This window comes from Mesorhizobium sp. M8A.F.Ca.ET.161.01.1.1, from assembly GCF_004792105.1.
Classification (GTDB): domain Bacteria; phylum Pseudomonadota; class Alphaproteobacteria; order Rhizobiales; family Rhizobiaceae; genus Mesorhizobium.
Map to the genome: position 1 here is coordinate 1 of NZ_SRTD01000025.1, position 55867 is coordinate 55867.

A 55867-nucleotide genomic window follows, 5' to 3' on the forward strand; every position below is an offset into this window, starting at 1 on the left:
CCAGAAGCGAACCATCGAGGAAACTTGGCGTCACATCGGCCACCTCGTCGAAACCATCGAGGCAGCCGAATGCAAGAACTACTTCGAAAACGCCGGATACGCTTCCGTCAAAACATGAAACGCTCTAACCGCTCACGGTTCGGTCGTCCGCGCGTATGGTTTGGGTCAGGCCGCCAGCAATTGCTTGCGGTCGACGCGCTCCTGCTGCGGCGAGCGGGCATAGAGTTCGCGGTAGCATTTCGAGAAATGCGAGGCCGAGACGAAGCCGCAGGCGACCGCCACCTCGACCACCGGCATCGACGACTGGATCAGGAGATGCCTTGCGCGGTCGAGGCGGATTTCGAGATAGTAGCGGGCAGGGGAGCGTCCCATCTCGGTTCGGAACAGGCGCTCTATCTGGCGGCGCGACAGGTCGACATGGTCGGCGATCTCGATCAGCGACAGCGGCTCGGACAGATTGGCCTCCATCAGTTCGATGATGGTCAGCACTTTCGAGTTCTGCACGCCAAGCCGGGCGCGCAGCGGCAGGCGCTGGCGGTCGGTCGGGCTGCGCACGCGGTCGGTCAGCACCTGCTCGCAGACGCGGTTGACGAGGTTCTCGTCGAAATCGTCGCCGATCAGCTTCAGCATCATGTCGAGCGCGGCGGTTCCGCCGGCGCAGGTGTAGATGTTCTGGTCGATCTCGAACAGGTCGGCAAAGACATTGGCTTTCGGGAAGGCCTCGGAAAAGCCCGGCAGGTTTTCCCAATGGATGGCGCAGCGCTTGTTCGACAACAGCCCGGCGGAGGCGAGGATATGCGCACCGGTGCACAGTCCACCCACCGCGACGCCGCGATTGTATTCCTCACGCAGCCATGCAAAGGCCGACTTGTTCTGGTAGCGTTCGACATTGATGCCGCTGCAGACGATGGCCATGTTGGGACGATCCGGCCCCGCCATCTTCTTGCGTTCCTCTTCCAGCGAGGTGTTGACGGCGCATTCGACGCCGTTGGAGGCGCGCACCGGCTTGCCGTCGATGCTGGCAAGGCGCCAGCGATAGGCCTCGTAGCCGAGCATCCGATTGGCGGAGCGCAGCGGGTCCAGCGCGGTCGCAAAAGCGATCATGGTGAAATCGGGAACAAGGAAGAACACAAACGACCGCTTGATCGGATGCTTGACGGCGTTCACGGGGAACCTCATCTGGCCATGACGCGAACAGGATGTCGCGAATAGCATAGCGTCATCAGGAAAAACCATTCCTGTCAATCGGCTAGGTGGCTTTGGCAAGATTAAATTTGCGACATGGGTCGCAAATGGACAATCGCCGCGCGGTGCTGCTCAAACCAGGCCACCGTCAGGTTGTGAAAAGACGATGGAAGCGCAACAAAATAAACGCCGCCTCGGCGGACCGAAGCGGCGGCAGTCAACTCTGAAGCCGTGGCAGGGGAGCGCGGCTCTGGAGGTATTTTGTGTTTCTATGCAGTCCCGAACGGAAAACCGTTACACGATTTTCCTGGAACTAGTCTTATTCAGACGACGAAGCCGAGGCGCGCCGCAGCCATGGCGCCGGTCTGGCCAGGCATGGTCTTGGCGAGGCGCTGACGCTCGAGCGCCGTGGTCAGGTTCATTTCGCGGCGGGCGAAGAGGCGGGCAAAAAGCTTCATGATCATCTCCAATCGGTTGCTCAGACGGGTCGCCTTCGCTTGATGGAGTGGGGCAGCTCGTTTGCTGACGGTGATATAGGCTTGTGTGAGCGGAAACTAAATCGCAAAAGCGAAGCGCTTGATATGAAAAGCGACACCAAATGCGACAAATTTGGGCAGAGTGAAGCTGTCGTGCCCAATTTTTACGAATATTTACAGACGGTTAGCTTCAAAAACGAGCTGCTATGCGGCTTGCTCATATGCGCCATGCAGCGGCGGCATGGCTCCTGAATTCGTTTGAATACAAATAAAATAGAGAAGGCCTGCCGGGCGGTTTGCGCGGCAGGCCTTCAGCACGGGGTACACACGATCTACTTTGCTCCAGCCCAGGATCCGACGCCATTGCGAATGCCGGTCTTGGCGTCGGAAGCTTCCGGCCAGCCGATATCTTTCTGCAACTCGATCGGCAGGGAACGGATGGCGCGTTCGGTCTGGTAGCGGGCGCGGGCCGCGTTGAATTCGGTCGCGATGCGGCCGAGGGACGACAGGATAGACATTTCGATCTCCTTTGCAGCGGCGCGGGAGGCGCCGGCAATGCGTTACGTCAGGTCTGTTTCAGCTTCATTTCATGCCGAATGCAGGTCTGCGCCGTGGTCGTTTGGTGACCGCTTTTGGCAGCATGCTGCTTCGATGGAGTTGACTATGCTCCTGATCTGATGTTCAATCAAACGAAATGGAATGATGCTTTGTATCAGAAAAATTGAAGGCTGATCGCCATGAACGCCCCACTCAATCATCCGCTGCCGCTGCTCGACCTCGACGTTTTGCGCACTTTCGTGGCGATTGCCGAGACCGGCAGTTTCACCACTGCGGCCAATGCGGTGTTCCGCACGCCGTCGGCCGTCTCCATGCAGATCAAGAAGCTGGAGGATATTCTCGGCCGCTCGGTGTTCGCGCGCGATGCGCGTTCGGTAACGCTGACCACGGACGGCGAAATGCTGCTCGGTTATGCCCGCCGGCTTTTGTCGATCAACCGCGAGGTGGTGTCGAAGTTCATCATCCCCGATATTGTCGGCGTTGTGCGGCTGGGCTCCCCCGATGACTATGGCGAGCGCGTGCTGCCGCATGTGCTGAAACGTTTCGCGCAGTCGCATCCCTCGATCGCCGTCGACGTCACCATCGACCAGAGCAGCAATCTGCGCCGCCGCATGGACGACCGGGCGCTCGACATCACGCTGTTGACGAACTCGTACAAGACCAGCGCGCTCGGCGCCGAGGTGCTTTTGACCGAGCCGATCGTGTGGGCCGGCGCCAAGGGTGGCTGCGCGCATCTGCGCGAACCTTTGCCGGTTTCGCTTTGGGAAGAAGGCTGCGCCTGGCGGGCCGGTGCGCTCGAGGCATTGGGCCGCGAGGGCCGCAATTACCGCGTCGCTTACATGAGCGCCCATACGGCCGGCCAGCGCGCCGCCATCATGGCCGACCTCGCGGTCGCGCCGCTGCCGCGTTCGTTCCTCGGCAATGACATGGTCGAACTCTGCCCGAAGGACGGCATGCCCGATATCGGCACTTACAATCTTGCCATGGTGGTGGCGCCGGACGCCAGCGCGCCGGTCAAGGCCGTCGCCGACCACATCCGCGCGACCTTCGAAGTGTTCCGGGAAACCGGCAAGTTCTGATTATCCGGGATACCCGGACTGGAGGTGCTGCTCTGCGGCCTCCGCGGAGGGCGCCTTGAACCTTGCCGCCGTGCCTTGAACGATCGGCGAAGAGCTCTCGCGCAGGAAAGCAACGATGTGTTGGCGCGCGCGCCGCGCTTCCGGCATGTCAATCAGCGGCCAAACGTGGAACATGCCTTCCTCGTAGACCAGCTCCACCTCGACACCGGCGGCGCGGGCTTTTTGTGCGAAGATCAGATTGTCGGGTGTGAGAAGATCGCGGGAGCCCGTGAGGAGCAATGTCTTCGGCAACACCGACAGATCGCCATAGACCGGGCTGATGCGCCAGTCTGCCGGATCCATGCCGGCACTATAGAGCCGGATTGCCTCCCGCCCGCCGGCGATGCCCAACCATGGATCGTTTCGCTCCGCCTCGAACACTTCGGGGTTTGCGAGCGAGACGTCTAGCCCGGGTGAAATCAGCACATGGCGCGAGGGTAGGGGCAGGCCCCATTCCGCCGCCATCATGGTCAGTACCACCGCCATGTTGCCACCCGCGGAATCGCCCATGAAGATGATCTCTTCCGCCTCCGTCTCCTCGATCATCTGGCGATAGACATTGCCGACCATGCCGAACATGGCGTGGAAATCGTGTTCCGGTGCGATGGGATAGATCGGCACGGTGATGCCGTAGCCCAGCCGGTCGGCCATATCGGCGATCAGATACCAGTGATAGAGCGTGATCTCGAAGACATAGGCGCCGCCGTGCAGATAGAGAATCCGCTTGTGCTCTCCGGCCCTGGGAGCGATTTCGTAGACCGGGAAACCGTCCACGCTGCGCGTCTGGATGTCGTAACGCTGCTGCAGCGCGGCCGGTGGATGGTGATCCTCGGTTTTGCGCGCGGCCGCGATCCAGCGCCGCAGGTTTTCCGGGCTGGAAAAGGCCTGCTTGCGGCTGTGCCTGAGCACGAAGGATACGACGTGGCTTTTCAAACTTGGCATGCGGAGACACGAACTTCGGCGGCAGCCGACTAAGAGAATTCCCCCTCCAAGCGAAGATCGTGCCTTGGCCGAAAATGTCAAGATTTACGCTGTGCCCACACGCTGGTGTGATCCGCGCGCTGTCGTCGGCGCCGCGGCAAAAGCGCCGCGCGCAATCGGTTGCTGGTGGCCACCGGGGATGTGCGAGATCCCCGGCGGATGCCGAGCAATTTGCATTTGTCGGCGAACGTCATCAGCGCGTCGTACCCAGAAGCAGCGAGGCGAGCGTCACCTGCGGATCGTTCGGCGGCGATGCCGGCCAGCCGATGTCCTTCTGGACATGCGCCGGCAAGCTGTTCAGCGCGCGGATCGCCTTGTTCCTGGCATGGGCTTGCCTGATGGTCACACCGAAGCGGCCGAGATTTTCGAACATCGACATTTTCATCTCCCTTGAAGAACGGCGGTGGCCAAGGACTATCCTCGGCCGCCGTTCGATGCGGGGTAAATGCGCCTGCCATGTATCGGATGGATTTCGCGGAAGCAGCGTTTCGGTTTCCGGATCGGTTCGATCCGGAAACATTTGCATACAAATGAAATCGAGGGAGGGGCCGGCGGGCCTATTCGCGGCTGCGCCGTGCCGCGTGGCCCTCGCGCGAGCGCCGGCGCGGCGCGGCGTCGCCGGCGATGCCGTCCTCGCTCACCGTCTTGCGTGGCGGCAGTTTCACCGCCGCCGACAGTTTCGGGAACGGATCGACCTTGTTGGGCAGCGCCATGGCGTAGACGAAATGCTCCTGGAATTTCGGTTCCAGCGCTGTCTCGATCTTCTCGATCTGGCTCACCGTCTCCTCGATCTCGCGGCGGTAGCCGCGATTGAGCAGCGCCATCCGCGCGCCCGCACCGGCGGCGTTACCGACGGCCGAAACCTTGTCGAGGTCGCAGTCGGGGATCAGGCCGAGCACCATGGCGTATTTCGGATCGATGAAGGAGCCGAAGGCGCCGGCGAAATGGATGCGGTCGACATGCTCGGTGTTCTGCTTTTCCATCAACAGCTTGGTACCGGCATAGAGTGCAGCCTTGGCAAGCTGGATGGCGCGCACGTCGGTCTGGGTGATGGTGATCTTGGGTTCGCCTTCCTTCAGCACGTAGGAGAAGGTGCGGCCGTTGGCGACGACGCGCGGCGAGCGCGCGGCAAGCGAACCGTCGACGACACCGTCCTCCGAGATGATGCCGGCGAGATACATTTCCGCGACGATCTCGATGATGCCGGAGCCGCAGATGCCGGTGACGCCGGTCGCCTGCACGCTGTCGAGGAAGCCGGGTTCGTCGGACCACAGTTCCGAGCCGATGACGCGGTATTTCGGCTCCAGCGTGTCGGGATCGATGCGCACGCGCTCGATGGCGCCGGGCGCTGCCCGCTGGCCGCCTGAGATTTCGGCGCCTTCGAAGGCCGGGCCGGTGGGCGAGGAGGCAGCCACGACACGCGCGCGATTGCCGAGTACGATCTCGGCATTGGTGCCGACATCGACGATCAACATCATCTCGTCCTGGCGATGCGGGCCTTCCGACAGCGTCACCGCCGCCGCATCGGCGCCGACATGGCCGGCGATGCAAGGCAGCATATAGAGGCGCGCGCCCTGGTTGAGCTTGAGGCCGATATCGGATGCCTTGATGCGGACCGCGCCGGAGACCGCGAGCGCGAAGGGCGCGCCACCAAGCTCGGTCGGATCGATGCCGAGGAACAGATGATGCATGATCGGATTGCCGACGAAGACGGAATCCAGGATGTCGTTGCGCTGGACGTTGCCTTCGGCGCAGACCTTGTCGACGAGGCTGGAGATCGCCTCGCGGACAGCAACCGTCATGCCTTCGCGGCCATCCGGGTTCATCATCACATAGGAGACCCGGCTCATCAGATCCTCGCCGAAGCGGATCTGCGGGTTCGACGTTCCGGACGAGGCAGCGACGCGGCCAGACAGCAGCGACACCAGATGCATGGCGATGGTGGTCGAGCCGATGTCGCAGGCCAGGCCATAGGCCTCGTTCTTGAGGCCCGGCCATAGCGCGATGACGCGCGCTATGTCGCTGTCGGCATCCTTGTGGATGGCGGCGGTGGCGGTCCAGTTGCCCTTGCGCAATATGCCCTGCACCTGAGGCAGCAGGTAGAAGTCGAATTCGAGGTTCTTGAGGCCCCAATCCTTCATCAGCGCGATCTTGAGCCGGTCGAGATCGCCCAGCGGCTTATGCATGTCGGGCTCTTCGATCTCGACATAGCACATGCGGATTGCCGTATCGCGGGCGATCACCCTGGTGTCGGCATCCTTGCGGATGGTCTGCGCGTTGATGACAGTGTCCTGCGGCACGTCGATGACGAGATCGCCGAGGATCTGCGCCGAGCAGGAGAGGCGGCGCCGTTCGGGCAGGCCGCGCACGCGTTCGTAGCGCTCTTCCTTGGGGCCTTTGGGCGAGATGTGGTCGTTTGAAGAGGTGATCTTGTGCTTGGCGAAATTGCCTTCCTGCACCTCGATCTGGCAGCGCCCGCAAGTGGCGCGCCCGCCGCACACGCTTTCGACATAGACGCCGAGCTGACGCGCGGCGTCGAGCACGGGCGTGCCGACAGGGAACCGCCCGCGCTTGCCTGACGGCATGAACAGCACGAGCGGATCGGTAATGTTTGCAGGTGAATTCACGATTGCGCGCTTATCCCCGGCCCATCCGGGCTTCACGGCCACCGCGCCGGCGGCCGCCATTGCCGCCGCCTTCGCCCGGCGCATTGACCGCTGTTGGCGCCGCCACCGGATGGCCGCCTTCGGCCGGCTTGTAGTCCTTGTAGGTGCGGATCCAGTTGGTGCAATTCTCGTCGGTGCCGTTGAGCACGTTGGCGCCGCGCACGGCTTCCATTTCCTGCGGCCGCACCGGGTTCATGATCGCCGAGGTCATGCCGGCGCCGATCACCATCGGGATGAAGGCGGCGTTGATGCCATGGCGGTGCGGCAGGCCGAAGGAGATGTTGGAGAGGCCGCAGGTGGTGTTGACCTTGAGCTCCTCGCGCAGGCGGCGCAGCAGCGCGAACACCTGGCGGCCGGCATCGCCAAGCGCACCGATCGGCATGACCAGCGGGTCGACGACGACGTCGTGCGCCGGAATGCCGAAATCGGCGCAGCGCTGCACGATCTTCTTGGCGACGGCGAAGCGCACGTCCGGATCCATCGAAATGCCGGTCTCGTCATTGGAGATGGCGACGACGGGCACGTTGTATTTCTTGACCAGCGGCAGGATGGCCTCGAGTTTCTCCTCCTCGCCGGTGACGGAGTTGACCAGCGGGCGGCCCTTGGCGACCTTCAGCGCGGCCTCGATCGCGGCGGTGACGGAACTGTCGATCGACAGCGGCAGATCGACCAGGCCCTGGACGATTTCCAGCGTCTGCACCAAAAGACCAGGTTCGGTTTCGTTCGGGTTGACCGAGGTGACGCCGGCATTGACGTCGAGCATGGTGGCGCCGCAGGCGGCCTGCTCCAGCGCGTCCTTGATGACGGTCTCGAAATTGCCAACCACCATCTCGGCGGCGAGCTTCTTGCGGCCGGTCGGGTTGATGCGTTCGCCAATCACGCAGAAGGGCTGGTCGAAGCCGATGATGATTTCTCGTGTCGCCGAGGCGACGATGGTCCGGGTCATGAAATCTCTCCGTCGTGATATAAAGAGTTCTTTATATCGTTATCTCTTGTCGATCAAGCGAATGGTGCGTTCCGCGCGGGTCAATGCGCGGTCTTCACCATGTCCACCTGGGTTTCTGTAATATCTTCGTGCAGGATGCGGTCCAGCCGGTCGGCGACCATCTGGTCGTCGCGGCGGATTTCACGCTTCCATGGCTGGCGGCCCTTCAGCACGCCCGATTCATCGACGATCTCGGCGACATATTCCTCCTGGCGATAGGCCATCACATGGATGCCCGAGACACCGGGAATTTCCTTCACCTCGTTGATGATGTCGGTGCAGAGCTGCTTGCCTTCCTTCTTCTGGTCCTGGGCGCCTTCCAGCCGCTTGATGACGGCATCCGGAATATGGATGCCCGGCACGTTGGAGCGGATCCATTTTGCCGTCTTGGCCGAGGCCAAGGGGCCGACGCCGCACAGGATGAACACTTTCTCGGTGTGGCCGAGATCGCGCGCCTTCTGCATGAAGGTCTTGAACATCGGCACATCGAAGCAATACTGCGTCTGCACGAACTGCGCACCGGCGGCGATCTTCTTGCCGAGATGGATCGGGCGAAAGTCGAAGGGCGGCGCGAACGGGTTGACGGCAGCGCCCAGGAACAGCTGCGGCGGCGTCGTCAGCTTGCGGCCGGACAGAAACTTGCCGTTGTCACGCATGATGCGGCAGGTCTCCAGCAGCGACATGGAATCGAGATCGAACACCGGCTTGGCGCCCGGCTGGTCGCCGGCCTGGACGCCGTCGCCGGTCAGGCACAGCATGTTGGCGACGCCCATGGCAGCGCCGCCCAGCACGTCGCCCTGGATGGCGATGCGGTTCTTGTCGCGGCAGGCGATCTGCATGATCGGGGCGTAGCCCATGCGGGTCAGCAGCGCGCAAATACCAACCGACGACATGTGGCAGTTGGCGCCGGACGCATCGACGGCGTTGATGGCGTCGACCCAGCCGTCGAAGATCTTCGCCCTGTTGTAGACATCCTCGGGATCGGCGCTGTCGGGTGGGTTGAGCTCGGTGGTCACCGCGAATTCGCCGCGCCGCAGCACGCGCTCCAGCCGGCCGCGCGAGGTGTGGCCGGGCAGGGGATCGAGCGGCAGGTGAATGCCGGCTGGGTTCTCGTCACGCTGACGGCCGGTCATGCGGCGGCTCCGGTCTTTGGCGCGGCGGCGGCTTCGCGGGTTGCCGCCGCCTGCGCGGTGACGCGCAGCCAGGCCGAGGTTTCGCGCAGCGACTGGTCGACCGGCTTCTGCACGGTGAGGATCCTGTCGGAGTTGACCATGTTCTGCGAACCTTCCCAGGCCTTGACCCAGACGCAGGGCATATTGGGCTCGACCTCGCAATTGCCGTTGGCGCGCACGCCGCCGCAAGGGCCGTTGCGCAACTGCTTGGGGCAGTTCATCGGACAAGACATACCGGTGGAGGACAGGATGCACTGGCCGCACATGCGGCAGTCGAACATAAAGCCCTTGACGCGCTTCTCGATGAATTTCACCGGGGCCTCGACGCGGCCATAGCCGATGCCTTTCCACAAGGGATGCAGCAGCAGGAACATGTCGGCGAAGCGGGCATAAAACCATTCGAGCAGGCGCGAGTGCCGAATGGACCATAATCTCACCGCGAACGAGCGCTGCACGCGGCGCTGCGGTGAGACGTCGGCCGGCTTGTAGTCGGATTTCGGCGCAGCCTTCTTGACCAACGTGGCTTGGGTAACCGTCGGGTTCTCGTCAGACATTTTCTTTCCCGCCCGCCTTGACCAGAGCGACCAGCCGCTCGCGGTCGTATTTCGCGTCGAGCTCGTGGAAAGCCTTTTCGACCTCGGCTTCGAGATCGTCACCGACCGGAACCGGTTCGGCCTTGCGCCATTCGGCGAGATAGTCGTCGGTGCCACCGGCGCCGGTGCGCATGGCGCACATGTCGATGGCTTCGGTGAAGCGCAACGGCAATTCGCGCTTGGCGTTCTGCCGACCTTTCCTGACGATGACCTGGGCAGGGATGTCGCGCCAGTAGACGACGATAAGATCGGCCATGAATTCTCGCTCCTCGATATTCCGAGCATTGCCGCAAGCGTCGTAAGGCTGCTTGTTATGGGACGACGCGCGCGCATTCAAAAGCGACGCATTTGGATGTCGTAAAATGAAAGGTGGGTTTATTCGTTTGCGACCCATGTCGCGACGGGGTCAATGCAGTGGTATGGCGGCGGAGTTTGCGCTGTTTGCGGGGCTGGATGCGTCACCAGATGCCGGTTCTCAGCCCTGTCCAGACGTAGAACCAGATCGTTGGGTGGTACCACTGTTTCGATGGCAGCCCTGGATCGAATGTTGCGAGTTTTCCGGCCAGCGCATCGCTGACCGCCTCGACGCAGATGTCGCGCGAAAACGCCGCCTGGCGCAGCGCATAGCTAGAGATGGTGTCGCCTTGTTTGGGCTTGCCGCGCACCTGCTTCAACACGCCGCCGGTGTCGACGCCCGCATCGACCAGATGGACGGTCGTGCCGAAATTCTGCGGATCGCCTGACGTCAATGCCCAATAGCCGCCATTCATGCCGCGGTATTTCGGCGTGATGCCGGCATGATAGTTGAGTACCGGGCAAGGCATTTTGGCCAGCATCTCCCTGGAAATCAGCCTGCACCCGTTCAACAGCACGACGCCGGGCTTGATCGTCTCGATCGCCTGCAGGCATTCCGGCCCGTTGGCGGATTCCACATGGACGATGACCTGGCCTTGCCGAGGCTCCGTTTCAAGCTTCTCCTCGGAAATCAACCGGGCGGCGTGTTTGACGTTGAGCCGTTTGCCAAGCCTGCTCAGCACCATGGTGCCGAGCTGGCCCATGGCGGAGATCCAGCCCTGGCGTCGGGCGCGGCCGCGCAGCAATTGTTTTTTAGATTCAGGGATTTCGAGGACGACGGTGACAGGACCGACGCGGTCGGCGAGATCGTTGATCATGGCCCAGACATGCGCGCCGCCGCCGGTGACGACTACAATCGGTCGCGGATTGGATTCCGACGCTGCCATTGATCTTGCCATGCTCCAAGGACCGGCTGACGTGGCCGGACCTTAGGGCAGGCGGGTTAATCCTTGGTATGCCGGAAGCCTTACCGGGGCATGAAGACCGGTCAGCGTTTGAACTCCATGATGTCGAGCTTCGATTCGTAGTAGGGCGCGGGGAATTCGATGCGCCATTCCTTGGCGCTGTTGCGGAAGGCGTAACCGACCTGGTCGGTTTGCGGACCGCTGCCATAGGGCTTTGCCCGGTCGTCGTTGACGGAGCCGGAGCCAAGATAGATCGAGCGCTTGTCGCCATCGTCGAAGAAGCGGCCCCGGGTGCGCTGCGAACCGCTGATCTTTTCCAGCCGCCAGCCGGAGCCATCATCGGTGACCCTGCATTTGAACCAGCCATAGATCACGAGTGGGCTCAGTCCGCCGACCTTGATCGTGCGGCACCGCCAGTTGCCGGTGAGATCCTTGTCGGAGAAGGCGACGAGCGGCTTGGCCAGCAGCGCGTCGAGTTGCTTGACCTCTGCGGGGTTGCCCGCCTTTGCCTCGGCGAGTGCCGCCTTGCGGGTGTCGCCATATTTGTCGAGCCGCGCCTTGTCGGCGGCGGTGATCAGCTTCTGCACTTGACCGTCGGCAAGGGCAGGCAAGGTGCAGCAGAGCAGGCCGACAACGGCAAGCAAGGGGCGGAGGTTCATCGAAGGATTCCCTGTTTTGTCTGGAACGGCGCCGCTGCCGCCTGGTGCATAACTTACCGGGTCGCTGGCGCCTGTCATCCGTGCTTAACAGCGTCACGGTCGAAATTCATGGTGTGACGAATGCGAATCTTGCTTACGGGGTCATCGGGTTGGCTGGGAAGCGCGTTGGCGCCGCTCCTGCGTGGGCTTGGACATGACGTCACCGGCCTCGATCCCGTTCCGTCGGCCGAAACGCGGATCGTCGGTTCGATTGCCGACCGTGACCTCGTCATGCGCGCCGTTGAGGAAAACCGGATCGAGGCCATCATTCACAGCGGCGCGCTGCACAAGCCCAACATAGAAAGCCATGCCAACAGCGATTTCATCGCGACCAACGTGCAAGGCACGCTAAACCTGCTCGATGCGGCGGTGGCGGCCAATGTGCAACGCTTCGTCTTTACGTCCACAACCTCGCTGATGATCTCGCAGGCGATACGCGACGGCTTCAAGGGCGGTGCGCGCAGGGCGGCGTGGCTGACGGAAGCGATGTCGCCCGAGCCGCGCAACATCTATGGCCTGACCAAGCTCTCGGCCGAACATCTTTGCCGCCTCTACCATCTTCAGCATGGCCTGCCGGTGGTCGTGCTCCGCACGGCCCGCTTCTTTCCCGAAGCCGACGACATGGCGCATGCGATCGAACAGTCGGACGCCAACACCAAGGCGAACGAACTGCTGTTTCGGCGGCTGACGGTGGACGACGCGGCGCGGGCGCATGTCGCGGCATTGGAGAACGCGCCGGAGCTCGGCTTCGACATCTTCATCGTCTGTGCGCCAACGCCGTTCCAGCCCGATGATTGCGCGGACTTGATCGCTGACGCTCCATCGGTCGTGGCGCGTTATTATCCCGAATTTCCCGCCCTCTATGCGCGCAAGGGCTGGACGATGTTTTCCTCGATCGACCGGGTCTATGACGCGTCGCGGGCTAGGGACAGGCTGGGTTTTGCCTGCAGGACGAGCTTTGCCGACGTGCTGACGGCGCTGGCGGCGGAAGAAGCAGCCTGACGCCTTCAGGCGTTTGTTGCGGCCCGCGCCAACTCCGGCTTCAGATCGCCATAACCGGTCGAGCGGCGCTCGTAGGCGAGGCCGAGCAGAGCAGCGGCTTTTTCCGCGACGTTATCGAGTTCAGGATCATCGGTCTGCGCCAGATAGATCAGTCTCTCGTAGTTGCCGAAATAGTCCTTGATCAGCTCCGGGTGCTTGTCCAGGCCGAGCGGCTTCATGAAGAAGGCATCGAACTGACGGCACAGGAAGTCGGTCATGTAGAAAGACATCATGTCGTCGTCGGCGACCTTCGCATAGGCGTCCATGCCTTGGTAGAAGGCGAAGCAATGCGGGCCGGCCATGCGCTCGACGCCATGCTTTTCCAGCACACGGTCAAGCAGGCCGCCCGTACCGCAATCGGCATAACCGACGAAGATATGTTCGTAACCGTCCGCCTTGGCCTTCTCGATGGCCTTGTCCATGGCCGGCGCGATGCGGTCTGGATAGAAATGAAATTCCGCCGGCAAACAGGTCAATTCCAGGTGGCTCAGCCCGAGCTGTTCCTTGACGGCCAATACCTCACGCGCAATCATCCCGCAGGCGATGACGAGCAGCCTGTCTGTCTGATTCGGTTTGGTTTTTTTCGTCTTGACCAAGTAGAACCGGCTTTCGCTGCGGGGCTAATCTATCTGTCGAGGGAGACACCGTCCATGAAACTGCTACGCATTGCGCCGATCGCCATCCTTGCCTGCGCGCTTGCACTCACGGCCTGCGCCAACACCATTCGGGGTGTCGGCAAGGATGTCAAATCGACGGCGAGGGCGGTCAAAGACACCGTCGCCAATTGATCGGCAGCCGCGTCCCTCATCTGGGAACAAAAAAGCCGCGCTGCAAGGCGCGGCTTCCTTTTCGTCGTCCCGATGCCTTGGATCAGGCCGAAGCGCGCACGTTGTGCTTGCGCTTCATGAAATCCTTGGCGGTCTCGACCGCCACCGCCGCGTCGCGGCAATAGGCGTCGGCGCCGACGGCCTTGCCGAATTCCTCGTTGAGCGGCGCGCCGCCAACCAGCACGACATAGTCGTCGCGGATGCCCTTTTCCTTCATCGTGTCGATGACGACCTTCATGTAGGGCATGGTGGTGGTGAGCAGCGCCGACATGCCGATGATGTCGGGCTGATGCTGCTCGATCGCATCGAGATACTTCTCGACCGCATTGTTGATGCCGAGGTCGATGACGTCGAAGCCGGCGCCTTCCATCATCATGCCGACGAGGTTCTTGCCGATGTCGTGGATGTCGCCCTTGACGGTGCCGATCACCATCTTGCCCTGCTTGGGGGCGCCGGTGGCGGCGAGCAGCGGACGCAGGATGAACATGCCGGCCTTCATGGCATTGGCCGACAGCAGCACTTCGGGAACGAACAGGATGCCGTCGCGAAAATCCTCGCCGACGATACGCATGCCTTCGACCAGCGCCTCGGTCAGCACCTTGTAAGGAGCCCAGCCGCGCTCGAGCAGGATGCGCGTGCCTTCCTCGATCTCTTCCTTCAGACCGTCATAGAGATCGTCGTGCATCTGCTGCACCAACTCGTCGTCGGAAAGTTCAGAAAGGATGATCTCGTCGTCGGACATTTTAATCCCAGCTCCTCACGGCATCGCGACTGTGTCGCAAGGCACAAAATAATGGCGTTCATACCTAACCCGCAACGGGCGGGTATCCATAGCTGATTTGCGACTTCCCGCAAAAGGAAAGCGACTGGAAAATCTATCGGATTTCTTGTCGATTTTGCGACAGGCGTTGGCGCGGACTGGCCGTTTCGAATAGGGTGCATGGCTACGATCCGGCGAAAGCCGCGCCATGCGGCCGCAACGGTTACGGACCGGCCATAGTCAGGCAGGCCATATTCAGGGAAGAGCGATCATGAGCGAACACGCGGCAGTCGACCAGGAAGCGTCCAACGCGCGGCGTGGGCGCGGCGCCAGCGGTGGAGCGGCGGCCCGCCGGGCCGCGCGTTCCGGCGGCGGTCCCGGCACCCAGCTCACCTACATCAAGCGCAAGATCAACGTCTACGAGGTGCTGAACGAGGAAGGTCTGGCGCTGATCGAGAAGAACACCGACACGGTGCTGGAAGAGATCGGCATCATTTTTCGCGATGACGCGGAAGCGCTGCAATTGTGGAAAGAGGCCGGCGCCGACGTCAAGGGCGAGCGCGTGCATTTTCCCAAGGGGCTCTGCCGTTCGCTCTTGAAGACCGCGCCATCCATCTACACCCAGCATGCCCGCAATTCGGAGCGCTCGGTGCAGATCGGCGGCAATGCGACCGTGTTCGCACCGGTCTATGGTCCACCCTTCGTGCGTGATCTGGACGGCGTCAGGCGCTATGCGACGATCGAGGATTTCCAGAATTTCGTGAAGCTCGCCTATATGGCGCCGTCGATCCACCATTCGGGCGGCACGGTGTGCGAGCCGGTCGACGTGCCGGTCAACAAGCGCCATCTCGACATGGTCTACGCGCACATCAAATATTCCGACAAGCCGTTCATGGGTTCGGTGACCGCGCCGGAGCGCGCCGAGGACACGGTGGCGATGGCCAAGCTGGTGTTCGGCGACGACTTCGTCGAGAACAACACGGTGCTGACCAGCCTGATCAACGCCAACTCGCCGATGGTGTTCGACGAGACCATGCTTGGCGCCCTGAAAGTCTATTCGCGGCACAACCAGGCCTGCATCGTCACGCCGTTCATCCTCGCCGGCGCGATGAGCCCGGTGACGGTGGCCGGTACGCTGACGCAGGTGCTGGCCGAAGTGCTGGCCGGCGCATCGTTCACGCAGCTGATCCGTCCGGGCGCCCCGGTGCTGTTCGGCACCTTCGCCTCGTCGATATCGATGCAGTCGGGCGCGCCGACTTTCGGCACGCCGGAACCGTCGCTGGTCTCCTATGGAGCAGCGCAACTCGCCCGCCGCCTCGGACTGCCGTTCCGTACCGGCGGCTCGCTCTGCGCGTCCAAGGTTCCGGATGCACAGGCAGCCTATGAGAGCGCCAACACGCTGAACTCGACGATTCTCGCCGGCACCAATTTCGTGCTGCATTCGGCCGGCTGGCTCGAGGGCGGGCTGGCGTCCTGCTACGAAAAATTCATGATGGATATCGACCAGCTCGGCATGCAGCAGAAATTCTGCGAAGGCGTCGACCTGTCGGAAAACGGCCAGGCGATGGATGCCATCCGCCAGGTCGGCCCGGGCAGCCACTATCTCGGCTGCGACCATACCCAGGCCAATTTCCAGACCGCCTTCTACCGCTCGTCGATCGCCGACAACAACTCCTATGAGCAGTGGCTGGCCGAAGGCCAGAAGACCGCCCCGCAGCGTGCCAACGATCTCGCCCGCCGCTGGCTGGAGGCTTACGAGGCGCCGCACCTTGATGAAGGCATCGACGAAGCCCTGAAGGACTTCATCGCCAAGAAGAAAGGGTCGATGCCCGACGCCTTCACCTGAAAGGAGCCCGAGTCAGGCGGGGCTAAAGTCGCCAACATCATCCACAAGGAAGTCTGGCGGAGCGCGTTCTCCGATCCGGACCGGAAGGGATGATTCTTGCCGACGCCGCCGCTATTCTCCGGGCGGGCGGTCGGAGATCGAGATGGGTCGAAAGGCATTGAGGGGGATCGCGGCTGATGTCGCCGCGTCATTCATCAGCCGCAACAACGACGCCGATGGTTATTGGGCCATCGGCAAACTTCACGCGCACGCACGAGAGCACTCTACGGCCAAAATCCTGATTGACTTATCAGGCCAGTTATCAGGTACGTTGTCGGAATTCGCTTCGATAGCCGCCAAATACCGGTCAATGATCGAAACTCAAACTGCCGCAAAGGGTCTTCGGGTTTGTTCTAGCCAAATTGAAATTGAGTTCGATCTCCCGAAAACCAGGCAGTGCTCGGCGGACGAAACCGGATACACGTGCGCTGTGATGATCGTTGACGACCGAGGGCAAGCTTGGATTCGCAAGGTCTACGGCTGTTCTCACCCGCACGATCCAAAACGAGAGCGACGCAGTTCGCGAGCTAAAAGCGAAGCTGAAGCCCGATGATCCGTAGCTATGATCATCTCAGCGGGGCCCTGGTCCGATATGGACTAATTGTCCGCGGCGGCTTCAATTTCGTCGATGGCGAAGACGTTCCCCTAGGCTCATCAGGCGTCCCAGCCAGGTCGGTGCTGCTGGTCGGGCAGGCGGGCGCGGCGCCGTGGCCGCACTTCCTGCGGTGGCGTGAGAAGCAGCCACCGTCCGCCATCAATCCGCTCGACACATGGTCGCGCGCGGTCATCGGCGCCGTTGCCGACGATTTCGGCGCGCGCGCTGTGTCGCCTTCGGACCGCCCGTATCTGCCGTTCCAGCGATGGGCGATGCGGGCCGAGGGGCTGAAACCGTCGCCGCTGGGGATCCTGATGCATCCGAAATATGGGCTCTGGCACGCCTATCGCGGCGCATTGCTGTTCGATCGGGAGATCGCGACCCCCGAAGCTGACGCAGCGATTCACCTTTGCGACGCATGCATCGAAAAACCCTGCCTAAAGTCCTGTCCAGTCGGCGCCTATTCGGTGGACGGCTTCGCGCACCAGGCGTGCCTGGCGCATGTGCGCGGCACGGATGGTGCGCCTTGCCGTGCCGGCGGCTGCCTCGACCGCAACGCCTGTCCCTACGGCGCTGAGCATCGCTATCCGGCCCATGTCCAGGCTTTCCACATGGCGGCGTTCGCCGGAGTATAGGCATTCCTCCGAACCGCACGGAAACTTGACCGAGATCGGCAGGTTGCGGCTTGCCCTGGCGGGCGGCGCGGATATCTATCGCCTGGCAACCGGCGGAGCGCGCAATGACGAAGCAGGACATCGAGATCAAGACCCTGGACGGCACGGCGAAGGCACGGCTGTTTCGTCCAGCCTCGCCCGCCAGGGCCGGCATCATCATCTACATGGATATTTTCGGTCCGCGTCCGGTGCTCGACCAGATGGCCGAGCGCCTCGCGGGGCATGGCTATGCCGTGCTGGTGCCCGATCTCTTCTACCGCTATGCGCCGTATGGCCCGTTCGATCCCAAAACCGCCTTTGCCGAGGCAAAGACCAAGGCCCTGCTGTTGATGCTGAGCGGCGGCACGACGCAGGGCATGACCATCCGCGACGGCAGCGCCTTCCTCGATGCTCTGGCCGCCGAGAGGATCGCCGGACCTGTTGGTGTCGTCGGCTATTGCATGGGCGGCGCGCGGGCGCTCAACGCCGCCGCGACCTATCCCGACAGGATCCGGGCCGCCGCCAGTTTCCATGGCGGCAACCTCGCCAGCGATGCCGCCGACAGTCCGCACCGCAAGGCGGCTTCCATCAAGGCGCGCATCTATGTCGGTATGGCGGGCGTCGACCGGAGCTTTCCGCCGGAACAGTCGACGAGGCTGGAAGAGGCGCTGCGGAATGCTGAAGTCGACCACACGATCGAGAATTATGTCGGCATGGCGCATGGCTGGTGTGTGCCCGACCATAGTGTCTTCAATGCAACCGGTGCCGAGCGGCATTGGAAGCGATTGACGGATTTGTTCGCCGAAACGCTGGTCTGAGCCTTCGCCACCCTGTTGGCCGCGCGCCACATTGGAGGTATCAGGCGGGATGACCGGCTCGCCCGCTAAAGCGGCGCGGGTCATGCGGGATCGATCAGCCTGATGCAATCCTATGATGTCGTGATCATTGGCGCCGGCGCCGCCGGATTGATGTGCGCCGTGGAGGCCGCCAAGCGCGGCCGTTCGGTGCTCATCCTCGATCATGCGGCGGCACCTGGCGAAAAGATCCGCATCTCCGGCGGCGGTCGGTGCAATTTCACCAACATCCATGCGAGCCCGAAGAATTTCATCTCGAGGAATCCGCATTTCTGCATCTCGGCGCTCAGCCGCTATACGCAGCGCGACTTCATTGCGCTCGTCGAACGCTACGGCATTGCCTATCACGAGAAGACACTGGGGCAGCTTTTTTGTGACGGCTCGGCGCGCCAGATCATCGACATGCTGGTCTCGGAAATGCAGGGCAGGGGCGCCGAGCTGGTATTGTCGACTTCAGTTGAAACTATCGACAAGACCGAGGAAGGGTTTGAACTCAGGCTCTCCGCCGGCTCGGTCTCTTGCCGGTCCCTGGTCGTGGCCTGTGGCGGCAAGTCGATCCCCAAGATGGGCGCGACGGGCTTCGGCTACGAGCTTGCCGATCGGTTTGGCCTTGCCGTCGTAGAAACACGGCCTGCCCTGGTGCCGCTGACCTTCGATGCAAAAACGCTCGATCGGCTTTCGCCCCTGGCCGGGAACGCCGTCGACGCCGAGATTGCCTGCGGCAGGGCGCGGTTTTCCGAGGCGATGCTGTTCACGCATCGCGGCGTAAGCGGGCCATCCATCCTGCAAATCTCCTCCTACTGGCGCGAGGGTGATGAAATCCGCATCGCCATGCTGCCGGGCACGGATGTGGCTGAGCTCGTCCGCGTCGCCAAGCGCGGCAATGGCCGGCAAGCGGTGCAGACGGTGCTGGCAAATCACTTGCCGAAACGGCTTGCCCAGGCGATAGCCGAGCGAACCGGACTCGACGGCAATCTTGCCGATCTTTCCGAGGCCCAGATCAAAACCATCGAGGCCGCGGTCAACGACTGGCGCATCAAGCCAGCCGGGTCGGAGGGCTACCGTACGGCGGAAGTGACGCTCGGCGGGGTGGACACCAACGGGCTCGACCAGAAGACCATGCGGGCGAAATCGATACCTGGTCTGTTCTTCATCGGCGAGGTCGTCGACGTCACCGGCTGGCTCGGCGGCTATAATTTCCAGTGGGCATGGTCGTCGGGCTGGGCGGCGGGCCAGGCGTGTTGATATTCAGGTGAGGCCGGCCTGACCTGAATCTCAACCTGCCCCTAGCTGCAAAAGGCCCTGTTCGAAAAAAATCTTTCCATCACCCCAAGGATTAGCCATTAGCCTTCGTCCAACAGGCAAATGATGGCGATGATGCTGGATGAGAGCGAAGCCTCCGACGCCGAACTGATCGGGTGGGCGAAGGGCGGAGACAGGGGGGCCTTCGGCAAATTGCTGGAGCGTCACTACGACTTCGTCTATCGCGCCGCCTATCGCTGGTGCGGCAGGAAGGCCGATGCGGAAGACATCGCCCAGGAAGTCTGCGTCCGGCTCGGCAAGGCGATTCGCGACTATCGCGGCGGCGGCGCGTTCACGACATGGCTCTATGCCATGACGATGAACGCCGCGCGCGATATGATGCGCAAGACCGTGCGCGAGACGGTCAAGACCGAGGCCTATGGCGTCCATGCGCTGATTTCGGGTGAGGCCCCGGCCGAGAGCGAAGACCCTGCCGAAGCGCTGTGGGCGGCGGTGCGGCAATTGCCGGACAAGCAGCGCGATGCCGTGATGCTTGTTTATGGCGAAGGCTTGAGCCATGCGGCTGCCGCCGAGGCGATGGCGATCTCGGAGACGACGGTTTCCTGGCACATCCATGAAGCGAAGAAACGGCTGAAGACGTTGATGCGTTCAGCCGGGGAAGTGTGACCATGGTCGACGACAACGAACTCAGAGAGCTGCGCGACGCAGCAATACCCGCACCCGGCGAGAGCGCGAAGGCGCGTGCCTTCGAGGCCGCCCTGCGCGCCTACGATCAGGAAAATATTTCCGCCGTCACCCAAGGATCGGTCGGCGGCCTTCGTCTCACAGAGCGAGCACAAAAGCTCTGGAGCAAGATCATGCAAAAGAAACTCATTGCCACGCCGGCCCTTGCCGGGCTCGTCGCCCTGCCGATCGCCGGATACGCCACCTTCCATATGCTGAGGGAACAGCCGTCGCCGTTCGGCGGCGACGAGAAGATCACCGAGACGCTGGCCGACAAGCCGGCAACGCTAAAGCCGACCGGGGCGGAGGCGGATTCGAAGCAGGCTCCCGCCGAGCCGGCCAAGGACAAGAAGGCCGACGCGGATGTCGATAGCCGCGACGCCACGGAAGTTCTGGTCGCGCCGACCGCGCCGCCGAAATCCGAATCCACAATTGCCGGCGGAACCGCACAGAAGGATGCGCTGGGGCGCGGCATAGTGGCCGAGCCGGCACCGCCGGCGCCGCGCGGCGAGTTCGCGCTGGATGGCACGACAAACGCACCCAATGCCGCGCGGGTCGACCGCATGCAGAGCGCAGAATCCAAGCTGATGGTGCAGCAGCAGCCGGCGGCCATCCCGGCCGACCAGATCGCGCCGCAGGAGGAAAACCGCGACCGCGTCCAGGATTTCAAGACCAATCCGGTGCACGCCGCATTGGAAGACCCGGTCTCGACCTTTTCGATCGATGTCGACACCGCTTCCTATTCCTTCGTACGCGGCTCGCTGAAGCAGGGCTACCTGCCACAGGCCGATGCGGTCCGCGTCGAGGAGATGATCAATTACTTCCCCTATGACTGGAAGGGGCCGGACTCGGCATCGACGCCGTTCAACTCGACCGTCAGCGTCATGCCGACGCCGTGGAACGCGCACACCAAGCTGATGCATGTCGCCATCAAAGGGTTCGACATCAAGCCGACCGAGCAGCCGAAGGCCAATCTGGTCTTCCTGATCGATGTCTCGGGCTCGATGGACGAGCCGGACAAGCTGCCGCTGCTCAAATCGGCATTCCGCCTGCTGGTCGGCAAGCTGAAGGCCGACGACACGATCTCGATCGTCACCTATGCGGGTGACGCCGGCACCGTGCTGATGCCGACAAAGATTGCCGAGAAGGACAAGATTCTCAATGCCATCGACAAGCTGCAGCCCGGCGGCTCGACGGCAGGTGAGGCCGGCATCAAGGAAGCCTACAAGCTTGCCCAGCAGTCCTTCATCAAGGACGGCGTCAACCGGGTGATGCTTGCCACGGACGGCGACTTCAATGTCGGCCAGACCGATGACGACGACCTGAAGCGCCTGATCGAGAGCGAGCGCAAGACCGGCGTGTTCCTGTCGGTGTTCGGCTTCGGCCGCGGCAATCTGAACGATGAGATGATGCAGAACATTGCTCAGAACGGCAACGGCACCGCCGCCTATATCGACACGCTGGCCGAGGCCGAGAAGGTGCTGGTCGAGGACGCGTCCTCGACGCTGTTCACCATCGCCAAGGACGTGAAGATCCAGGTCGAGTTCAATCCGGACAAGGTCTCCGAATATCGCCTGATCGGCTACGAGACGCGGGCGCTCAACCGCGAGGATTTCAACAATGACCGCGTCGACGCCGGCGATATCGGGTCGGGCCATTCGGTCACGGCGATCTATGAGATCACGCCCAAAGGCAGTGGCGGCGAGCAGATCGATCCGCTGCGCTATGGTCAGGCCACGGTCAACAATGGCGGCGTTGCCAATGCGGATGAATATGCCTTCGTCAAGATCCGCTACAAGCTGCCGAACGAGGACGTCTCGAAGCTGATAACCACGCCGGTGACCTCGGCCAACGAGGTGGCGTCCTTCGACCAGGCGAGCACCGACCAGCGCTTTTCCGTCGCGGTGGCGGCCTTCGGCCAGAAGCTGCGCGACGAGGATGCGACCGCGAAGTTCGGTTACGACAAGATCATGGAGATTGCCACTGCCGCCCGAGGAGCCGACCCGTTTGGGTACAGGTCCGAGTTCCTTTCGCTTGTGCGCCTTGCCTCGGCGCTGGGCGGTAACCGGTAGTGGCGATGAAGGCCGGTTTCTTTCAGATGATGGGATCGTTCTGACAGCCGGCCCACGGGCGGGTGAGGCAGGCCGGCGAGGGATACTTTCCCTTGCCGGCCTTTTTTTCGGATCTGTTGATATTCAGGTGATGCCGGCCTGCAAACAGTGGCTTCCTGCGCTTCCGGTGCTCACGTACTTAAGTACGCTCCGCTCCGGTTCTCGAAAGTCACTGTTTTCGGCTCGGCCTGACCTGAATCTCAACAGATCCTAGGGCAGCGCGCCGGATCGTTAAATTGCGCTGCATTTCCGGTACCGGATAGCAATTTCCTCTCGCTACACCGGTCATGTCTAAGGCTTGAGGGAGCCGGAATTGCAGATCAGAACCATCGCCAACTCGACTCCGCCGGCACGGGATGCTTCGGCGGTTTCATCAGCCCCGTCAGCCGAATCCAGACGCATCAGCGATGATGTCGCGCAGGCGCGTCACACCGCCATGTCGGCGCTGACCAATGACCGCTTCCGCGCCATGCTGGAGCAGATTACCGATCCGGGCGCGTCGGGTGTGCTGGCGACAATGCGCGGCGACAATGTCGTCGATTTCAGGTCGGCGCAGTCGAGCTACGCCGACAACAGCGAATAGCCGCAAAAGAAATCGCGTCAGGCCCGGCCGCGCCGCCGCTCCCGGCGGGCTTCGCTGGTCTCGGCGGTGTTTGCCGTCGCCACCTTGTTGCGCATCGGACCGATGCGCTCGACGATCTTTTCGACCGTCGGACGATCCGCCTTGGTATGGGCGTCGAGCGCCTTGCGCATCGCCGCCAGATGCTGAAACGAGGTGCCGCAGCAGCCGCCGATGATTTTGGCTCCACCATCCACGGCCAGCCGGACATAGTCGGCCATCAATTCGGGCGTGCCGGAATAGTGGATTTCGGTGCCACGGAATTCGGGGATGCCGCAATTGCCCTTGACGATGACGGTCGCCTCCGGCTTCGCCTGCGTCATATCGAGCAGCGAAGCCAGGATGTCGGAGGCGCCGACGCCGCAATTGGCGCCAACGCCGAGCGGCGCCTGCGACAGGCCGTCGGCGACGCCGTGGATATCTTTCGGCAGCAGGCCCATCATGGTGCGGCCGGCGGTGTCGAACGAGCCGGTATAGGTGTAGGGCAGGCCGACGCGGATGGCGGCCTCGGCGGCGGCGCGGATCTCGTCGGGCGCCGACATGGTCTCGATCCAGGCGACTTCGGCGCCACCTTCCTTGAGACCCTCGATCTGTTCGGCAAAGGCGTCGACCGCCTCGTCATAGGTCATGGCGCCAAGCGGCACCAGCAATTCGCCGGTCGGGCCGACCGAACCGGCAACGATCACCTTGCGGCCGGCCTTGTCGGCAACAGCGCGGGCGATCTCGGCGGCGCGTTTGTTCAGCGCATGGACGCGATCCTGCGCATGATGCAGCTTCAGCCGGTGGCGGGTGCCGCCGAAGGAGTTGGTCAGGATGATGTCGGCGCCGGCGTCGACGAAATTCTGGTGCAGACTGGTGATGGTGTCGGGCGCGGTTTCGTTCAGCAGTTCCGGCGCCTCGCCGGCCTCCAGGCCCATGGCGAACAGATTGGTGCCGGTGGCGCCATCGGCCAGCAGCACGCCCTTTTCAGCCAGCAGGGCTTCGATCGGATTGCTCGTCGTCATCGGATTGGCTTTCATGTCTTGAAATTCGAATAAGGATATAAAGAAGTCTTTATGTCTAGTCAATGAAATTGCGATGCAGAGCGCGCTCAGGCTTAGCCTGATGCAAACGGCATGCCGGCCAGGTTGCGGGCGAAGGCGGCAGCCTCATGCGGATTGATGTCTGCGGCACGGATCAGATTGTCGAAATGCTGTGTCAGCGCCTGGACCGGCTGCGTGGCGTTCAGCACCACATACATGTCTCCCACATAGATGGCGGCGCGATAAGGACCGAAGATGGTGAGCGGGATGGAATAGCGCATGCGGCCGTCATAGAGGAACAGGCGGAAGGTCGGATAGAGGTCGTCGAGCAGCGTCGCCATATGGGCAAGTTGCTGCTGGCGGTCGGCTGCCGGGAAACGATCCCACACGCCGAGGCCGCGGGCGAAGATTTCCAGCGTGTGGCGCGGCATGCAGACTTCCATGTCGGTTTCCGGACGCCGGTTGTATTCGATGCGGTATTGCGTCTCGCTGGCCTGCGCCAGGCGGCTCCTGTTGGTGATGTTGGCCTCGTAGTCGACGAGCGCGCGGGTGCGCAGCAGATCGGGAATGCCGGCCGGCACATAACGGATCTTGGTGCCGGCGGCTTCAGCGAACCATTTGGCGAGCAGCGTGCGGTCGAACCCGTCGGGCGCTTCCTCGATCTCGAGGCTCTCGCGGATTTCGCCGGTCACGCCTTCGTCCTGGCTCAAGCCCAGCAGCCAGTCCAGCGACACCTTGAATTCGGCGGCTATGTTGAGCAGCGTTTCGGCTCGCGGCAGGCGTGTCGACGCGCCCGACATCAGCTGCGACAGCGCCGACCGATCGATGCCGACCGCTGACGCGAACGCCGACTGATTGAGATCCGAGCGTGTCAGGAGGAGCTTCAGACGCTCCCGAAAGATCGTCGACAGATCGCGCTTGTCCATGGCCTTGCTCCCGTCTTCCGGAGGAAAAATTTGCGCCGAAGCCCCTGCAGCAGGGCTCCCAGGCGTAAATGAATCCCTAAGATTGTTTACAATGTACAACATATGCAGTCAAAAATGCGCAATCGCAACATTTTGTGCACTTTGTCGCGTTGAGTGGAATCACTTCTCCTGACACAATGCTGTCAGGAACCATTTGGGGTTCCGGCGACTGAGGGACAGTGGTCGATAGCATGGCAAGCATACCAGGCAAGAGCATCCGTCGAAGCAGCAAACCGGCCATCGAATGGCCGACCGTGGTCCTCACTTTCTTCTGCTACGGCACATGGTTCGCCGCCGGCCTCTTCCTCTGGCCATCCTATCCCATCCTGGCCCTTATCGTCATGGCCGTTACATTGGCTCTGCAGTCCTCGATCATGCATGAGGTGCTTCATGGTCACCCGACCCGCAACGCTTTGGTCAATGAGGCCTTCGTCTTCCTGCCGATCGGTCTTGCGTGGCCGTTCCGCCGCTTCAAGACCATTCACCTGCGCCACCATGCGGACGAGCGCCTGACCGATCCGCTGGACGATCCCGAGAGCTATTACCAGGCGCTCTGGATGCACGAAGAAATGCCGCCGCTGATGAAATTCGTGCTGAAGGTCAACAACACCATGGCTGGTCGTCTGGTGCTCGGCCCGTGGCTGTCCTGCATCGGCTTCTTCATCGACGATGCCAAGCATGTGATTGCCGGCGACAAGGCGATCCGCAAGGCCTGGCTGCTGCATGCGATCGGCCTTGCCGTGGTGCTGCCGGTCGTGCAGTTCGGGTTCGGCATGCCGGTTTGGCTGTATGTGCTGGTGCCGGTGTGGCTCGGCCAGTCGCTGATCTCGATCCGCACCTATGCCGAGCATCAGTGGTCGGAGCATCCGGAAGGCCGCACGGTGATCGTCGAGCGCTCGCCGCTGTCGTTCCTGTTCCTCAACAACAATCTGCACTTCGTCCATCACAAGAGCCCGACGATCGCCTGGTACCGGCTGCCGAAGCTGTTTCGTGACCGGCGCGAGGAATGGCTGCGGATGAACAATGGCTATGCCTACCCGAACTATTTCGCGCTGCTCAAATCCTATGCCTTCAAGGCCAAGGAGCCGATCGTGCATCCGGTGCTGCGGCGTGCGCCCGAGCCAGGCAGGGCGTTCAAGCCGCGCGTCAGGGCGCGCAACATCAATGGACTTGGCACGGTGCCGGTCCCGGCCGAGCCACCCAAGGAATAGGATCCGCCGATAGGGTGGATGCCGTGTCGGCCAATTCTGATTGGGCGCCGCGTTTTTGCGAACTTTTTTCGAGGCATGTGGTTTGATATCGGCATGAGCGAATTGATTGCGGCGTTGCCGATGTACGACTGGCCCGAAGTGCGCGACGAGGTCGACGCGCAATGGGCGTCGTTGCGCGATGCTTTCCGGCCTAGGGGTATCGATGCGCCGCAATCCATCGTGCGGCGCAACGCTGACCTGCCCGCCGTGCCAGGCGGTATACACGACGCCCAGGGGGGGCTGATCGCTCCGGATCCGGCGACGCTGCCACCGGACGAGCTCGATTTCCACAAGCTCTGGCTTCACCCCGCGCTGCTGTTCGCGCAGACCTGCTGGGGGCCGATGGAACTCGGTTTGTCCCGGCATGTGCAAGTGGTCGGCCAGCCAAGCTATGACGCCTATGAAGGCGGACGGGGCGAACTCTATTCGAGCGCGCTGGTGATGCGCTTGGGCGAGGGGCCGGAGGTTCGGTCACCCGCCGACGGCAAGGCCTTGCTGCCGCTCGATCTCGTCCGAGGCAAGCGCTTCACCTTCAACAGCCTCGATTCCATGTCGGGCATCATCGCGCTGACGCGCGACCTGGAAGCGGTCGGCGAAAACCTGGACATCTTTTCATCGCGTGGCGAAAGCGGCGGCCATCGCGACTCGATCGTGGCGGTCGCCGAAGGCATGGCGGATGTCGCCGCGCTCGATTGCGAAAGCTGGGCGCTGGCACAACGCTTCGAGCCGGCGGCGCGCAAGGTCGTGATCGTCGGCTGGACAGCACGGCGCAAAGGTCTGCCGTTCATCACCGCGAAAACGACGCCGGAAAAGACCGTGCGCGCGATGCGCGAGGCGCTTGCCGGCCTAGCCGAGCAGCCGCTGATCCAACGGGTAGGTTGAAAGTTTTTCGTTGCCGGTCTCGGTGATCAGGATCTGCTCCTCGATCTTGACGCCTTCGCCGCCGCCGAGCCGGCCGATATAGCTCTCCACGCACAGCACCATGCCTGGTTCCAGCACACCGTCGGGCGTATCGGATGTCCAGTCGCTGGCATGCGGCAAGGTCGGGTATTCGTCGGCAAGTCCGACGCCGTGGTAGAGAACGCCGTAGCGGGTCGGGAAGCAGTCTCCTGGCGGCACTGCTGAGCGTTCGACAAGGTCGCGGAAGGAGATGCCGGGCTGCATCAGTGCCGTGTTGTGTTCGATCTGATCGGCGGCGATGCGGAACAGGTCGCGCTGTTTGTTGGTCGGCTTTATATCGCCGCAGAGCCAGGTGCGTGAGAGATCGGCGCAGAAGCCGTAGGGGCCGATCAGGTCGGTGTCGAAGGCGACGAGATCGCCTGATACAATGATCCGCGACGAGCATTCCTGGAACCACGGATTGGTGCGCGGTCCCGATGTCAGCAGCCGCGTTTCGATCCATTCGCCGCCGCGCGCGATGTTGCCGCGATGCAGTTCGGCCCACAATTCGTTCTCGGAAATGCCGGGCTTCAACGCCTGTTCCATCTCGCCCATCGCCGCCTCGCAAGCGACGATGGCGCGGCGCATGGCGAGGATTTCGTCCGGTGATTTGATCAGCCGGGCATTTTCCGTCACGGCTTCGCCATTGCCGATGGAGATACCAAGGCGGTGGAGCTCTTCGACGCCTTCCGGATTGATGTGGTCGACGGCGATGCGGTTGTTGCCGCCGCCGTGCTCCCTGACCAGATCGGCGATGCCGGCGGCCCAGCGGCGGACTTTGTGCTCGGTCAGTTCGCCGCCATAGAGATACATCCATGAAATGGCGGGGCGGACTTCATCGACGACACCGGAGTGGTCGGAAAGATGCTCGCACGAAAAGTAGTCGAACAGCACCACCGGCCCGTCGGTGGCGACGAAGCAATGCCGCGTCGGGTTGTGCGCCACCCAGAGCTGCATGTTGGTAGAGTCGGTCGCATAGCGGATGTTGATGGGGTCGTAGAGCAGGGCGCCGGCATAGCCGCGGCGCTTCAGCTCGGCGCGAATGCGGTCGAGCCGATATTGCCGCATGGCGGGCAGGTCGGGAGCGGCAATGCCTGCCGCGGCCCATTCCGCTTCAGCCACCGCGCCATAACCCAGCACATGCTGGTTGAGCCCAGCGGCCTTCTGTCGTGAGGCGTCGCGCAGCGCCTCGATCGAGGCTGATACAAACGGCATGATCTTGCGGTGGCGGCCGAAGCTTCCCTTTGGCGCCGCGCTGTCCATGGCGAAACCTCAGGTCCGCATCTTCTCGCCACTCGGGTCGAAGGGCGCCTCGACATTGATGCGGGCCGGACGCCGGTGACCGAGGATCTCGATCTCGAACAGTCCGGCGCTTTCATCCTCGGCGAGTGCCGCCGGCACATAGCCTTGCGCCATCGATTTCTGCACGTAATGCGCATAGCCGCCCGACGTCACCCAACCGACCACGCGCCAGTCGCCATCGACGATGCCGCGCACGGCTGACGCGCCTTCGGCGGCCTTTGAACCGCGTATTTCCTTGCCTGAAGTGTCGAAGCGCGGCGCGCCGTAGCCATGCGGCTTCTCGACGGTGCCGTAATCCTTGCTGACCTTGGCCCAGATCGGCTCGTCGCCCATCACGTCGGCATCGGCCGCGTCGACGATGAAGGAGACGCGGCGCAGTTTTGGACCTTCCGCCTGTTCCTTGACGGCGGCGTCGCGGCCGATGAAGTCGTTCTTCTCCAGCTTGATGAAACGGTCCATCGAACCTTCGAACGGGCCGTAGATCGGCCGCAGCTCGCGGAACCAGGTCGGGAAGTTCTTTTCCAGGCGCATGGACAGCAAGGCGCGCATGCCGAAATCGACCAGGCCGAATTCCTCGCCGGCGTCCTTGATCGCCTTATAGACCAGGCGCTCGTAGGCTGGCGCCATCCAGATTTCATAGCCGAGGTCGCCGGTGTAGGTGATGCGGTTGACCAGGCACGGTGCGCCGCCGACCGCCATTTCGCGGAAATCCATGAAGCGGAAGGCCTTGGTCGAAATGTCGACATCGACCAGCTTCTGCAGGAGGTCACGCGACTTCGGCCCGGCAATCGACAGGCCGACCAGCGTCTGGTCGAAGCGATGGATGCGCACCGAACCATCCTTCGGCAGATGCTTTTCGAACCAGCGCATGTGGTACTTCTGCGCGGCCGACGAACCCCAGATCATGAAGCGGTCTTCACCGGCCTTGGCGATGGTGAAGTCGCCGATCAGCTTGCCGAATTCGTTGATCATCGGCGTCAGCACGATGCGGCCGGTCTTCGGCATGCGGTTGGTCATCAGCCGGTTGAGGAACTCTTCCGCACCCGGCCCCGATACTTCGTATTTGGCGAAGTTGGCGATTTCGGTGACGCCGACCCTTTCACGGGTGGCGCGCACTTCCTCGCCGATCGGCCCAAAATCGTTGGAGCGGTGGAAGGAGACGATGTCCTTCGGCTCCTTGCCCTTGGGCGCGAACCAGAGCGGGGTTTCGAGGCCCCACGAGTCGCCCATGACGGCGTTGTTGGCGAGCATGGTGTCGTAGAGCGGCGTCGTCTGGGCCGGGCGGGCGGCCGGCAGTTCCTCGTTGGGGAAGCGGATCGAGAAGCGGTGCGAATAGTTTTCGCGCACCTTGGCATTGGTGTAGCGCAGGCCGGCCCACTCGCCGAAGCGGGCGACATCCATGCCCCAGACGTCGAAGCCCGGATCGCCATGGACCATCCAATTGGAGAGAGCCAGGCCGACGCCGCCGCCCTGGCTGAAGCCGGCCATGACGGCGCAGGCGCACCAGAAATTGGTCAGGCCCTGCACCGGGCCGACCAGCGGGTTGCCGTCGAGCGCGAAGGTGAAGGGGCCGTTGATGATCTGCTTGATGCCGGCCTTTTCGATACCGGGGAAATGCTTGAAGCCGATTTCGAGCGACGGCGCGATGCGGTCGAGATCGGGCGGCAGCAGTTCATGGCCGAAATCCCATGGCGTGTTGACCGGCGACCACGGCTTGCAGGCCTTTTCGTAGGTTCCGAGCAGAATGCCGTTGCGCTCCTGGCGGGTGTAGATTTCGCCCTTGAAGTCGAGCACGCCGATCATTTCGCGGCCGGTCGACTTGTTGAATTCCTCGACCTCCGGCATCGGCTCGGTCAGGAGATACATGTGCTCCATGGCGAGCACCGGCAGCTCGACGCCGACCATGCGGCCGATCTCGCGCGCCCACAGGCCACCGCAATTGACGACATGTTCAGCGTGAACCGTGCCCTGTTCGGTGACGACGTTCCAGGTGCCGTCCGGCTGCTGCGTCAGGTCGACGACGCGGTTGCGCAGCACGATCTCGGCGCCGAGCTTTTTCGCCGCCTTGGAATAGGCGATCGTGGTGCCCGAAGGGTCGAGATGGCCTTCGACCGGATCCCACATGGCGCCGACGAAATTCGTCTCGTCCATCAGCGGGAACATCGCCTTGGCCTCGGACGGCGTGATCAGCTCGGTGTCCATGCCGAGATAGCGGCCCTTGGCGTGGGCCAGCCGCAGGAAATCCATGCGCTCGGGCGAATCAGCCATCATCACGCCGCCGGTCAGGTGCAGCGAGCAGGATTGGCCCGAAATCTCCTCGATCTCCTTGTAGAGCTGGACGGTGTAGGCCTGGAGCTTGGCGACGTTCGGATCGCCGTTCAGCGTATGAAAGCCGCCCGCCGCGTGCCAGGACGAGCCCGAGGTCAGCTCGGACCGCTCGATCAGCATGATGTCGGTCCAGCCGGCCTTGGCCAGGTGATAGAGCACCGAGCAGCCGACGACACCACCGCCGATGACAACCGCTTTTACATGAGATTTCATGAAGATAGGTCCGCTTTTGTGTAAATTGAATCAGTTGGTTCAGTTCGCCGCGAGCGGCCTCGACTTTGGAAGTCAAAGCTCACTACGGCGTACGATCAAAAATCGGTCGGTGCGCCGCCTTCGGCGGTGCGCTTCTGGACGAAGGCGTTGAGTTCCTCGCGGATCGCCGGGTCCATGTAAGGCTCCTCATAGGACGCCAGCCGCTCCTTCCAGACCTTGTTGGCCTTTTCCAACGCTGTCGGCGAGCCGGCTTCGGCCCAGGACTCGAAATTGCGCCAGTCGGACAGGATGGGCGAATAGAAGGCGGTCTTGTAACGATCCTGCGTGTGCTGGGTGCCGAAGAAGTGGCCGCCGGGGCCTACCGACTGGATGGCGTCGAAGCCGAGCGCCTCTTCGGAGAGGTCGAGCGGGGTCAGGAATTCTGCCACCATCTGCAACAGGTCGATGTCCAGAATGGTCTTCTCGTAGGAGCAGCGCAGGCCACCTTCCAGCCAGCCTGCGGCGTGCATCATCAGATTGCCGCCGCCCTGGATGGCACCCCACAGCGAGAACACGCTTTCATAGGCTGCCTGCGCGTCGACCGTGTTGGCCGCGCAGGTGTTGGAGGTGCGGTAGGGAATGTTGTAGCGGCGGGCAAGCTGGCCACCGACGAGTTGCGCCTTCATGTATTCGGGCGTGCCGAATGCCGGTGACCCGGATTTCATGTCGACATTGGAAGTGAAGCCGCCATAGCCGACCGGCGCGCCCTTGCGCACCATCTGGGCGAAAGCAATGCCCGACAGCGCCTCGGCGTTCTGCTGCACCAGCGCGCCGGCAATGGTGACGGGCGCCATGGCGCCCGACAGGGTGAAGGGCGTGACGATGACGACCTGGCCCTTGCTCGACATCTGGATGATGCCTTCCATCATCGGCACGTCGAGCTTGAGCGGTGAATTGGTGTTGATGATGGTGAAGACGGACGGCTCCGCGAGCAGTTGCTCGTGGCTGATGCCGCGCGCGATGCGGGTGATCTCGATGCCGTCGACATTGCGCTCCTTGCCGAGCGAATAGATGTGGAACACCTTGTCGGTCAGCGTTGCGAGGTCGCGGATGCATTCGAGGTGGCGGACCGACGGGTGGATATCGGTCGGCTCGACCGGATAGCCGCCCGTGCAGTTCAGGATGTTGTGCATCTGGGCCAGCCGCAGGAAATTGCGATAATCCTGCTGGTTGCCCGGCCGGCGGCCACGATCGATGTCGGAGCAATTGGGTGCCGAGGCCATCATCGAAATGATGAGATTGTCGCCGCCGAAGCGCAAATTGTGCGCGGGATTGCGGGCATGAACGGTGAATTCGGACGGGCAGTTCGACACCAGATCGAGGATCATGTCGCTGTCGAAGCGCACCCGCTCAGAGCCCTCGCGGACATCGGCGCCATGCGCCTTCATGATGCGGCGGGCTTCGTCGTGCAGGACATCGACACCGATTTCCCTGAGCACGCGCAGGGAGGCGAGGTGGATCGATTCCAGCTCATCCTCGGAAACCAGCTTGGTCGGCGTCAGTGGATTTTTCAGTTGGCGGAAGGCCGGCTGCTCGAAGGCGGCCGAGCCACCGGCACGCTTTCCGGCGCGACCGCCACGGCGGGCACGGTCGGGTGCCAAAGCCGGCTCTGAGGGTTGTAGGACGGCGGTCATGATGGTCCTCGTAGGATGCGATAACGGGCGGCATAATGGACCGGCGCCCGTCCGGCCATTGCGGAGGCGGCGACCACTAGGGCGAGGGAAGCGACATGCCCGAACGGCAGTTGCGCGGCCGCCGCATTCGCCCGATCATTCATCCCTTGGCGCAAACGGGTTTTCCTCGGCGGCCCTTTCTTTCCCCGGATCGAACCAGTAGCTGGTGAGGCCTGCCGGCAGGGAGGTCAGCCGGCGCCTCACATGGAATGACAGCATGGTCGCAACCGGCTCGAGCGAAGGCGAAGCGGGAACGCAGTGGGCAGCGCTCGCCGGCGTCACCGCCGCGCTGGCCATGTTCGGAGCGGCGCAAGGGCTGAGTTCGCCGCTGTTCACGCTGCTGATGCAGAAGCAAGGCATGTCTCCAGGCCTGATCGGCCTGTCGGCGGCGATGATGCCGCTCGGGCTGATCCTGTCGGCTTCCTTCGTGCCGGCGGCGGTTCGGCTGGTCGGTGCGCGAAACCTGGCAGTCGGATGCTCGCTGATCGGAGCGCTGTGCTTCCTGGGCATCGGCTATCTGCAGAACTGGTTGGCCTGGTACGTCATCCGCTTCATCATCGGGGTGGTCATCAATCCGCTCTACATCCTTGGCGAGGTGTGGGCGCTGTCGCTGGCGCCACCGTCGCGGCGCGGCCGGGTGATGGGGGTGTTCAACACACTGATGGGCGCCGGCTACGCGGCCGGTCCGTTTACCCTGACCTTTATCGGCATCGAGGGCTGGGCACCCTTCAGCGTCGGCATTGGCGGCTTTGTGCTTTGCGCGGTCATTTTGCGCCTTGTCTCCTCGAAGCTTGCCGGCTTTGAGGATGACGGCCAGCCAGCAGGAAGTTTTGTCGGTTTTGCCCGGCTGGCGCCGGCGCTGCTGCTGGCGGTGCTGGTCTCGGCCGCCGTCCAGCAGAGCACCTATGCGCTGGTCCCGGTGTTTGGCGCAGGCTACGGCCTGCCTGAGGCCGTGCTCGCCGCGCTGGTGATGGCGCTGTCGCTGGGCAACATCCTTTTGCAGATCCCGCTTGGCCTGCTCGCCGAGCGCTTCGGTGGCCGGCCGATGATCCTGGCCTGCGCGGTGGCGACGACCACTTGCGCTGTCCTGCTGCCGCTGCTGATCACCACACCGCTGATCTGGGGCGTGCTTCTGGTAATGGGCGCGGTCGGCTACGGCGTCTATACGATGGCGCTCGTCGAACTCGGCAGCCGCTTCGGGGGCTCGCTGCTGGTCACCGGCAATGCGGCTTTCGCCTTGCTGTGGGGCGTCGGCGGCATCGTCGGTCCGCCGGGCGCGGGCCTGCTGATGCAAGCGATCGGACCACTGGGATTGCCGACCGTAATCATTGGCCTCGACGCTTTGCTGGTCGCCTTCGCGCTCTATAGATCGGCCCGCCGCGGAGGCTCCTGACAAGGTTTGGCTGGAGCCGCGCGTCGGTTCGGGCCGCAGGGCTTACCGCCATCGGACCGAACCGCTAAGTCTGCAACCGCGACGGCACTGGGGATCATGGACTTGGTGGACACCAAAAGCGACGAGAGGATGCAGTGGGCGGCGATCACCGGTGTGATCGCGACCGTGTCCGTGTTCGCCATCGCGCAGGGCCTGTCCTATCCGCTTTTGAGCTTCATCCTGCAGCGCCAGGGCGTCTCGCCAGCGATGATCGGCCTGTCGGCGGCAATGACCCCTGTCGGCTTCATCCTGTCATCGCCGCTGATACCTGGCCTGGCGCGCCGGTTCGGGGCAGGGCGCACGGCGCTCACCTGCGCCGCACTCTCGGCTATCGTGCTGGCGTTGATCGGCTGGACGCAGAACGTCTATCTCTGGTTTCCGCTGCGCTTCCTGATCGGCGTGGTGACCAACCCGCTCTATGTGCTCAGTGAAATCTGGGTGATCGCGCTGGCACCGCCGGCCCGGCGCGGCCGCATCATGGGTCTCTATTCGACGATCATTTCCGCCGGCTTTGCGACCGGGCCGCTTTGCCTGCTTGCCGTCGGCACGGAAGGCTGGCCGCCATTCCTTGTCGGGATTGGCGCCTTCGTGCTGTGCGGCTTTTGCCTGGCGTCGGTTCTGCCGCAGCTGCCCAGGGTGGACGAGGCCGGGCATCGGGTTTCGGTGATGGGTTTCATGCCGCTTGCCTGGCTGCTTCTGTCGGCGGTGGTCGTGGCCGCCGGCTTCGAGCAGGCGGCGCTGGCGCTGCTGCCTGTCTATGGCACGCATCATGGCATCGCGGAGGCGCGCATGTCGGCGCTGCTGGCGGTCATGATTGCCGGCAACATTGCCATGCAGGTGCCGCTTGGCCTGCTGGCCGAGCGGCTGACGGCCCGCCTGGTACGTTTCCTCTGCGTCTTGCTGACGCTGGGCGGCTGTGTGCTGCTGCCGCTGCTGATCGAAACCCCGCTGATATGGCCCTGCGTCTTCGTCTGGGGCGCGGTGTCCTACGGCATCTACACGATGTCGATCATCGAGCTCGGCGAGCGCTTTACCGGCTCGGCGCTGGTTGCCGGCAATGCGGCATTCTCGCTGATGTGGGGCGTCGGCGGCATTCTGGTCCCGCCGCTTACCGGTGGCATGATGGATGTGCTTGGCGCGGGTGGCCTGCCGGCCACGCTTGGCGCGATCTGCGCCACGCTGGCGCTGGCGACGCTTATTCGAAGACGGGTTGTGTAGCATCGGGGTATCGGGATGCTCAAATCCCTGGTCCCGGTTTGCTCGCCAGCCTGAAAATGGCCCAGAGGTCACAGTCGGCATGGCGTTCTTCGGGATGCATCCTGCGCAGCGAATCCCGAATCTCCACGGCTCGATCGAAGTCATCAATCAGCCCGACCCTGGACAGCTCTGCATTTGCAAACACGTCTGGGAAGCCACCGCAATTGGTCAAGGCGCTGACGCCGACAGCCTGATCCATCAGGTCATAGCCCATGAAGGTGAACCCGTCCCAACCAAGCGATCGTACGTCTGCCGGAGGCCTTCGGATGACGCCAAGGATGTTGAAGTTGGCGGGATCGCCCAATTCCGAGAGCAGGAAGTCCAGGTCGACAAAGAAATCGAGCATGTTGTCTTCGTTGACGATGTGAGGCCAGTAGTTGTCCTTGATCTGCGGGAGCGCAACCGGGCAAAGCATTCCGTCGAGCGTAACGACTTCGGTCAACTGGGTGAGGCCCGACCACTCGATGTATTCCCTCCACCCGCTTCCGTGGAATGGGCTGAACTTCTCGGTTGCGATGTGAAGATGTTGCATGCCGGCTGCCTGCTCTGAACAGCTGTCGCGTCCGCGAACCGTTTTACGTGTTCCCGTTGAATGTCGGTAGCGTCATGCCGATGTTTGTGGCACCGAGCCTGATGAATTTTTCGGAGACCCGCATGACCAATTCGATCGCACAAAGGCAGCCAGGGCCAGTTGACGAGACGCAAGATCCCTTTCTCTGGCTGGAGGACAGGACCAGCAAACAATCGCTCGACTGGGTTCACCAGCAGAATGAGGTGACGGTGGCGCAATTGCACGGCGATCCGTCCTATCAGGCGTCGTTCCAGACGGCACTCGACCTGATGACGGCCGAGGACAATATCGCGGTCGGCGCGGCAATCGCGGGCCATGTCTACAATTTCTGGCAGGACAAGACCAATGCGCTCGGCCTGTGGCGGCGCACGACAGTCGCTTCCTACAAGACCGACAAGCCCGAATGGGAAACGATCATCGACTTCGACCAACTGGCGGCGAAGGAGGGGATAAAGTGGGTGTTCGGCGGCGCTGTCAGACTCTACCCCGATTTCAACCGCTGCCTGGTCTCGATGTCGCCCGATGGCGGTGATGCCAGTGCAATGCGCGAGTTCGACATCGCGGCCAAGTCCTTCGTCGAAGGCGGTTTTCAGGCGTCGGCCTCGAAATCGGGCTTCGGCTGGCTGGATGAGGACACGGTCATCGTCTCGGCCGCGTTCGAAGAGGCCGACAAGACAGAGTCCGGATATCCGCGCGTGGTCAAGCTCTGGAAGCGCGGCACCAGGCTGGAAGAGGCAACCCCGATCTTCGAGGGAAAGACCGAGGATCTCGCCGTTGGCGCCGGCGTCGAGTTCGACGGCGAGAAGCGCCATCTGTTTCTGGCGCGGACACTCAACTTCTTCGCATCGCACAGTTTCCTGCGCCTCCCTTCGGGCGAGAACCGCCGCATCCCGCTGCCCGACGACGTTACCGACACCGCGCTCTTCAGGGATCAGCTGGTGTTCGGGGTGCGCACTCCGTGGACGGCGCCGGACGGCACCGCATGCCAGCCGGACGGGCTTTATTCGCTCGACTTCGCGTATTGGACCGAAACTGGCGGTTTTGGCGCCATCGAGACCTTGCTGGCGCCGGCGCATCGCGTCTCGATTGCCGGGCTCGCCAGAACGCAGGACCGCCTGTTCATCAACCTGATGGACAATGTCCGCGGCAAAGTTATCGTCTGCGAGCGCAAGGATGGCGCCTGGTCGCTGAAGCCTGTCGCGCTGCCTGAAAACGGCACTGTCGGCATCAGCCATGCAGAGCATTTCGGCTCCACCGTGTCCTTTTCCTTCACCGATTTCCTCACGCCAAGCTCGATCATCTGGTCCGATGACGATGGCGAGACGCTGGCCACCGTGAAGTCGCAGCCGGCCCGCTTCGATGCCTCGCCGCTGATCGCGGAACAGTTCGAGGCACGATCGAAGGACGGCACGATGATCCCTTACTTCGTCGTCAGGCGGCGGGACCAGAACGGGCCGGTGCCGACGCTGCTCTATGGCTATGGCGGCTTCGAAGTGCCGCTCTTGCCTGGCTATGCCGGCGTGCGCGGCAGGCTGTGGCTGGAGAAAGGCAATGCCTATGTGCAGGCCTGCATTCGCGGTGGTGGCGAATTCGGACCTGGCTGGCACCAGGCGGCGCTGAAAGGCAAGCGCCAGAACGGCTTCGACGACTTTGCCGCGGTGGCCGAGGATGTCGTCAGGCGCGGTATTGCGACAGCCCAATCGCTCGGCATTCAGGGCGGCTCCAACGGCGGCCTGCTGACCGGCGCTTCCCTGACACAGCATCCCGAGCTTTTCGGCGCCGTCATCATCGAGGTGCCGCTGCTCGACATGCTGCGCTACACCGAATTGCCGCCGGGCGCTTCGTGGATGGCCGAATATGGCGATCCGTCAAAGCCGGAAGATGCCCAGTGGCTTTCGGCCTATTCGCCCTATCAACATGTCAAGGCGGATGCCGCCTATCCGCCGGTACTCTTGACCACCTCGACCGCCGACGACCGGGTCCACCCCGGCCACGCGCGCAAGATGGCGGCCCGCCTGCTGGAGGCCGGACATGGCAAAACGCTGTTCTTCGAGGAGACCGAAGGCGGACATGGCGGGCGCGGCGACCGCCGGCCGCAGGCGGCGCAGACGGCGATGAAGTATGTGTTTCTGCAGCGGGCGCTGAGCGGCGAAGCCTGATCTCATTCCAGCACCACTTGAGCAAAGGGTGGTTCACCTCGACCGCCCTTTGCTCTAAGGTACCTTCATGGCTCTCGCTAGACTATCAGCTCGTGCGTTTCGGGTCGCGGTGACACCGTCATCGCGCACGCTGCGCGCCGAGCTTTTGCGGCTGTGCGCCCGTATCGGTTATTCGCCACCTGCCGTCCTCTGACGAATTCGCCCCGGCGCCGCCGGAATGATTTCAGAGGAAAGATCAAATCAATGACCTATCAGAACTATTCGCTGAAGCAGCTTCAGCAGATCGACGCCGCGCATCACTTGCATCCCTTCACCGACCATAAGGAGTTGCGCGAGGCTGGCGCGCGCGTCATCACTCACGCCAATGGCCCGTTCATCTACGATTCCGAAGGGACGGAACTGCTGGATGGGATGGCCGGCCTGTGGTGCGTCAATATCGGCTACGGCCGTGACGAACTGGCCGAGGCTGCCTATGCCCAGATGAAGGAACTGCCTTACTACAATTCCTTCTTCAAATGCTCGACGCCGACGCCGGTGCTGTTGTCGAAGAAGCTGGCCGAGATCGCACCGAAAAACGTCAACCAGGTGTTTTATGGCTCGTCCGGTTCAGAGGCCAACGACACCGCCTTGCGGCTTGTGCGCCACTATTGGGTGCTGGAAGGCAAGCCGGAGAAGAACCGCGTCATCTCGCGCAAGATGGCCTATCACGGCTCGACCATCGCCGGCACCTCGCTCGGCGGCATGGATGCCATGCACAAGCAGCTCAACGGCGCGGTGCCCAACATCGTCCATGTGATGATGCCCTATGCCTATGAGCTGGCTCTGCCTGGCGAAAGCGACCATGATTTCGGCCTGCGCGCGGCCAAATCGGTCGAGGATGCCATCCTGGAGGCCGGCGCCGAGAAGGTCGCGGCGTTCATCGGCGAGCCGGTGATGGGCGCGGGCGGCGTCAAGATCCCGCCGGCAAGCTACTGGCCCGAAGTGCAGCGCATCTGCCGCAAATACGATGTGCTGTTGATGCTGGACGAGGTCATCACCGGCTATGGCCGCACAGGCGAGTGGTTCGCGGCCCAGACCTTCGGCATCGAACCGGACACCATCACCACGGCCAAGGCGCTGACGTCGGGCTATCAGCCGCTCTCGGCGCTGCTGGTGGGCGATCGCATTGCGTCGGCGCTGGTCGAGAAGGGCGGCGAGTTCAACCATGGCTACACCTATTCGGGGCACCCCGTTGCCTGCGCCGTGGCGCTGAAGAACCTCGAGATCATCGAGAGGGAAGGCCTGGTCGACCGCGTCAGGAACGACACCGGACCCTATTTCGCCAAGGCGCTGCAGGAGCGCATCGCCGGGCATGATCTGGTCGGCGAGGTGCGTTCCATCGGCCTGATGGGCGCGATCGAGATCGTCAAGGACAAGGCGACGAAGGAGCGCTTCCTGCCGTCGGGAAGTGCTGCGGTTGTTGTGCGCGACCACGCGATCGCCAACGGCATGATGCTGCGCGCCACCGGCGACACGATGATCCTGTCGCCGCCGCTGATCTGGACCCGCGACACCATCGACATGGCCTGCGAGCGCATCGGCAAGGCGCTCGACCTGGCGCAGGCCGACCTGCGCAAGCGCTAAGAAACGAGGCAGGCGCCCACCAATCGGACGCCTGCCTCAAAATATCGTCGCGGTCGGAACGAATATTGCTACCGCGCGTAGTTGATGGCGCAGCGCAGCGGCTGCCCTATGGGGATTGTGTTCATGAGCAGGACTGGCAGGAGCCGGCGCCGCCGAGAAGCGGTCACGATCGGCAGCGATCTCATGCTGGCGCCGATGGTGGCGATGATGCGCCTGCCTCTCATGGCAATGGACGCCGGAAGCGGCCAGCCGTGGGGAACCGAAACCGCGCGGGCCGTCAACGAGAAGACGGTTGCACTGGCTGAAGGTGTCTTCGCGGCGCAGATGTCCCTGCTGCAATCGGCGACCCGTTTCTGGCCCGAAATCCTTTCCGGCCTTACCCCGTCGCTGCTCAATGGCATTGCGGCGGAACGATCAATCAGCGCCGCGCTGAAGCCCGCCAGCCGAGCGGTGAAGGCGAATTTTCGCCGGCTTTCCACAAAGACCTGATCCACAGTGTCTGCTCAGGCGCATGGGGGTGCGCGGAACTTTGATTTTGCGCATCGTCCAGATCATGGGCTAGAACCAGCCGGTGCAGTTACAGTGGGGGATGCAATGGCCGGACAACCGCTCAACCAGCCGGCTGAAATTCCAGCCGAGCTTGATCGCTGGAACTGGGGCGCCTTCTTCCTCAACTGGATTTGGGGCATCGGCAACAGCACTTTCATCGCGCTGCTGGCGCTGATCCCCGTCGTCAACCTCATCATGATCTTCGTGCTCGGCGCGCGCGGCAGCCGCTGGGCCTGGCGGAACCGCGCCTGGCGCGATGCGGAGCAATTCCGCAAGACGCAGCGCAACTGGGCGATCGCCGGCCTTGCCGTCTGGGTGGTCAGTATCGGCGGCTGTGCGACGATGGTCGGCAGCATCCCTTTCGTGCTCAAGGGCAGCGACGCCTACCGGATGACCATGGACGCCGTCCGTGCCGACACCCGGGTGAAGGCCACGATCGGCGACGATGTGGCCGATAATTTCTGGGTCGGCGGTAATCTCAATGTCAATGCGAATGGCGCCGGCGACGCCCAGTTCAGTATTCCCGTCCACGGCGCCAAGGGCAAGGGCACCGTGTTTTCGCATCTCGTTCGCAATGCAGGCACATGGAGCACGCGCCTGCTCGTGGTCCGCGTCGACGGCGTCGATGCACCGATCGTGCTGACCAATGAAGATCACGTGCCGATCCCGGGTGCGGCGATCGGAATATAGATGATCGTGGATAGGAAAGGGGCCTGAAATGCAAAAACCGCGCCCCATCGGGAACGCGGCTTTGCCAGATACGCATGGCGTTTCGCTACGAAGACACTTGCGAAACTTACGGGCTCCGGTACGCGAGACCTGATCCGGAGCGCCGGGCGGATGCGATATGTCCGCCTCGCAATCCGTTTTATAGGGACATCGTTACCGCAGAGTTATCGAGAGCTTAAGCAAATCTAAATTTGCGGGTCTTTCTCCGCAAAGACCCGGGAAAAGTCTATCGAATCCGCTGTTTAGGCCGGGTTGCCGCGCAGAAAATTAATTATGCCGGAAAAATCGGCGCCGCCATGGCCCTGGGCGTTGAACAGCGCATAGAGCTGCGCCGCCTCGGCGCCGAGCGGTGTCACGGCGCCCGCGCCAAGCGCTGCTTCCTGGGACAATTTCAGGTCTTTCAGCATGAGAGCCGCGGCAAATCCCGGCTTGTAATCCCTGTTGGCGGGCGAAGTGGGCACCGGGCCGGGCACCGGGCAATAGGTGGTCAGAGACCAGCATTGGCCCGACGAGGTCGAGGCGACGTCGAACAGCGCCTGATGCGACAGGCCGAGTTTCTCCGCCAGCACGAAGGCCTCGGCAACGCCGATCATCGAAATGCCGAGGATCATGTTGTTGCAGATCTTGGCGGCCTGGCCGGCGCCGTCACCGCCGCAATGGACGATGCGCCCGGCCATCGGCTTCAGGATCGGCTCGGCGGCGGCGAAGGCATCGTCGGAACCGCCGGCCATGAAGGTCAACGTGCCGGCTGTCGCCCCGCCGGTGCCACCGGAGACCGGCGCATCGATCGACAGCAGGCCGTGTTTGGCGGCGATTGCATGCGCCTTGCACGCCGATTCCACGTCGATGGTCGAGGATTCGATGAACAAGGCATTTTTCTTCGCCTTGGGGGCGATATCCTCATAGACCGACAGCACGTGCTTGCCGGCAGGCAGCATGGTGATGACGACATCGGCATCCTTCACGGCGGCAACGGCGTTGGCCATGATTGTGATGCCATGCTCGCGCGCGATCGTCAGGTTCTCTGTCATCAGGTCGAAGCCGTGCACCGCATGCCCCGCCTTGACGAGATTGGCGGCCATCGGATTGCCCATGTTACCGAGGCCGATGAAGGCGATCGTCGTCATTGTCTCACTCCCGGAGTTTGCTGGCTTCAGCGTCCTATCAGCGCCCGCGCGATGATGACGCGCATGATCTCGTTGGTGCCTTCCAGAATCTGGTGGACGCGCAGGTCGCGGACCAGCTTCTCGATGCCGTAATCATGCAGATAGCCATAGCCGCCGAGCAGTTGCAGCGCATCGTTGGCGACGTTGAAGCCGGTGTCGGTGACGAAGCGCTTTGCCATCGCCGACCATTTACCGGCGTCCGGAGCCTTGCGGTCGAGCTTCGAGGCCGCCGCATAGAGGAAGATGCGCGCTGCCTGCAATTCGGTCTCCATGTCGGCCAGCCTGAACTGCAGCGCCTGGAACTGGTTGATCTTCGAGCCGAAGGCCTTGCGCTCAGCCGTGTAGGCCAGCGCCTTGTCGAGCGCCGACTGCGCGCCGCCCAGCGAACAGGCGGCGATGTTCAGCCGGCCGCCGTCGAGCCCGGCCATGGCGATGCCGAAACCGGCGCCTTCGCCCGACAGGAGGTTCTCGGCCGGCACCTTGCAGTCCTCGAAGATGACCTGGCGGGTCGACTGCATGTGCCAGCCCATCTTGTGCTCGTTGGCCCCGAAGGACAGGCCTGGCGCATCCTTGGGCACGACGATGGTGGAGATGCCTTTCGGGCCATCGGCGCCGGTGCGCACCATGACGGCATAGACATCGCTGTCGCCGGCGCCGGAGATGAACTGCTTTGCGCCGTTGAGCACATAGTCGCCGCCGCTCTTCACCGCGCGCGTCTTCAGGGCGGCGGCATCGGAACCGGAACCCGGCTCGGTCAGGCAGTAGCTCGCCAGCCATTCCATCGAGGTGAGCTTCGGCAGGAAGCGCTGTCGCTGCTCCTCATTGCCGAAACGGTCGATCATCGATGCCACCATGTTGTGGATAGAGATGAAGGACGAAAAGGCCGGATCCGCGTGCGACAGCGCCTCGAAGATCAGCACTGCGTCGAGGCGTCCGAGAGCCGATCCCCCGACATCATCCCTGATGTAGATGCCGCCGAGGCCGAGCGGCCCTGTCTCGCGGATCACATCGGCGGGGAAGTGTTTCCTGCGGTCCCAGTCGAGTGCGTTCGGCGCGACGCGATCGGCGGCGAAGGCCTGCGCCATCTCCTGGATGGCGCGCTGTTCCTCGGTGAGTTCGAACTGGCTGGTGCTCGCATCGACCGCGGCGTCCATGGCGTGCTCCCTGATGTCTGACCTGCTGGCCTGTCGTTTTTGGCTTTGCGCGCGCACCAATCTAGACCAATGATGCCGCCGCGCAACCCGAGCCGCCGCGGAGCGGCTGTGCACCAATGCATGTCCGGAGCAAGATGTGACGACAAAATTCGACGAGCTGTTGGGACAGTTCCACGCCTATCTTGCTTCCGTCGATGATGCCCTGGTGCGCGACGCCGTGGCGCGTATCGGCTGGGATATGCCGGCCCGCGATTTGGAGCCGCGTCCGCTTGGCTGCCTGCGCCATCTCGACCGCGCCGCCGAACTGGCACCGCCGGATGCGAAACCCCTGGTTCGATTGCTGGCCGAGCGGCGCAACGAATTGCATTGGGGGCAGACCTATACCGAGGCTGATTTCGGCAAGGCCTTCATCGACAATTACGGCTGGCTGGAAATGTTCGGCACGCGCGGCCATTTCGCCAATGACGAGGTCGCCGCAGGCCTGCTGATGCTCGGACCCGGGATCGTCTATCCCGACCATCATCACGTCGCCGAGGAGATCTATATTCCGCTGACCGGCGGCACCGAGTGGCGCATGGGCGAGGGCGGCTTTCGCAAGCGGGAGGCCGGCGAGGTCGTCCACCATGTTTCCAACGTCAACCACGCCATGCGTACCGGCAAGGAGCCGCTGCTGGCGCTTTATATCTGGCGCGGCGGGCCGCTGGCGCAGAAATCCACGATCACCGGAACCTCGGTGCAGGACAGGAGCTGATGGCCAGGGCAATCATGCTGCAAGGCACGGGCTCGGATGTCGGCAAGACGGTGCTTGTCGCAGGGCTATGCCGTGCCGCCAGGAATCGCGGCCTGAAAGTGCGGCCGTTCAAGCCGCAGAACATGTCGAACAACGCCGCCGTCGCCGATATTCCCGGCGACAACAACCATGGCGGCGGCGAGATCGGCCGCGCGCAATGGCTGCAGGCGATCGCTTGCGGGGTTGCGCCGTCGGTCCATATGAACCCGGTGCTGCTCAAGCCGCAGACCGATGTCGGCGCCCAGGTCATCGTCCAGGGCAAGGTGTTCGGCGAGGCGAGGGCTCGTGACTATCAGGCGCTGAAGGGCCGGCTGATGGATGCCGTGCTGGAGTCCTGGGGAAAGGTCGGCGCGGGCGCCGATCTTGTCATTGTCGAGGGTGCCGGTTCGCCAGCCGAAATCAACCTCAGAAGCCGCGACATCGCCAATATGGGTTTTGCCACACGGGCCGATGTACCGGTGGTGCTGGTCGGGGACATTGATCGCGGCGGCGTCATCGCCTCGATCGCCGGCACGCATCTGATCCTGCCGGAAGAGGACCGGCGCATGATCGCCGGCTATCTCATCAACAAGTTCCGGGGAGACGTCTCGCTGTTCGATGATGGCTTGAAGGCGATCGGGAAATTCACCGGATGGCGCTGTTTTGGCGTCGTGCCGTGGCTCAAGGCGGCGGCGCGGCTGCCCTCGGAGGATTCCGTGGTGCTGGAGCGGCTGGCGTCCGGCGAGGCGCGCGCGTTGAAAGTGGCGGTGCCGATGCTTGGCCGCATCGCCAATTTCGACGATCTCGACCCGCTCAAGGCCGAACCGCAGGTCGAAGTGGTGTTCGTGCCGCCGGGAAAGAAGCTGCCGGTCGATGCCGGGCTGGTGGTCATTCCCGGCTCCAAGTCGACGATCGGCGACCTCCTGAAATTTCGCGAGAACGGCTGGGACCGGGATCTCGCGGCGCACCGCAAGCGCGGCGGTCATGTCGTCGGCATTTGCGGCGGTTTCCAGATGCTCGGCCGCATGGTGCGCGATCCTGACGGTATCGAAGGCAACGTCACCGAAGCCGTGGGCCTCGGCCTGCTCGATGTCGAGACGGTGATGGAGCCGGAAAAGACGGTGCGCAATGTCAGCGCCCGCTCGGTGCCGTTCGACCTGCCGCTCGAGGGTTACGAAATCCATCTCGGCCGCACGACGGGCCCGGACACCAGGCGGCCGTCGGCGATCATCAATGGCGCCGAGGACGGCGCGATCTCGGCCGATGGCAAGGTGATCGGCACGTATATGCATGGCCTGTTCGGCGCCGACGGCTTTCGCGGGAAATTCCTCGAAAGCCTGGGTGTCAGGAGCGGTGGCATAGATTACCGAGCCGAGGTCGAGCGCGCGCTGGACGAGGTCGCCGCCGAGCTGGAAACCCATCTCGACTGTGATGCGATTTTTTCATTGGCACGTTGAAGGTCAGGCCTTCTCACCGGCCTTCGGCCAGTAGGTGCCGAACGACCAGACATTGCCTTCAGGGTCGCGGCAGATGAATTCGCGGCTGCCATAATCGCGGTTCGTCAGTTCCTGGATGATCGTCGCGCCGGCCTTCCTGGCTTTGGCGTAGGCGGCGTCGGCATCGTCGACGGCGATATAGATCGACTTGCCGCCGCCTGAACCGGGTTCGCCGACCATCTTGCCGTAGTCGTCGTCGCGCACCGTGCCCAGCATGATCATCGAGGAGCCTAAGACCAGTTCGGCATGGTGCACGACATCGCCTTCGCCATAGTGGGCACGGACACTGAAACCGAAGGCTTCGCCCAGCCAGTCGATCATCCCCGCCGCATTCTTGTAGCGCAGGGCAGGGTAGAGCCGGGGTGCTTCAGTGGTGGTGGGCATCGGAACCTCCTTCATCTGGATCGGTCTATGCCTCACTCTGGCCAAGGGCCGTTCCTGCGTCTTGAAGAAATGTTACCTGACCGAAAGTGCCGTTGGTGTCTCACCGGCGAGCTCGCGGAATTCGCGCACCAGATGCGCCTGGTCGGCATAGCCGCAATCGGCGGCGACATCCGCCCAGTCGGCGGTCGGCTCGCTCGACAGGCGGAGCGCCCGGTTGAAGCGGACGATGCGCGACAGCGTCTTGGGGCCGATGCCGGTCGCGTCGGAGAATTTGTCGGCGAGATGTTTGCGGCTCCAGCCCAACTGTTCGGCAAGCGATGCGATCCGGGTCCGGCCGCCTGATGTGATGATGCGGTCATAGGCCCAGGCGATTTCGAGCGGTGTTTCGGCGGCGCTCTCGAGACGTGCGGCGACGAAGGCCTCGGCAAGATCGAAACGTGCCGTCCAGTCAGGCGTGTTGCCCAGCCGTTCGCGCAGCGCCGCGCCCTCCGCGCCAAGCACGTCGTCGAGTACGACCATGTTGTCAGTCAATTCGCTCATCGGCAGGCGGAAGAAGCGGCGTGCGCCAAGAGGGGTGAAATTCACCTGGATGCAGCAGGCGCCGCCGAAGGATTCGATCATCACCGGACCGGCGAAAAGGCCGGCGGCGAAACTGGCGAAGCGGTCATTGTCATCAGGCGCCCTGCCGAGGCCGATGGCGAACGGCTCGGCGAAGCTGATCACCAGCGGCACCGTCAGCGACGCGTATTCGACATTGCGGAAATGGCCGGCAGCTGTTTCGCGATAGCCGCAGATGTCGGTGACAACGCCGTCAAGCGCGGCGTTGGGAAGCCGCCGGCGCATTTCGAACAGCCCCGATATGGAGCGATCCTGTTCTTTCGGGCGCTGCATCTCGATTGGCATCGGCCATCCTTCCGCCAAGCGAATTTAGCAGAGGCCGCATCAGAATCAAAAACGCCCGGCTTTGGCCGGGCGCTCTCGGTCCCCACTTGTCGAGGGAAACTTGTCAGGCGCCGCGCATCAGGCAGCCGGCAGCGAGCACGATGTAGGCGACAAGCACGATCCACACCGATGCAAGAGGAATGAACGCAAGAACGCCAAGCGCGGCGAGAATGCCGATGATGGCGATGACCAGGGAAATGATGAAAACAATCTGGGTAGGCGCGCTGAGATTCATGTCTGGCTCCTGCAACATGATTCGAACAGCGATATTGTAACAGGCGCGTGATCACACACCAATCATGACACGCAGCGGGTTGGCCGGATCGGCCAGCAGCTTCACCGCCAGAGCCACGCAGACGACCACCAGCAGCGGCTTGATCAACCTGGCGCCGATGCGCATGGCAAGGCTGGCACCAAGCCGGGCGCCAAGGAACTGGGCAATGCCCATCATCAGGCCGATCTTCCAGGCGATGACGCCGACAGCGGCAAAGACGATGAAGCCGCCAATGTTGGAAGCGAAATTGAGCAGTTTGGTGTGCGCTGTCGCCTTGAGCACGCCGTAGCCGGCAAGGGCGACGAAGGCCAGCATGTAGAAGGAACCGGCGCCCGGCCCGAACACGCCGTCATAGAAGCCGATGGCCGGCACCAGGGTCACGCCGAACAGGAAGGGCGACAGGCGCTCGGCCCGGTCGACATCGTTCATGTTGGGCTTGAGGGCGAAGTATAGCGCGATGGCAATCAGCACCAGCGGCAAGGCCGCGCGCAACAGGTCCCCGGGCACGATCGTGGCCAGTAATGCGCCGATGGCGCCGCCGGCAAGTGCCAGCAGCGCCGATGGCAATTGCCGGCGCAGGTCGACATGGCCTTTCGAGGCATAGTGGATGGTCGCCGACCCCGAGCCGAACATGCCTTGCAGCTTGTTGGTTCCAAGCGCCTCGACCGGTGAAAAACCGGCAAGCAGCAGTGCGGGGATGGTGATCAATCCGCCGCCGCCGGCAATCGAATCGACAAAACCCGCGGCGAAAGCCGCGAAGGCGAGGATGGCGATGGACTGGGCGGTGAGGTCGATCATCTGATGTGTCGAGATGTCCGGTCGGCTGAGATAGCGCGCGTTCGACCACGACCACCCCGTTTGCGCAAGGCCGATTCCGCGCTAATTCTATCAAAGAGGAATCGGAAAGGGGGCCGTTCATGGCATTCGCATTGCTGGACCAGATACGCTCGATCTTCGACGGCGACCCGGGCGTGCGCAAGGTCGCGGACGATCCCGTCCTGTCGGCGGAACTGCTGATGCTGTTCCGCATGATCCTGGCCGACGGCACGGTGAGCGAGAGCGAGATGGTTGCCTTCCGGCGCATCTGCAAGGAGGCTTTCGGCATTCCGGAAACCAGCATCGACAGCGTCATCGAATATCTCAACGAATTCGGCTACGAGACCAACGGCTCGCAGGCGATCGCGCTGTTCCGCGACCTCGACGTCGAACGCCGCAAGCAATTGGCGCAGCACATGGCGGAGATCGCCAAGGCGGATTCGCAACTGGCCGAGAGCGAGGTGCGGCTGCTGCGCCGCACGCTCGATTTGCTCGACATCAGCCCGGTCGACGTGGTGAAGCCGGAAGAGTAGGGGGCGGAGGTCCCGGCCGGGCCTGCTGCCTGCGGCATCTCCCCAGCGTTCGCGGCCTTCCATCGGGCCACTGGCACGATGGATTTGCATCGAGAACCGGTCGCTCACCCCTGTTCCTGCATCCGCTTGGCGATTGCGCGGTGCAGATCCGGCGCCGCCGCTACCAGCGCCCTGGCGGCCTCGGATTGCGGATGGTCGAGCACGTCGTTCGTCTTGCCGCGCTCGACGATCTTGCCCTCATGCATGACCAGCACTTCGTCCGTGATGGCGCGGGCGACGGTCAAATCATGGGTGATGAAGAGATAGGCGACGCCGAGTTTCTGGTTGAGTCCGGCGAAAAGGTCCAGGATCTGCGCGCGGATCGAGACATCGAGTGCCGAGACCGGCTCGTCGGCGACCACCAGTTTTGGGCGGGTGATGATGGCGCGGGCGATCGACAGGCGCTGGCGTTGGCCGCCCGAAAATTCGTGCGGGTATTTGTCCATGTCACGCTGGTCGAGGCCGACCTCGTGCAGCGCATGCGCCACCATCTCCCGGCTTTCGGCGCGCGTCGGTTTTTTCTCCAGGACATGCAGGGGCTCGGCGACCAGTTTTTCGACCTTCTGGCGCGGATCGAAGGAGCCGTAGGGGTCCTGGAAGACGACCTGCATATCGCGCCTGGCGGGCTTCAGCTCGGCTTCGCTCTTGCCGGTGATGGCTTCGCCGCGAAAGCGGATCGCACCCGAACTCGGCCGGTCCAGCGCCAGGATCATGCGGGCAAGGGTCGACTTGCCGCAGCCGGAGCGGCCGACCAGCGCCACCGACTGGCCCGGCGCCATCGACAGGGAGACGTCGTCGACAGCGCGGATAGCAGGGGCGCGCCTGAACAGCGAAGTCCGGCGGCCGGGATAGTCGCGGGTGATGCCTTCGACCTGCAGCAAGGGTTGGTCCGTCCCGACGAGATGAGGCTTGGCGCGCGCCGGAACATGCATCGAGGCCTGCGCCAGTTGGCGCGTATAGGGATGAAGCTGACCGGAGAGCGTGCGCGCCGTGTCGCCGGCCTCCATCACCTCGCCATGGCGCAGGATGGTGATGCGGTCGGCCATCTCGGTCACGACAGCGAGATCATGGGAGATCAGCAGCAAGCCCATGCGGCTTTCCGCAACGAGGTGGCGCAGCAGGTCGAGGATCTGTGCCTGCAGCACCACGTCGAGCGCTGTCGTCGGCTCGTCGGCTATCAAGAGCTTCGGCTTCAGCGCGCAGGCAATGGCGATGACGACGCGCTGGCGCTGGCCGCCGGACAATTCGTGCGGATAGCGCGACAGCGGGAACTTTGCCGAGGGCAGCCCGACGCGGTCGAGCATTTTTCGCGCCCGCTCCTCGGCGTCGGCACGGCTTGCGCTGGTGTGCCAGCGTATGCCTTCGGCGACCTGTTCGCCGATCGTCTTGACCGGATTGAGCGCCGTCATCGGCTCCTGGAACACCATGCCGATGTCGTCGCCGCGCAGGGCGCACATCTGGTCCTCGGTTGCCGCGAGGATATCGATGCCGTCGAATGTGACGCGCCCGGTGGCGCGAGCGGCATGGGGCAGGAGCCGCATCACCGTCAGCGCGGTCATCGATTTGCCGGAGCCGGATTCGCCGACCAATCCCATGATCTCGCCGGGCGCGACGGAGAGCTCGATCTCCTTCAGGATCGGCGTGTCGCCGATGGTCAACGATAGGTTTTCGATCTCCAGCAGGCTCATCGCTGCCGCCGCGATTTCGGGTCGAGAATATCGGCGATGCCGTCGCCCAAAAGGTTCAGGCCGAGCACGGTGACGACGATCGCCATGCCGGGGAAGATCGCCATCCACGGTGCCACCACCATGCGCGTCTGGGCGTCGAACAGCATGCGGCCCCAGCTCGGCATTGGCGGCTGCGCGCCGAGGCCGAGATAGGAAAGCCCCGCTTCGGCCAGGATGCCCAGCGCGAACTGGATGGTGCCTTGCACCAGCAGCAGCGTGGCAATGTTGGGCAGCACATGTTCGATCGATATCTGCGTGCTGCTCTTGCCGGCGGCGCGCGCGGCCAGGATGAATTCGCGCGGCCAGACGGCAAGCGCGCCGGCGCGGGCGACGCGGGCAAAGACCGGGATGTTGAAGATGCCGATGGCGATGATGGCGTTGACGGCGCCGGGCCCGAAAATGGCGGTGATCATGATCGCCGAGAGCAGCGCCGGGAAGGCGAAGACGAGGTCGTTGACGCGCATCAGCGCCTCGTCGACGAGGCCGCCGCGCGCGGCGGCAAAGGTGCCGAGCGGCACGCCGACACCCATGCCGATGCCGACCGCGACCAGCGCCACGGCAATCGAGTTGCGGGCGCCGACCATGATCATCGACAGGATGTCGCGGCCGAAATGGTCGGTGCCGAACCAATGGGTCAGCGAGGGGCCTTGCGTCTTGTCGGCTATGACCAGCTTGGTCACATCGTAGGGTGTCCAGACGTAAGAGATCAAAGCCATCGCTAGGATCAGCACGGTGATGGCGAAGCCGGTGACGAAGGCGGTATTTCCAAACGCCTTGGCCAGGATGCTGCGGAACGTCTCCTCGGGGATGTCGATGCGCAGCGTCATTGCCGGCTTCTCAGGCGCGGGTCTACCACCGCATAGGAAAGGTCGACGACGAGGTTGACGGCAATGACGGCTGCGACCAGCAGCATGACGACGCTTTCGACGACGATCAGGTCGCGCTGGGTGATCGCCTGGAACACCAGCCGGCCGAGCCCGGGCAAGTAGAAGACATTCTCGATGATGATGGTGCCGGCGAGCAGGAAGGCGAATTGCAGGCCAAGGATGGTCAGCACCGGGATCATCGCGTTGCGCAGTGCGTGCCGCCACAGCACGGCCCGATAGGGCAGACCCTTGGCGCGGGCGGTGCGGATATAGTCCTCGTTCAGCACCTCGATCAGCGCCGAGCGGGTGACGCGCGCCAGGATAGCGGCCTGCGGTAGGGCAAGCGCCACCGCCGGTAACAGCAGCGATTTCAGCGCCGGCCAGGCGCCGGCAGACCAGCCCGGAAAACCACCGGCCGGGACCAGCCGCAGCCAGACGGCAAAGACATAGATCAGCATCAGCGCGAACCAGAAATTGGGCACGGCGACGCCAAGCTGCGCCACGCCCATTGAAATCGTGTCGCCGGCCCGTCCGCGCCGGCTGGCGGAATAAAGCCCGACCGGAACGGCGATGATGGTGGAGAGCGCCAGCGCGATCAGCGCCAGCGGCAACGAGACGGCGAGCCGCTCACGCACAAGATCGATGACCGGCACCGAATAGGTATAGGAGCGGCCGAAATCGAGGCTGAGCAGGCCGCCGGCCCAGTGCAAATAGCGCAGGACGAGCGGCGCGTTGAGGCCCATCTGGTTGCGCAGCAGTTCCACCTGGTCGGCGCTGGCGTTCATGCCCAGCATCAGCCGCGCAGGGTCGCCGGGGAGGATTTCCAGCACGGCGAAGACCACCATCGAGGCAAGCACCAGCGTGGCAAGGGCGATGGCAAGGCGCTTGAGGAGGTAGGCGGTCATGGGAGGCGAAGGAGCGGCGCTCGCACCACAGACCTCATTCGCTCCACTTCACCTTGGTGAGATCATTGGCCTGGATCGGCGCGTTTTCCCACAGGCCCTGCAATTTGGCGTCCCAGACACCGACCTTGGGCAATTCGTAGAGGAAACCGACCACGGCGTCGTCGGCCAGGATCTTCTGCGCCTCGCCGAGCAGTTCCTTGCGCTTGGCCTCGTCGGAGGTGAGGTTGAGGTCGGCGATCACCTTGTCGAAGGTCGGATTGTCGTAGTTGAAGTAGTAGTCCTTGCGCGAATAGATATCGATGTCGTTGGGCTCGGTGTGGGAGACGATGGTTAGGTCGTAGTCCTTCTTGGTGAACACCTGGTCCAGCCACTGCGCCCATTCGACCGGGATGATCTCGAGATTGATGCCGACGTCGCGAAGTTGCGAGGCGATGATCTCGCCGCCGAGCCTGGCATAGCTGGGTGGCGGCAGTTTCAAAGTCGCCTTGAAGCCGTTCTCCAGCCCGGCCTCCTTCAACAGTTCCTTGGCCTTGTCGACATTGTGCGGATAGAGGCCGGTGAGGTCGACATAGTCCTTGTTGGCCGGCGACATGTGCGAGCCGATCGGCAGGCCAAGGCCGGCCGAGGCGCCGTCGATGATCGCCTTGCGGTCGAGCGCGTAGGAGATCGCCTGCCTGACCTGCAGCTTGTCGAAAGGCGGCTTCTTGTTGTTGATCGACAGGATGGTCTCGCCTTCGGTCGAGCCGATCACCACCTTGAAACGCGGATCGTCCTTGACCTGTGCGAGACTGTCGGGATCGAAGAAGGGGAAGGCCTGGATGTCGCCGGACAGCAGGGCCGGCACATAGGCCGCGGCATCCGGCACGATGCGGAACTCGACCTTGTCGAGGAACACCGGAGCGCCCCAGTAATGGTCGGCCTTTACCAGGGTGATCGACGATCCCTTGGCCCAGTTCTGGAACTTGAACGGGCCGGTGCCGATCGGCTTCTCCTTGTTGGTGTCGGCTGATTTCGGCGACACCATCACCGCGTCGCCCCAGCCCATATTGTAGAGGAAAGATCCTTGCGGGTTCTTCAGCGTGACCTTGACCGTTGCCGGATCGACGATTTCGACCTTGTCGATGGCCGCGAACAGGCCTTTTTGCGCATTTACCGAATTGTCGGCGCGGGCCCGGTCGAGCGAGAATTTCACGTCGTCGGCGCTGAAATCGGCGCCGTCATGGAATTTGACTCCGGTGTGCAGCTTGAAGGTGTAGACCTTGCCGTCATCGGAAATGGTCCAGCTCTCGGCCAGATCCGGCAGCACCTCGCCATTGGGGCCAATCCGGGTCAGGCCCTCGAAGACATTGGCGTAGAGCACTTCCTTGATCGCCGCCGCGGCGCCCGCGGTCGGATCGAGATGCGGAGGTTCGAGCGGAATGCCGATGACCAGGTCGGTCCGGGCCGCAAAGGCCTGACTTCCAGCGGCCAGCGCAAGGACCGCCGCGGCCAGAATGGTTTTCCACAGTCTCATCGTGCAACTCCCCATGCGTTCAGGACACGTGCTCAAACCGGGCGATAGAAGCGTGATTTCGCGCGGGAGTAAATTGCGTTTCGTGCTGTCAGGCAGGATGGCTGGGAATGTTTTTGCCGTGCCAGCCGTGTAGGAGGTCGAAGCTTGTCGCGATGGAGGGTTATTCCGTGGCGGTGCCACGCAGCAGCACGTCGAGCCCGATCGCCATCACCTTGGCCGATTCCACCATGTCCGATATGCCGACCCATTCGTCCGGCCGGTGGGCGAGGTCGAGAATGCCGGGTCCGTAGGCGATGCAGTCATAGATGTGGCCGATGCGGGCAATATGCTTCTGGTCGTAGGTGCCGGGGGATATGACATAGTCGGGCTCGCGGTCGAAGATGGCATGAATGCCTTGCGCCACCGCCTTGACCACCGGCGCGTCGCGCTCGGTCATCAGCGGCAGCACTTCCATCAGGTCGCGTATCTCGTAGTCGAATTTTTTGCGCTCCCGCTTCAGCCGGTCGAGAATGCCGGTCACTTCGCTTTTGACCGTGGCGAGATCCTCCTCGAGCAGGAAGCGGCGGTCGATGGTCAAACGACAGGAATCGGGCACGTTGGGCGAGGGCAGGCCGGGCCGGAAATCCTCGGTCTGGCCGCCATGGATGGAGTTGATGTTCATGGTCGAGCGCCTGGCGCCCTCCGGCACGACCGGCATGCGCGTGATCTTGCGGTCGAGTGCGGGGAACAATTCGTCCTCGAATGCCCTGAGGACGGCGCCCATATGGCGCACCGCATTGTCGCCGAGAAACGGCATCGAGCCGTGCGCGATCTCGCCCTTGGTCTCGATCTCCGCCCACCAGACGCCGCGATGGCCAAGGCAGATGCGGTCCTTGTTCAAGGGCTCGGGGATGATGACGTGGTCGACCCTGGGCTTCGAGAAATAGCCAAGCCCGGCCAGATGGGCGACGCCACCAAAGCCGCCGGACTCCTCGTCGACCGTGCCCGAGATCTCGATGGCGCCGGGAAAGTCGGGAAAGACTTCCATGAAGGCTTCGACGGCGATGATGGAGGCGGCGAGGCCGCCCTTCATGTCGCAGGCGCCTCGGCCATAGACCTTGCCGTCCTTGATGACGCCGGCAAAGGGATCCACCGTCCAGCCTTCGCCGGCCTCGACCACGTCGATATGCGAATTGAAGTGGACGCAGGCGCCCGGTGACCGGCCATCGAAACGAGCAACGACATTGACGCGCGGATAGCGATCGGTGTCGCCGGGCGTGCCTTCGGCGCGGATGAACTCGGTTTCGAAGCCGCGTTTCCTTAGCCGCGCACCAATATAGTCGGCGCATGGCCTGTAGGCTTCGCCGGGTGGATTGATGGTCGGAAAGCGGATCAGGTCGGCGGTCAGCGCCACCAACTCGTCGCGCTTGCTGTCGATTGCCTTGAGGAGTCTCTCGTTCATGCCACGAGTTGAGCAGCGAACCCCACGGTTTTGCAAGCCCGTCGACTAAATCGGTGCAACGTGTCCTGGCGGCAACTATCGCGGGAAATCGTTCAAATTCGCTGCATTGGATTGGCGAATTGGTCAAGGAGTGTGTGCTATCTGTTCACTGCCATTAAAAAGGTGAAAAATAACGTGATGGCGGGCAGGCAAGGGGCAATCAAAGGGGTTTGATCGCATGAAAATGTCGTTCCTTAAGGCAACGGTGCTGGCCGTCGCGCTGTTTGGCGCATCGGTCGCGAGCGAGGCGGCCACGTTGGTGGCGAATATCGACGTGTCGTCGCAGACAATGACGGTCCGCTATGGTGATTCGGTCTATCGGTGGGCCGTGTCGACCGCCCGTCCGGGCTATTTCACGCCACGCGGCACCTACCGGCCGCAGCGCACGGCGCGGATGTGGTATTCGCGCAAGTACGAAATGTCGCCGATGCCTTATTCCGTGTTCTTCCATGGTGGTTATGCCATCCATGGAACAGGCGCCGTCAGGCAACTCGGCCGCCCAGCTTCGCATGGCTGCGTAAGGCTGCATACGGCCAATGCCGCGGCCTTCTATTCGATGGTGCGCGAAGTCGGATTCGGCAATACGCGCATTGTCGTCACGAACTAGAGCGGTTCCTGTTTTGAGAGAATCGTAGGATTCCCAAAGCAGCTGGTTTGTGATTCAAGATGCTGGCTGGATTGGAGGCCAGCATCTGATGACGCGAGCGCTTTCAAACGATCTCCGTGAGCG

General features: G+C 62.9%; 54 protein-coding genes and 1 pseudogene. 24 read left to right on the forward strand and 31 right to left on the reverse strand.

All coding sequences use genetic code 11. The features are described from left to right. Positions 1-118 (forward strand): annotated as a pseudogene (locus tag EN804_RS32185) (IS630 family transposase); the annotation flags it as partial. Between the two features lie 47 nt (positions 119-165). Here EN804_RS32185 and EN804_RS32190 read toward each other — a convergent pair. From EN804_RS32190 to EN804_RS32200, 3 genes are all read right to left on the reverse strand, one after another. Beyond that, positions 166-1104, reverse strand: a complete 939-nt coding sequence (locus tag EN804_RS32190) for a GlxA family transcriptional regulator (protein WP_348630721.1) — start codon at positions 1102-1104, stop codon at positions 166-168. A gap of 404 nt (positions 1105-1508) precedes the next feature. Beyond that, the gene (locus tag EN804_RS38755; protein WP_135922121.1) at positions 1509-1643 is read right to left on the reverse strand and encodes a hypothetical protein; all 135 of its coding nucleotides are present in this window, start codon (positions 1641-1643) and stop codon (positions 1509-1511) included. A gap of 350 nt (positions 1644-1993) precedes the next feature. Beyond that, the gene (locus EN804_RS32200) at positions 1994-2179 is read right to left on the reverse strand and encodes a hypothetical protein (RefSeq protein ID WP_127280941.1); all 186 of its coding nucleotides are present in this window, start codon (positions 2177-2179) and stop codon (positions 1994-1996) included. Positions 2180-2398: 219 nt separating this feature from the next. On the opposite strand from EN804_RS32200, the gene EN804_RS32205 reads away from it, so the two are divergent. After that, positions 2399-3298: a LysR substrate-binding domain-containing protein gene (locus tag EN804_RS32205; RefSeq protein WP_015317416.1), complete on the forward strand. Its 900-nt coding sequence runs from the start codon at positions 2399-2401 to the stop codon at positions 3296-3298. Here EN804_RS32205 and EN804_RS32210 read toward each other — a convergent pair whose 3' ends face one another. The 9 genes from EN804_RS32210 to EN804_RS32250 all read right to left on the reverse strand — a co-directional run bounded on the left by EN804_RS32210 (position 3299) and on the right by EN804_RS32250 (position 11652). Next, the gene (locus EN804_RS32210; protein WP_135922122.1) at positions 3299-4279 is read right to left on the reverse strand and encodes an alpha/beta hydrolase; all 981 of its coding nucleotides are present in this window, start codon (positions 4277-4279) and stop codon (positions 3299-3301) included. Between the two features lie 232 nt (positions 4280-4511). Then, positions 4512-4697 carry a hypothetical protein gene (locus EN804_RS37445; protein ID WP_167531375.1) on the reverse strand — a complete coding sequence of 62 codons (186 nt, stop codon included), beginning with the start codon at positions 4695-4697 and terminating at the stop codon, positions 4512-4514. A gap of 178 nt (positions 4698-4875) precedes the next feature. Next, on the reverse strand, positions 4876-7005 hold the full coding sequence (locus EN804_RS32220) for an ASKHA domain-containing protein (RefSeq protein ID WP_135880616.1): 2130 nt from the start codon (positions 7003-7005) through the stop codon (positions 4876-4878). Further along, positions 6956-7930 carry a methyltetrahydrofolate cobalamin methyltransferase gene (locus EN804_RS32225; RefSeq protein WP_135866672.1) on the reverse strand — a complete coding sequence of 325 codons (975 nt, stop codon included), beginning with the start codon at positions 7928-7930 and terminating at the stop codon, positions 6956-6958. Before EN804_RS32225 ends, EN804_RS32220 begins: the two co-directional genes overlap by 50 nt. Before the next feature lie 80 nt (positions 7931-8010). Further along, complete coding sequence (locus EN804_RS32230; RefSeq protein ID WP_127278052.1) at positions 8011-9102, reverse strand: methylenetetrahydrofolate reductase; 1092 nt, start codon at positions 9100-9102, stop codon at positions 8011-8013. Then, the gene (locus EN804_RS32235; protein ID WP_135922123.1) at positions 9099-9695 is read right to left on the reverse strand and encodes a methylenetetrahydrofolate reductase C-terminal domain-containing protein; all 597 of its coding nucleotides are present in this window, start codon (positions 9693-9695) and stop codon (positions 9099-9101) included. Before EN804_RS32235 ends, EN804_RS32230 begins: the two co-directional genes overlap by 4 nt. Beyond that, on the reverse strand, positions 9688-9990 hold the full coding sequence (locus tag EN804_RS32240; protein WP_127871527.1) for a virulence factor: 303 nt from the start codon (positions 9988-9990) through the stop codon (positions 9688-9690). Before EN804_RS32240 ends, EN804_RS32235 begins: the two co-directional genes overlap by 8 nt. Before the next feature lie 202 nt (positions 9991-10192). Next, positions 10193-10975, reverse strand: a complete 783-nt coding sequence (locus EN804_RS32245; protein ID WP_127278055.1) for a formyl transferase — start codon at positions 10973-10975, stop codon at positions 10193-10195. A gap of 101 nt (positions 10976-11076) precedes the next feature. After that, positions 11077-11652 (reverse strand): DUF4893 domain-containing protein, encoded by a 576-nt coding sequence (locus EN804_RS32250; protein ID WP_135922124.1) that lies wholly within the window; start codon positions 11650-11652, stop codon positions 11077-11079. Between the two features lie 120 nt (positions 11653-11772). Between EN804_RS32250 and EN804_RS32255 the strand changes: the two genes are divergently transcribed. Then, entirely contained in the window at positions 11773-12693 is a 921-nt protein-coding gene (locus EN804_RS32255) for an NAD(P)-dependent oxidoreductase (protein WP_135922125.1), read from the forward strand. A gap of 5 nt (positions 12694-12698) precedes the next feature. Here EN804_RS32255 and EN804_RS32260 read toward each other — a convergent pair whose 3' ends face one another. Continuing rightward, the gene (locus EN804_RS32260; RefSeq protein WP_135880611.1) at positions 12699-13328 is read right to left on the reverse strand and encodes a DUF1638 domain-containing protein; all 630 of its coding nucleotides are present in this window, start codon (positions 13326-13328) and stop codon (positions 12699-12701) included. Positions 13329-13382: 54 nt separating this feature from the next. Between EN804_RS32260 and EN804_RS32265 the strand changes: the two genes are divergently transcribed. Further along, the gene (locus EN804_RS32265) at positions 13383-13520 is read left to right on the forward strand and encodes an entericidin A/B family lipoprotein (protein ID WP_019858698.1); all 138 of its coding nucleotides are present in this window, start codon (positions 13383-13385) and stop codon (positions 13518-13520) included. Between the two features lie 82 nt (positions 13521-13602). Here EN804_RS32265 and EN804_RS32270 read toward each other — a convergent pair whose 3' ends face one another. Continuing rightward, entirely contained in the window at positions 13603-14301 is a 699-nt protein-coding gene (locus tag EN804_RS32270; RefSeq protein ID WP_032930649.1) for a B12-binding domain-containing protein, read from the reverse strand. A 289-nt stretch (positions 14302-14590) separates the two neighbouring features. On the opposite strand from EN804_RS32270, the gene EN804_RS32275 reads away from it, so the two are divergent. From EN804_RS32275 to EN804_RS37450, 8 genes are all read left to right on the forward strand, one after another. Continuing rightward, positions 14591-16165 (forward strand): trimethylamine methyltransferase family protein, encoded by a 1575-nt coding sequence (locus EN804_RS32275; protein ID WP_127278059.1) that lies wholly within the window; start codon positions 14591-14593, stop codon positions 16163-16165. Positions 16166-16307: 142 nt separating this feature from the next. Next, on the forward strand, positions 16308-16757 hold the full coding sequence (locus EN804_RS32280) for a hypothetical protein (RefSeq protein ID WP_127278060.1): 450 nt from the start codon (positions 16308-16310) through the stop codon (positions 16755-16757). After that, on the forward strand, positions 16754-17434 hold the full coding sequence (locus tag EN804_RS32285) for a 4Fe-4S dicluster domain-containing protein (protein ID WP_127278061.1): 681 nt from the start codon (positions 16754-16756) through the stop codon (positions 17432-17434). Before EN804_RS32280 ends, EN804_RS32285 begins: the two co-directional genes overlap by 4 nt. 104 nt (positions 17435-17538) lie before the next feature. Next, the gene (locus EN804_RS32290; protein ID WP_135922126.1) at positions 17539-18270 is read left to right on the forward strand and encodes a dienelactone hydrolase family protein; all 732 of its coding nucleotides are present in this window, start codon (positions 17539-17541) and stop codon (positions 18268-18270) included. A 102-nt stretch (positions 18271-18372) separates the two neighbouring features. Further along, on the forward strand, positions 18373-19551 hold the full coding sequence (locus EN804_RS32295; protein ID WP_135922127.1) for an NAD(P)/FAD-dependent oxidoreductase: 1179 nt from the start codon (positions 18373-18375) through the stop codon (positions 19549-19551). Between the two features lie 123 nt (positions 19552-19674). Then, positions 19675-20235, forward strand: coding sequence for an RNA polymerase sigma factor (locus EN804_RS32300; protein WP_135922128.1), 561 nt, complete (start codon positions 19675-19677; stop codon positions 20233-20235). Positions 20236-20237: 2 nt separating this feature from the next. Further along, the gene (locus tag EN804_RS32305) at positions 20238-22364 is read left to right on the forward strand and encodes a VWA domain-containing protein (protein WP_135922129.1); all 2127 of its coding nucleotides are present in this window, start codon (positions 20238-20240) and stop codon (positions 22362-22364) included. A gap of 352 nt (positions 22365-22716) precedes the next feature. Beyond that, a complete protein-coding gene (locus tag EN804_RS37450) occupies positions 22717-22986 on the forward strand; it encodes a hypothetical protein (RefSeq protein WP_167531374.1) in 270 nt (89 codons plus the stop codon). Between the two features lie 17 nt (positions 22987-23003). Here the strand turns inward: EN804_RS37450 and bmt are convergent, their stop codons facing one another. Together bmt and EN804_RS32320 are read right to left on the reverse strand one after the other, a co-directional pair. Beyond that, positions 23004-24026 (reverse strand): betaine--homocysteine S-methyltransferase, encoded by a 1023-nt coding sequence (gene bmt / locus EN804_RS32315; protein ID WP_167531384.1) that lies wholly within the window; start codon positions 24024-24026, stop codon positions 23004-23006. Between the two features lie 92 nt (positions 24027-24118). After that, entirely contained in the window at positions 24119-24970 is an 852-nt protein-coding gene (locus EN804_RS32320) for a helix-turn-helix transcriptional regulator (protein WP_135922130.1), read from the reverse strand. Positions 24971-25200: 230 nt separating this feature from the next. Between EN804_RS32320 and EN804_RS32325 the strand changes: the two genes are divergently transcribed. Then, positions 25201-26220 (forward strand): fatty acid desaturase, encoded by a 1020-nt coding sequence (locus EN804_RS32325; protein WP_189343746.1) that lies wholly within the window; start codon positions 25201-25203, stop codon positions 26218-26220. 93 nt (positions 26221-26313) lie between these two features. Next, the gene (locus EN804_RS32330; RefSeq protein WP_135922131.1) at positions 26314-27141 is read left to right on the forward strand and encodes a PhnD/SsuA/transferrin family substrate-binding protein; all 828 of its coding nucleotides are present in this window, start codon (positions 26314-26316) and stop codon (positions 27139-27141) included. Here the strand turns inward: EN804_RS32330 and EN804_RS32335 are convergent. The 3 genes from EN804_RS32335 to EN804_RS32345 all read right to left on the reverse strand — a co-directional run bounded on the left by EN804_RS32335 (position 27106) and on the right by EN804_RS32345 (position 32714). Further along, positions 27106-28461 carry a Xaa-Pro peptidase family protein gene (locus EN804_RS32335; protein ID WP_135922132.1) on the reverse strand — a complete coding sequence of 452 codons (1356 nt, stop codon included), beginning with the start codon at positions 28459-28461 and terminating at the stop codon, positions 27106-27108. The two genes, EN804_RS32330 and EN804_RS32335, sit on opposite strands and share 36 nt — an antisense overlap. Before the next feature lie 9 nt (positions 28462-28470). Next, complete coding sequence (locus EN804_RS32340) at positions 28471-31041, reverse strand: FAD-dependent oxidoreductase (protein ID WP_135922133.1); 2571 nt, start codon at positions 31039-31041, stop codon at positions 28471-28473. A gap of 95 nt (positions 31042-31136) precedes the next feature. Next, positions 31137-32714: a trimethylamine methyltransferase family protein gene (locus EN804_RS32345; RefSeq protein WP_135922134.1), complete on the reverse strand. Its 1578-nt coding sequence runs from the start codon at positions 32712-32714 to the stop codon at positions 31137-31139. Positions 32715-32970: 256 nt separating this feature from the next. Here EN804_RS32345 and EN804_RS32350 point away from each other — a divergent pair, with 256 nt between their 5' ends. Next, complete coding sequence (locus EN804_RS32350) at positions 32971-34146, forward strand: MFS transporter (protein ID WP_135922135.1); 1176 nt, start codon at positions 32971-32973, stop codon at positions 34144-34146. Positions 34147-34242: 96 nt separating this feature from the next. Then, positions 34243-35403, forward strand: coding sequence for an MFS transporter (locus EN804_RS32355; RefSeq protein ID WP_135922136.1), 1161 nt, complete (start codon positions 34243-34245; stop codon positions 35401-35403). Positions 35404-35422: 19 nt separating this feature from the next. Here EN804_RS32355 and EN804_RS32360 read toward each other — a convergent pair whose 3' ends face one another. Then, positions 35423-35974 (reverse strand): hypothetical protein, encoded by a 552-nt coding sequence (locus EN804_RS32360; RefSeq protein ID WP_135922137.1) that lies wholly within the window; start codon positions 35972-35974, stop codon positions 35423-35425. Between the two features lie 122 nt (positions 35975-36096). On the opposite strand from EN804_RS32360, the gene EN804_RS32365 reads away from it, so the two are divergent. The 4 genes from EN804_RS32365 to EN804_RS32385 all read left to right on the forward strand — a co-directional run bounded on the left by EN804_RS32365 (position 36097) and on the right by EN804_RS32385 (position 41034). Then, the gene (locus EN804_RS32365) at positions 36097-38172 is read left to right on the forward strand and encodes a prolyl oligopeptidase family protein (protein WP_135922138.1); all 2076 of its coding nucleotides are present in this window, start codon (positions 36097-36099) and stop codon (positions 38170-38172) included. 243 nt (positions 38173-38415) lie between these two features. Continuing rightward, positions 38416-39795: an aspartate aminotransferase family protein gene (locus EN804_RS32375; protein WP_127279361.1), complete on the forward strand. Its 1380-nt coding sequence runs from the start codon at positions 38416-38418 to the stop codon at positions 39793-39795. 123 nt (positions 39796-39918) lie between these two features. Then, positions 39919-40284 carry a hypothetical protein gene (locus tag EN804_RS32380; protein WP_127279367.1) on the forward strand — a complete coding sequence of 122 codons (366 nt, stop codon included), beginning with the start codon at positions 39919-39921 and terminating at the stop codon, positions 40282-40284. Positions 40285-40389: 105 nt separating this feature from the next. Further along, positions 40390-41034 (forward strand): cytochrome c oxidase assembly factor Coa1 family protein, encoded by a 645-nt coding sequence (locus EN804_RS32385; protein ID WP_127279362.1) that lies wholly within the window; start codon positions 40390-40392, stop codon positions 41032-41034. A 281-nt stretch (positions 41035-41315) separates the two neighbouring features. Here the strand turns inward: EN804_RS32385 and mmsB are convergent, their stop codons facing one another. Together mmsB and EN804_RS32395 are read right to left on the reverse strand one after the other, a co-directional pair. Continuing rightward, a complete protein-coding gene (gene mmsB, locus EN804_RS32390; RefSeq protein ID WP_135922139.1) occupies positions 41316-42200 on the reverse strand; it encodes a 3-hydroxyisobutyrate dehydrogenase in 885 nt (294 codons plus the stop codon). Positions 42201-42226: 26 nt separating this feature from the next. Then, positions 42227-43393, reverse strand: coding sequence for an isobutyryl-CoA dehydrogenase (locus EN804_RS32395; protein WP_127279364.1), 1167 nt, complete (start codon positions 43391-43393; stop codon positions 42227-42229). Between the two features lie 136 nt (positions 43394-43529). On the opposite strand from EN804_RS32395, the gene EN804_RS32400 reads away from it, so the two are divergent. Then, positions 43530-44144, forward strand: a complete 615-nt coding sequence (locus EN804_RS32400; RefSeq protein ID WP_127279365.1) for a dimethylsulfonioproprionate lyase family protein — start codon at positions 43530-43532, stop codon at positions 44142-44144. Further along, positions 44144-45619: a cobyric acid synthase gene (locus EN804_RS32405; RefSeq protein WP_135866744.1), complete on the forward strand. Its 1476-nt coding sequence runs from the start codon at positions 44144-44146 to the stop codon at positions 45617-45619. Before EN804_RS32400 ends, EN804_RS32405 begins: the two co-directional genes overlap by 1 nt. Positions 45620-45622: 3 nt before the next feature. Here the strand turns inward: EN804_RS32405 and EN804_RS32410 are convergent, their stop codons facing one another. The 4 genes from EN804_RS32410 to EN804_RS32425 form a co-directional block, all read right to left on the reverse strand. Next, positions 45623-46042 carry a VOC family protein gene (locus EN804_RS32410; protein ID WP_135922140.1) on the reverse strand — a complete coding sequence of 140 codons (420 nt, stop codon included), beginning with the start codon at positions 46040-46042 and terminating at the stop codon, positions 45623-45625. A 72-nt stretch (positions 46043-46114) separates the two neighbouring features. Then, entirely contained in the window at positions 46115-46945 is an 831-nt protein-coding gene (locus EN804_RS32415; protein ID WP_135922141.1) for an AraC family transcriptional regulator, read from the reverse strand. Positions 46946-47048: 103 nt separating this feature from the next. Continuing rightward, positions 47049-47219 carry a hypothetical protein gene (locus EN804_RS32420; RefSeq protein ID WP_135880587.1) on the reverse strand — a complete coding sequence of 57 codons (171 nt, stop codon included), beginning with the start codon at positions 47217-47219 and terminating at the stop codon, positions 47049-47051. Positions 47220-47270: 51 nt separating this feature from the next. Further along, positions 47271-48056 (reverse strand): TSUP family transporter, encoded by a 786-nt coding sequence (locus tag EN804_RS32425; protein ID WP_135922142.1) that lies wholly within the window; start codon positions 48054-48056, stop codon positions 47271-47273. 119 nt (positions 48057-48175) lie between these two features. Between EN804_RS32425 and EN804_RS32430 the strand changes: the two genes are divergently transcribed. Next, positions 48176-48607, forward strand: coding sequence for a TerB family tellurite resistance protein (locus EN804_RS32430; RefSeq protein ID WP_135880585.1), 432 nt, complete (start codon positions 48176-48178; stop codon positions 48605-48607). Between the two features lie 104 nt (positions 48608-48711). Here EN804_RS32430 and EN804_RS32435 read toward each other — a convergent pair whose 3' ends face one another. From EN804_RS32435 to EN804_RS32455, 5 genes are all read right to left on the reverse strand, one after another. After that, positions 48712-50334: a dipeptide ABC transporter ATP-binding protein gene (locus EN804_RS32435; protein WP_135922143.1), complete on the reverse strand. Its 1623-nt coding sequence runs from the start codon at positions 50332-50334 to the stop codon at positions 48712-48714. Further along, positions 50331-51200 (reverse strand): ABC transporter permease, encoded by an 870-nt coding sequence (locus tag EN804_RS32440; protein WP_135922144.1) that lies wholly within the window; start codon positions 51198-51200, stop codon positions 50331-50333. Before EN804_RS32440 ends, EN804_RS32435 begins: the two co-directional genes overlap by 4 nt. After that, positions 51197-52144, reverse strand: coding sequence for an ABC transporter permease (locus EN804_RS32445; RefSeq protein WP_135880582.1), 948 nt, complete (start codon positions 52142-52144; stop codon positions 51197-51199). The genes EN804_RS32440 and EN804_RS32445 overlap by 4 nt, the downstream gene beginning before the upstream one ends. Positions 52145-52178: 34 nt before the next feature. Next, positions 52179-53657, reverse strand: a complete 1479-nt coding sequence (locus tag EN804_RS32450) for an ABC transporter substrate-binding protein (protein WP_135922145.1) — start codon at positions 53655-53657, stop codon at positions 52179-52181. Between the two features lie 160 nt (positions 53658-53817). After that, positions 53818-55098 carry an acetylornithine deacetylase/succinyl-diaminopimelate desuccinylase family protein gene (locus EN804_RS32455; RefSeq protein ID WP_135922146.1) on the reverse strand — a complete coding sequence of 427 codons (1281 nt, stop codon included), beginning with the start codon at positions 55096-55098 and terminating at the stop codon, positions 53818-53820. Positions 55099-55315: 217 nt separating this feature from the next. Between EN804_RS32455 and EN804_RS32460 the strand changes: the two genes are divergently transcribed. Beyond that, positions 55316-55744, forward strand: coding sequence for a L,D-transpeptidase (locus EN804_RS32460; RefSeq protein WP_127278311.1), 429 nt, complete (start codon positions 55316-55318; stop codon positions 55742-55744). Positions 55745-55867: the final 123 nt, after the last annotated feature.

Excerpts from the sequence above, each read along its gene's own strand:
- EN804_RS32190 (WP_348630721.1), bottom strand. The coding sequence starts at position 1,104 with ATGATCGCTTTTGCGACCGCGCTGGACCCGCTGCGCTCCGCCAATCGG.
- EN804_RS38755 (WP_135922121.1), bottom strand. The coding sequence starts at position 1,643 with ATGAAGCTTTTTGCCCGCCTCTTCGCCCGCCGCGAAATGAACCTGACC.
- EN804_RS32200 (WP_127280941.1), bottom strand. The coding sequence starts at position 2,179 with ATGTCTATCCTGTCGTCCCTCGGCCGCATCGCGACCGAATTCAACGCG.
- EN804_RS32205 (WP_015317416.1), top strand. The coding sequence starts at position 2,399 with ATGAACGCCCCACTCAATCATCCGCTGCCGCTGCTCGACCTCGACGTT.
- EN804_RS32210 (WP_135922122.1), bottom strand. The coding sequence starts at position 4,279 with ATGCCAAGTTTGAAAAGCCACGTCGTATCCTTCGTGCTCAGGCACAGC.
- EN804_RS37445 (WP_167531375.1), bottom strand. The coding sequence starts at position 4,697 with ATGTCGATGTTCGAAAATCTCGGCCGCTTCGGTGTGACCATCAGGCAA.
- EN804_RS32220 (WP_135880616.1), bottom strand. The coding sequence starts at position 7,005 with ATGGCGGCCGCCGGCGCGGTGGCCGTGAAGCCCGGATGGGCCGGGGAT.
- EN804_RS32225 (WP_135866672.1), bottom strand. The coding sequence starts at position 7,930 with ATGACCCGGACCATCGTCGCCTCGGCGACACGAGAAATCATCATCGGC.
- EN804_RS32230 (WP_127278052.1), bottom strand. The coding sequence starts at position 9,102 with ATGACCGGCCGTCAGCGTGACGAGAACCCAGCCGGCATTCACCTGCCG.
- EN804_RS32235 (WP_135922123.1), bottom strand. The coding sequence starts at position 9,695 with ATGTCTGACGAGAACCCGACGGTTACCCAAGCCACGTTGGTCAAGAAG.
- EN804_RS32240 (WP_127871527.1), bottom strand. The coding sequence starts at position 9,990 with ATGGCCGATCTTATCGTCGTCTACTGGCGCGACATCCCTGCCCAGGTC.
- EN804_RS32245 (WP_127278055.1), bottom strand. The coding sequence starts at position 10,975 with ATGGCAGCGTCGGAATCCAATCCGCGACCGATTGTAGTCGTCACCGGC.
- EN804_RS32250 (WP_135922124.1), bottom strand. The coding sequence starts at position 11,652 with ATGAACCTCCGCCCCTTGCTTGCCGTTGTCGGCCTGCTCTGCTGCACC.
- EN804_RS32255 (WP_135922125.1), top strand. The coding sequence starts at position 11,773 with ATGCGAATCTTGCTTACGGGGTCATCGGGTTGGCTGGGAAGCGCGTTG.
- EN804_RS32265 (WP_019858698.1), top strand. The coding sequence starts at position 13,383 with ATGAAACTGCTACGCATTGCGCCGATCGCCATCCTTGCCTGCGCGCTT.
- EN804_RS32270 (WP_032930649.1), bottom strand. The coding sequence starts at position 14,301 with ATGTCCGACGACGAGATCATCCTTTCTGAACTTTCCGACGACGAGTTG.
- EN804_RS32275 (WP_127278059.1), top strand. The coding sequence starts at position 14,591 with ATGAGCGAACACGCGGCAGTCGACCAGGAAGCGTCCAACGCGCGGCGT.
- EN804_RS32280 (WP_127278060.1), top strand. The coding sequence starts at position 16,308 with ATGGGTCGAAAGGCATTGAGGGGGATCGCGGCTGATGTCGCCGCGTCA.
- EN804_RS32285 (WP_127278061.1), top strand. The coding sequence starts at position 16,754 with ATGATCCGTAGCTATGATCATCTCAGCGGGGCCCTGGTCCGATATGGA.
- EN804_RS32290 (WP_135922126.1), top strand. The coding sequence starts at position 17,539 with ATGACGAAGCAGGACATCGAGATCAAGACCCTGGACGGCACGGCGAAG.
- EN804_RS32295 (WP_135922127.1), top strand. The coding sequence starts at position 18,373 with ATGCAATCCTATGATGTCGTGATCATTGGCGCCGGCGCCGCCGGATTG.
- EN804_RS32300 (WP_135922128.1), top strand. The coding sequence starts at position 19,675 with ATGGCGATGATGCTGGATGAGAGCGAAGCCTCCGACGCCGAACTGATC.
- EN804_RS32305 (WP_135922129.1), top strand. The coding sequence starts at position 20,238 with ATGGTCGACGACAACGAACTCAGAGAGCTGCGCGACGCAGCAATACCC.
- bmt (WP_167531384.1), bottom strand. The coding sequence starts at position 24,026 with ATGACGACGAGCAATCCGATCGAAGCCCTGCTGGCTGAAAAGGGCGTG.
- EN804_RS32320 (WP_135922130.1), bottom strand. The coding sequence starts at position 24,970 with ATGGACAAGCGCGATCTGTCGACGATCTTTCGGGAGCGTCTGAAGCTC.
- EN804_RS32325 (WP_189343746.1), top strand. The coding sequence starts at position 25,201 with ATGGCAAGCATACCAGGCAAGAGCATCCGTCGAAGCAGCAAACCGGCC.
- EN804_RS32330 (WP_135922131.1), top strand. The coding sequence starts at position 26,314 with ATGAGCGAATTGATTGCGGCGTTGCCGATGTACGACTGGCCCGAAGTG.
- EN804_RS32335 (WP_135922132.1), bottom strand. The coding sequence starts at position 28,461 with ATGGACAGCGCGGCGCCAAAGGGAAGCTTCGGCCGCCACCGCAAGATC.
- EN804_RS32340 (WP_135922133.1), bottom strand. The coding sequence starts at position 31,041 with ATGAAATCTCATGTAAAAGCGGTTGTCATCGGCGGTGGTGTCGTCGGC.
- EN804_RS32345 (WP_135922134.1), bottom strand. The coding sequence starts at position 32,714 with ATGACCGCCGTCCTACAACCCTCAGAGCCGGCTTTGGCACCCGACCGT.
- EN804_RS32350 (WP_135922135.1), top strand. The coding sequence starts at position 32,971 with ATGGTCGCAACCGGCTCGAGCGAAGGCGAAGCGGGAACGCAGTGGGCA.
- EN804_RS32355 (WP_135922136.1), top strand. The coding sequence starts at position 34,243 with ATGGACTTGGTGGACACCAAAAGCGACGAGAGGATGCAGTGGGCGGCG.
- EN804_RS32360 (WP_135922137.1), bottom strand. The coding sequence starts at position 35,974 with ATGCAACATCTTCACATCGCAACCGAGAAGTTCAGCCCATTCCACGGA.
- EN804_RS32365 (WP_135922138.1), top strand. The coding sequence starts at position 36,097 with ATGACCAATTCGATCGCACAAAGGCAGCCAGGGCCAGTTGACGAGACG.
- EN804_RS32375 (WP_127279361.1), top strand. The coding sequence starts at position 38,416 with ATGACCTATCAGAACTATTCGCTGAAGCAGCTTCAGCAGATCGACGCC.
- EN804_RS32380 (WP_127279367.1), top strand. The coding sequence starts at position 39,919 with ATGAGCAGGACTGGCAGGAGCCGGCGCCGCCGAGAAGCGGTCACGATC.
- EN804_RS32385 (WP_127279362.1), top strand. The coding sequence starts at position 40,390 with ATGGCCGGACAACCGCTCAACCAGCCGGCTGAAATTCCAGCCGAGCTT.
- mmsB (WP_135922139.1), bottom strand. The coding sequence starts at position 42,200 with ATGACGACGATCGCCTTCATCGGCCTCGGTAACATGGGCAATCCGATG.
- EN804_RS32395 (WP_127279364.1), bottom strand. The coding sequence starts at position 43,393 with ATGGACGCCGCGGTCGATGCGAGCACCAGCCAGTTCGAACTCACCGAG.
- EN804_RS32405 (WP_135866744.1), top strand. The coding sequence starts at position 44,144 with ATGGCCAGGGCAATCATGCTGCAAGGCACGGGCTCGGATGTCGGCAAG.
- EN804_RS32410 (WP_135922140.1), bottom strand. The coding sequence starts at position 46,042 with ATGCCCACCACCACTGAAGCACCCCGGCTCTACCCTGCCCTGCGCTAC.
- EN804_RS32415 (WP_135922141.1), bottom strand. The coding sequence starts at position 46,945 with ATGCCAATCGAGATGCAGCGCCCGAAAGAACAGGATCGCTCCATATCG.
- EN804_RS32420 (WP_135880587.1), bottom strand. The coding sequence starts at position 47,219 with ATGAATCTCAGCGCGCCTACCCAGATTGTTTTCATCATTTCCCTGGTC.
- EN804_RS32425 (WP_135922142.1), bottom strand. The coding sequence starts at position 48,056 with ATGATCGACCTCACCGCCCAGTCCATCGCCATCCTCGCCTTCGCGGCT.
- EN804_RS32430 (WP_135880585.1), top strand. The coding sequence starts at position 48,176 with ATGGCATTCGCATTGCTGGACCAGATACGCTCGATCTTCGACGGCGAC.
- EN804_RS32435 (WP_135922143.1), bottom strand. The coding sequence starts at position 50,334 with ATGAGCCTGCTGGAGATCGAAAACCTATCGTTGACCATCGGCGACACG.
- EN804_RS32440 (WP_135922144.1), bottom strand. The coding sequence starts at position 51,200 with ATGACGCTGCGCATCGACATCCCCGAGGAGACGTTCCGCAGCATCCTG.
- EN804_RS32445 (WP_135880582.1), bottom strand. The coding sequence starts at position 52,144 with ATGACCGCCTACCTCCTCAAGCGCCTTGCCATCGCCCTTGCCACGCTG.
- EN804_RS32450 (WP_135922145.1), bottom strand. The coding sequence starts at position 53,657 with ATGAGACTGTGGAAAACCATTCTGGCCGCGGCGGTCCTTGCGCTGGCC.
- EN804_RS32455 (WP_135922146.1), bottom strand. The coding sequence starts at position 55,098 with ATGAACGAGAGACTCCTCAAGGCAATCGACAGCAAGCGCGACGAGTTG.
- EN804_RS32460 (WP_127278311.1), top strand. The coding sequence starts at position 55,316 with ATGAAAATGTCGTTCCTTAAGGCAACGGTGCTGGCCGTCGCGCTGTTT.